The following is a 55,756-nucleotide window of genomic DNA, read 5'->3' on the forward strand; positions in this document are numbered from 1 at the left end:
CGCGCCTGAGGTGAGTCTAAGACGATGCCGGAGAGTTTTGGGGGCGCCCGGGAGTGGCATCGGGCCTACCGGAGCTGGGCGGGGCGCCCCCAAAACTCGGAGGCTCCCGGGTTGGGCTTAGGGGCGGGGCCGCCGGAAAAATCCCAGCGGCCCCGCACCTCAGTAACAGCTAGACCAACTTAGACGCGCGGCTTTTCGCGCATCTCGAAGGTCTCGATGATGTCGCCTTCGTTGATGTCGTTGTACGAACCAAGACCGATACCGCACTCGAAGTCCGTGCGGACCTCAGTGGCGTCGTCCTTGAAGCGCTTGAGCGTCTCAACGGTGAGGTTGTCACCGATGATCTTGCCGTCGCGGCTGACCCGGGCCTTCGTGTTGCGTCGGATGATGCCCGAGCGGACGATGGAGCCTGCAATGTTGCCGAACTTGGAGGAACGGAACACTTCGCGGACTTCGGCGGTGCCCAGCTGAACTTCTTCGTACTCCGGCTTGAGCATGCCCTTGAGGGCCAGCTCGATGTCATCGATTGCGCCGTAGATGACGGAGTAGAAGCGCATGTCGACGCCTTCGCGGTCTGCCAGTTCGGCAACACGCTCGGCAGGCTTGACGTTGAACCCGATGATGACGGCACTGTCGACCGTCGCCAGGTTGACGTCGTTCTGCGTGATGGCGCCAACTCCGCGGTGGATGACGCGCAGCTGCACGCCTTCCCCGACGTCGATCTTGAGCAGTGCGTCTTCGAGGGCTTCCACGGCACCGGACACGTCACCCTTGAGGATGAGGTTGAGGGTGTCGATCTTGCCATCGGCAACGGCCTTGTCGAAGTCTTCGAGGCTGATGCGCTTGCGGCGCTTGGCCAGTGCGGCGTTGCGGTCGGCAGCTTCACGCTTCTCAGCGATCTGGCGGGCGGTGCGCTCGTCAGCAGTCACAAAGAAGGTGTCACCGGCGCGCGGCACGTTGGACAGACCCAGTACCTGCACGGGGCGGGACGGGCCGGCCTCGGTCAGTGCGCTGCCGTCGTCGTCGAACATGGCGCGGACGCGGCCGTGGGCCGTGCCGGCCACGATCGTGTCACCGACACGCAGGGTACCGGACTGGACCAGGACGGTGGCAACTGCACCGCGGCCCTTGTCCAGGTTCGCTTCAATCGCGATGCCGCGGGCGTCCTTGTTCGGGTTGGCGCGCATGTCCAGGGCAGCGTCTGCGGTGAGCAGCACAGCCTCAAGGAGCTCGTCGATGTTGAGGTTCTGGCGGGCAGAAACCTCAACGAACATGGTGTCGCCACCGTATTCCTCGGGAACCAGGCCGTACTCGGTCAGCTGGCCGCGGACCTTGTCCGGGTTGGCGCCTTCCTTGTCGATCTTGTTCACTGCAACCACGATCGGCACGTTGGCCGCCTGGGCGTGGTTCAGGGCCTCAACGGTCTGCGGCATCACGCCGTCGTCCGCTGCGACCACCAGGATGGCGATGTCGGTGACCTTCGCACCACGGGCACGCATGGCGGTGAACGCCTCGTGGCCCGGAGTATCGATGAAGGTGATCTTGCGATCGGTGCCTTCGTGGTTGTGGGTGACCTGGTAGGCACCGATGTGCTGCGTGATGCCACCGTGCTCCCCGGCCACAACGTCCGACTTGCGGATGGCGTCGAGCAGGCGGGTCTTGCCGTGGTCCACGTGGCCCATGACAGTGACAACCGGAGGACGTGCCTCGAGGTCTTCGTCGCCTTCTGCTTCAAGTTCGGCGTCGAAGTCGATGTCGAAACCGGAGAGCAGCTCGCGCTCCTCGTCCTCCGGGGACACGACCTGGAGCTTGTAGCCAAGCTCCTCGCCGAGCAGCGCGAAGGTTTCCTCATCCAGTGACTGCGTGGCCGTGGCCATCTCACCAAGGTGGAACAGGACGGTGACCAGCGCGGCGGGGTTTGCCTCGATCTTGTCGGCAAAGTCCGTGATGGACGAGCCGCGGCGCAGACGCACTACGGTGTTGCCGTCGCCGCGGGGTACGCTCACGCCACCCAGCGACGGGGCACTCATCTGCTCAAGTTCCTGGCGCTTGGCGCGCTTCGACTTGCGCTGCTTGCCACGCCCTGCGCCGCCCTTGCCGAAGGCACCCTGGGTGCCACCGCGACCGCGGCCGCCCTTGCCGAAGCCACCGCCGGCGGGAGCGCCGCCACCGGAGCCGGGAGCGCCGCCTGTACCGGGAGCGCCACCCGGACGTCCGGGTCCGCGTGCTCCGCCACCGGGACGTCCTGCACCAGCGGGTGCGGGACGCTCAGTGCGGTTGGGCATCATGCCCGGAGTCGGTCGGTTTCCACCGGCACCCGCGGGACGGGGTGCACCCGGACGGGGTCCACCTGCGCCAGCGGCCGGGCGGGGTCCACCTGCACCGGCTGCGGGACGGGGGCCACCCGGACGGGGACCACCTGCACCGGCTGCCGGACGCGGACCACCGGGACGGTCGCTGTCGGGACGGCTGCCACCGCGGGGCATGCCCTGGGAGGGAGCGAACGGGTTGTTGCCCGGACGCGGGGCACGTTCTCCGTCGCCGCCGCGGCCGCGGGGCATGCCCTGGGACGTGGCGAACGGGTTGTTGCCGGGGCGGGGACCGCCGGGGCGCGGAGCCGAGCCGCCCTGTGATCCACCCTGGCGGGTGGGTGCTGCCGGGGCTTCAGCCTTCGGTGCCGGACGGGCACCGGGCTTGGCGCCCGTGGACGGGGCACTTGCGGCCGGGGCGGGTGCAGCGGGTGCTGCAGGCGCAGCCGGAGCTGCGGCAGCAGGGGCGGCCGGTGCTGAAGGAGCGGCGGCAGCGGGAGCCGAAGCAGCGGGCGCTGCCGGGGCTTTGGGAGCTGCGGGACCCGGAGCGGGTGCTGCGGGCCGTGATTCTGCCGACGGGGCAGCCGCCTTGGGCGCTGCTGCGGGAGCTGCAGCCTTGGCCGCGGCGTCGGGGTAGGCGTTGCGGAGCTTCCGCACCACCGGGGCCTCAATGGTTGAGGAGGCGGAGCGAACGAATTCGCCCAGTTCCTGCAGTTTTGTCACTGCATCTTTGGAAGTAATACCGAGCTCTTTAGCGAGCTCGTGTACGCGGACCTTGGCCACATTTCTCCTGTCTCGGTCCGCACCGAGCCAGGCACGAACCGTCTACTTCTTACTGCGGGCCCCAGCCGCGGTTGCAGCAGAAGGGCCCATTGCAGAGCGCAACAAAGTTGTCATCGTTGCGCACTCATCGCTGGGAACTCATCGGGTTTCCATCAGTTTTCTGACCCGCTTTCAGGTTGGACGGTTTTGCTGCAGTGGCCGAAGGCTCCTGCAGCGGGCTGGCGGCCTGCTTACGTGCCAGGATCCAGCGTTCGACGGCGGTAGCCCCGGTTGCGCCGTTGAGGGCCCTTCCGAATGCTCGCCGTTTGACCGCCAGGGCCAAGCACGTTTCGCTGGGGTGCAACCATGCTCCCCTGCCAGCCATCCGGCGTCGTTCGTCTACCAGCACCGCAGTGGAACCGCTGCTTTCGGCGACGAGCCGGAGTAACTCAGACCGCGGAGCCTTCTTCCGGCATCCGATGCAGGTACGCTGCGGTTGATCCTCGCTGTGCTGATTCGCGCTGTGAAGCACTTCTCCCACGGTGAGCATCTTCCTGACGTTCATATCTGCCGGCCCAGGGGTTCACTCCGCCGGTCAGCGGAGCGGAACTCACAGGGCACACGAATACCGGCCGTTAGGCGCGGTCATTGTCTATTCTAGCCCCTCGGGGCCGTTCTGCCCGAAACCGCGGCGTCGGCCGGGGCGATTCGACGGCCGGCCGACGTGCTGGAGTCGGTTTAGCTTTGCGTGGGGGCGGCCGCATCCGAAACGATATCGATCCGCCAGCCGGTGAGCTTGGCCGCCAGACGGGCGTTCTGGCCCTCCTTGCCGATGGCCAGGGAGAGCTGGTAGTCCGGAACCACCACGCGTGCGGAGCGGGTGGCTTCGTCGATGATGGTGACCGAATTCACCCGTGACGGGGACAGTGCGCTGGCGATGAACGTGGCGGGGTCCTCGCTGAAGTCGACGATGTCGATCTTTTCGTCGTTGAGTTCCGTCATGACGGCGCGGACACGGGAACCCATTTCACCGATGCAGGCACCCTTGGCGTTGATGCCCGCGGCGTTGGCTTTGACGGCGATCTTGGTCCGGTGACCGGCCTCGCGGGCCAGGGCGACGATCTCCACGGAACGGTCCGCGATCTCGGGGACCTCCAGTTCGAACAGCTTCCGTACCAGGCCCGGGTGTGACCGGGACAGGGTGACGGACGGACCCTTGGTGCCCCGGTGCACGTCAATGACCAGTGCGCGGAGGCGGTTGCCGTGGGTGTACTTCTCCCCCGGTACCTGTTCGGGCGGCGGCAGCAGGGCCTCCACCGTGCCCAGGTTGACCTGGATCATGTGCGGGTTGTTGCCCTGCTGGATCAGGCCGGCCACCAGTTCGCCCTCGCGCCCCTTGAATTCACCGAGGATGTTGTCGTCCTCGACGTCGCGCAGGCGTTGCAGAATGATCTGGCGGGCGGTGCTCGCGGCGATCCGGCCGAAGCCGGCAGGCGTGTCCTCGAACTCGCCAATGGGGGCGCCGTCGTCGTCAATCTCCACGGCCCAAATTGTCACGTGGCCGCTCTTGCGGTCCAGCTCGGCACGGGCCTTCTCAAAGGCACCAGGCGACTTGTGGTACGCCACCAGGAGCGCCTGCTCGATGGTGGGGATCAGCAGGTCCAGCGGGATTTCGCGCTCACGCTCCAGAAGCCTCAGTGCGCTCATGTCAATATCCATCAGGCCTCCTCAGAAGGTCCATTGTGCTCAGGTTCCAGACCAGCTTCTTCAAGGTGGCTGAATTCGATCTCGACTTTTCCGTTACGGATCCTGTCGAAAGGAAGTATTTGCGGCTCGCCCTGCTTGGGCTTCATGCCCTTCTTGACGGCGATTTCAGGGATGATGGTCACGCCGCTTTCGTCCACGGACCGCACCCTGCCGGTGACGTTTTCGCCCTGGATGACGTTGACCTTGACCATGCGGCCCTTGGCGCGGTGCCAGTGCCTCGGTTCCGTCAGAGGACGCCCGACGCCGGGTGAGGATACCTCGAGGTCGTAGGGCCGTCCGTCGTCCGCAGGATCGTTGTCCAGGACGTCCGAGAGGACTCGCGAAATATCGGCGATGACGTCAAGGTTCACGCCGCCGGTTTCCTCCTGCGGCAGGTCCACCACGACGTGGACCACACGGTGGGAGCCGGGGATGATGGACACGTCTTCCAGGTAGAGGCGGTTTGCCTGGACCGCGGGCTCCAGCAAGGAACGGAGCCGTGCAGCTTCCGGATTATTGGCGGACGCAGCTTCAGCCGTACCCGATCCGGTAGGGTCTGATGAAGTCGTGGCTTCTGCATTACTCACGATGCCGGCCGCCTTCCAATAGATGATGTTGTGACTACTAGACTAGCGATTTTCCGGCCGCAGTGGTGCACAGTGGTGCCCCCTGGCCGTGACAACATGGTCTGTTGTGAACGACGACACCACGGAATCCGGTCCCCGCAGAAGCTATTTCCGGTACGCCGTATTCGCCTTGGCCGGACTGTTGGTGCTGAGCCTCGGTTTTGTCCTGATCCCCCGTGAACCGGATGCTCCCGCGCCGCCGCCGTTTTCGGAGGAGGCCAGGGCTGCAGCGTTCTCGGACGCGGTCCGTCTCCGGGCACTTGCCGTGGCTGCCGGAGACGACGCCGAGGCAGCCCGGCAGGAACCCGCGGCCGCCGCGGCGCAACGCGCTGTGACTTTGCTGACTGTGCAGGCCCGGGCGTTGATGCTGCCCAATGATCCTTCGATTCCGGTAAGTTCGGCCGGGGCTTCGTCCTCGCAGATTCCATCCACTCCTGCGCAGGCTTCCCCGCCGTCCGCAGCCGCTGAGCTCGCCAACGCGCTTCACACGAGCGGAGCCCAGCGGCTCAGTGACGCTGAAAAGGCCGACGGCGGCATCGCCCGCCTTCTCGCCGGCACCGGCATTGCCCAGGTCCTGGCGGCCGAGGAGTTGGCGGCGGCGACCGGCACCGCGTTGGGCGCACTTCCCGGCCACACCGTGTCCGGGTCCGGCCTGCCCGCCCCCGGCCTGCCCTCCCCCGCAGCGTCTGCTCCACCCGTATCTTCCTCGGCAGTGCCTTCCCCGGCCGTCTCATCCGCTGCCTCACCGGCCGCCAACTGCTCCGCGCCGGCGGCCAATGGCACTGCAGACGTGGCTTCATCCTTGACCTCGGTGGCGCGCGCGGAGCTGGAACTCGTTTACGCCTACCAGGCGGCACTGACCCGGCTGCCTCCCGGGTCCGTCGCTCCGGCGTCGGACTTTCTCACCCAGCATGAAGACCTCCGCCGTGACGCCGGGGCGGCTGCGGGCGCCCACTGCGCCTCCCTGCCTCCGACGCCCGCAGGCTATGCCTTGGATGCAGCCTTCCTGGCAGATCCGGCAGCTGAGCTGGGGGTGCTGGAGGCCGGTACGCTCCCGGCGTACGGCGACTTGGTTGCCCTCAGCGCCGGAGCCGATCGGGCATGGGCCCTCGCCGCCCTTCAATCGGCGGCCCGGAGAACCGTTTACTGGGGTGCAGCTACGGGCCCGGTTGCCGGCGCGGTCCTGGATGAATCCGCACTGCCACCCCTCCCGGCCGTGGAGCAGAGTCCGTCAACAAGCGGCACCCCAACCCGCGGCACGCCTTAGCGTAGCCTCAGTACACTGGTCAGCAACGGCCACCAAGTGATTTGCTGAGGTCATGGACAACGCACCCGCAGCTGCTCTTCACGAGAACGAGCCGCACCACAATGACATAGCCCACCGCCTTAACTGGCTCCGTGCCGGTGTGTTGGGCGCCAATGACGGAATCGTATCTGTGGCAGCCATCGTGGTTGGTGTCGCCGGTGTAACCAACGAACCGGGTCCGATCCTGGTAGCTGGCGCTGCAGGCGTCGTTGGCGGTGCAATCTCCATGGCCCTGGGCGAATATGTCTCCGTCAGCAGCCAGAAGGACAGTCAGCAAGCCCTGATCGAGAAGGAACGCCGGGAACTCCTTGAGCAGCCGGAAGAGGAGCTCGCAGAACTTACTGCGATCTACCAGTCAAAGGGCCTCAGCGCGGAAACTGCCGGCGCGGTGGCCCGCGAGCTCACGGCTCACGACGCCCTGGGCGCCCACCTGTCCGCGGAACTGAACATTGACGAAACAGACATCGTGAGCCCCTGGCACGCCGCCTTGGCCTCAGCAGTTGCCTTCCTGATCGGCGCGATCCTGCCGATGCTGGCCATCCTCCTTCCGCCCGCGGACATCAGAATCCCGCTGACCTTCGTTGCCGTCCTGGTGGCGCTCGCGGCCACGGGGGCGTTGGGAGCCTGGATCGGAGGAGGATCGAAGATGCGTGCAGCGGTACGCGTGGTGGTAGGCGGCGCACTGGCCCTGGTGGCAACGTTCTCGATCGGCAACCTGCTCGGGGCAAGCGGCGTGATGTGAACCTCCGGACAGAGGTCCCTGTCCCGCCGGCACTCAGTGTGCGCTATGGACGCACCAGCGCCGGACGGGCCTGGCTCGCCTCACTCCCTGGCCTCGTACACGGACGGCTGGAGAACTGGGAGTTGGCCCTGGACCTGGAACCCGGAGAACTTCCCTGGCACGGGCAAGGCGGCATGGTGATCCCGGTCCGCAGGAATGACAGGACCCCGGCCGCCCTCAAAATCGCTTTTCCCCACGACGAAGCCCGCGTAGAGCGGCACGCGCTTGCACTGTGGGGCGGGTCGGGAGCCGTCCGCCTGTTGGAGGCCGACGCCGGAACCTGCGCCATGCTCCTCGAACGGCTGGATCCTCGCTGCTCACTTCAGACCGTACCCCTGGCGGAAGCGGCAGCTGTGTGGGGCGGGCTCATGCGGCAGTTGAGCCTGGTGCCCGGCGAGGAGCACGTATGGCGGGAATTCGACCACATTGCCGGCAGGGCAGAACAGTGGAGCGATGACCTGCCCGCCGACTGGGAACAACAGGGCCGCCCCTTTCCGCGCTGGCTGCTCGAATCCGCCCTCGAAGTCTGCCAGATCCGCGGTGCCGTGGGCCGGCGCTCGGGCCGGGACGTTCTAGTGCACACCGACTTCCATTTCCTGAACGTCCTGGCCAGGCCCGAGGCCGCAGCTGCCGCTGTCGGTGGTGTTCTGGCTCCGAGCGGTAGGACCTTCGTTGCCATCGACCCTCAGCCCATGATCGGTGAACCCGAATTCGCGGTGGCCCCGCTGTTGTGGAACCGCCTGGGCGACCTGCCGCGGGGCAATCCGGCCGCGGGGCTCAGGCAGCGCTGCCGGGATTTCAGCGCCGCGGCGGGCCTTGATGCCGGTGCGGCGCGCGAATGGGCAGTGGTCCGCGAAGTGGAAAACGCGCTCTGGTACGCCTCGAGGCCAGGCCGTCAGGGCGATCTGGCAAGGTCGCTGTGGGTAGCCAGCACCCTTGCCGGTCACACGCTTAGCGGCCTCCCCACCGCCCACGACCTGCCCGAACCTGGCACATCCGGACCGCGGGAGGCGGCCCGCTAAGCATCAACGGGCTCGGCCGGAAGTCCTGAGCCACAGCCTGTCAGCCCGCTGCCCGGACCGCCGCAAAAGCGGAGCTGACCGCCTCGACCGCAGTACCGACGTCGTCCGCGTTTGTACTCCAGTTACTGACCGAGACGCGCAGGACGTCCCTGCCATGCCAGTGTGAGCCGGACATCCAAACCTTGCCGTCCTCGATGACCCGGGCTGTCACCGCGCGGGTGGTGGCGTCGTCCCCGAAGGCCAGCGAAACCTGGGTGTAGTCGACGTCGTTGAGCACCTCAATGCCGTCCAGGTCCGCCAAACGGCTGCCGATGCTGGCGGCGGCAGCCGCGAGGCCGCGCACCTGCGCGGCAACTCCGTCCCGGCCCAGCGACCGGAGGGCGGCCCACACGGGCACGCCGCGGCCCCTGCGGGACAGCTCCGGTACCTTCTGGAACGGGTCGCCGGGGCCTTCGGCATCGTGGATCAGGTAACTGGTGTGCAGGCCCATGGCGTTACGCAGGGCTGTGCTGTCCTTGACCACGGCAATACCGCAGTCATACGGAACGTTGAGGGTCTTGTGGGCATCCGTCCCCCACGAATCGGCCAGCGCCATGCCGTGCGTGAGATGCGCGAGTTCGGGTACCGCAGCGGCCCACAGCCCAAACGCACCGTCCACGTGGACCCACGCACCATGCCGGCGGGCAACCCCGATGGCAGCGTCGAAGGGATCGAAAGCGCCCGAGTGAAGATTCCCTGCCTGGAGGCAGACGAGCGCCGGCCCGGATCCGTCGGACAACAGCCGGTCCAACTCTGCGGGGATCAACCTTCCCTGGGCATCTGCGGGTACCGCCATGGGCCGTCCCAGGCCCAGGTAGCGTAGGCCGAGGTCAATGGTCTCGTGGCGCTCCTGGCCCACGAAGCACCTGATCCGCGGGGCACCTGCCAGCCCGTCGCCGTCAAGATCGCAGCCCGCGTCCGTCAGCAACCGCCACCGGGCAGCGGCCAGGCCGGTGAAGTTGGCCATGGTGGCCCCGGTGGCGAAGCCGACGTCGGACTCCGCGGGGAGGCCAAGGAGGTTTACCAGCCAGTGGCCGGCACCCTCTTCGATGGCGGCTATGGCGGGGGTGGCGTAGCGCAGGCCGGCGTTCTGGTCCCAGGCGCTCACCAGCCAGTCGGCGGCCAGCGCCGCAGGCAACGTGCCGCCGATCACCCAGCCGAAGAAGCGCCCGGAGGGCATGGCCATCAGCCCGGGCTCGGCCTTGTCCGCGAGATACTCAACCACCTCTGCGGCCGGCATGCCCTGGGCCGGAAGGGGCCCGTTGAAGTCAGCCGCGAGGTCATGGGCGCTCCGGGCTGGCCCTACATGCCGGTCCGGCAAGCTCGCCAGCCACGCGGCGGCTCGCCGGGCCGCGACGGACAATGCCTCCGAATAGGGTTCCCCACCTGCGGACATACCTTGCATGGTACGCCGGGGCGGCGCCGGGCCGCGAGGATTCCCCGTAACCCGGCTCAGGCGAAGTTCTCCTGCCAAACGTCGAAGCCGAGCTTAATAATCAGGGCACCCACCACAAGAAGGAACACCACACGGATGAACCTGCTTCCCTGTTTTACGGCAGTCCTGGCCCCCAGATAGCCTCCGGCCATGTTGGACAGGCCCAGCACCAGGCCCACACCCCACAGGAGCGAGCCGTGGGGCAGGAAAAAGATCAGGGCGCCGGCGTTGGTGGCCATGTTCACGATCTTGGCCTTCGCGCTGGCTTCCAGGAAGGCGTACCCCATCGCCGATACTAGCGCGATGATGAGGAAGGAGCCGGTGCCGGGACCGATCAGGCCATCGTAAAAACCGATGACGGCACCGATCAGGCAGGCCACGATGTAATGCTTGTGGCCGTCATGGCGCAGCAGGGTGATGTCGCCGACGCTGGGCTTCAGCGCCGTGAAAAGCGCGACGGCGATCAGTGCGGCCACGATGATCGGTTTGAACACGCTGGCTGGCAGCGTAGCCGCCAGCACCGCACCGCCGAAGCTGCCGGCCAAGGCGATAACCGCCATGGGGACGGCTGTCCGAAGATCCGGTTTGACCCGGCGGTAGTACGTCACAGCACTGGTGGTGGTCCCGAAAATCGACCCCATCTTGTTGGTGGCCAAGGCCTGGACCGGAGTGATTCCCGGAACCAGCAGCAAGGCGGGCAGTTGCAGCAGCCCGCCGCCGCCCACCACGGCATCCACCCAGCCGGCGGCAAATCCAGCCACCACAATCAGGATGATCGTGGTGAGCTGGATCGACTCGAAACCAGATATCACCGCCGAAAATCAGCTCCGGACGGCGTTGAGTACGTAGTCAACGGCCTTGTCCACGGCCACGTTCTCTGCTTCGCCGGTTCGACGGTCCTTGATCTCGACGACGCCGTCCACCAGTCCCCGGCCAACGGCCAGGATGGTGGGGACACCCACTAGTTCGGCATCGCCGAACTTGACGCCCGGGGAGACCTTGGGGCGGTCGTCATAGATGACGTCCAGGCCGGCGGCTTCCAGGTCCAGCGCCAGCTGCTCAGCGGCTGCGAAGATCTCCTCACCACGGCCCACGGCCACCACATGGACATCGGCGGGGGCGACGGCGCGCGGCCAGGTAAGGCCCTTGTCGTCGTGGTTGGACTCGGCCAGGGCTGCCACTGCGCGCGTCACGCCAACGCCGTAGGAGCCCATGGTGACCACCACCTGTTTGCCGTTCTGGTCCAGCACCTTGAGGTCCAGGGCTTCGGCGTACTTGCGGCCGAGCTGGAAGATGTGGCCCATCTCGATGCCGCGGGCGAGTTCCAGCGGCCCGGATCCGTCGGGCGCGGGGTCGCCTTCGCGGACGTCGGTGCACTCGATGACACCATCCCAGCCGAAGTCGCGCCCGGCCACGAGGCCGAACACGTGCTTACCGGCTTCGTTGGCGCCGGTGATCCAGGCCGTGCCGCTGACAACGCGGGGATCCACGAGGTACAGCAGCTTGGTTGAGCTTTCGCTGCCGAGCAGGGGGTTCTCCAGCGTCAGGCCCGGTCCAAGGTAGCCCTTGACGATGAGCGGCTGCTTCTTGAGGTCGTCGTCATTGGCGGCTTCCAGTCCGATCTCGCCGGCGATGGGCAGGAAGGAACCGATGTTGGCTTCCACGCGCTTGAGGTCCACGCCGCGGTCGCCCGGCAGCCCGATGACCACCAGTTGGCGTTCACCGGTGGGCAGGGTGACGGCGAGGACGACGTTCTTGAGCGTATCGGCGCCAGTCCAGGCGCCGCCGTCGGCCTCTGTCCGCGGGGCGATCACATTGGCGGCCGCCACCAGGGTGTCGATGGTGGGGGTGTCCGGCGTGTCCAGGACCACGGCGGCCGGCGCTTCGCTGAAGTCGACGTCCGCGGGTACCACGGTGGTGACTGCCTCGACGTTGGCTGCATAGCCGCCGGCGGAGCGCACAAAGGTGTCCTCGCCGACCTCGGTGGGGTGGAGGAATTCCTCGCTCTTGGAACCGCCCATGGCTCCTGCGGTGGCCGCAACCGGAATGACCTCCAGGCCAAGCCGCTCGAAGATGCGGATGTAGGCGCCGCGGTGCGCGGCGTAACTGGCGTCCAGGCCGGCGTCGTCAATGTCGAAGGAGTAGGAGTCCTTCATGATGAATTCGCGGCCGCGCAGCAGGCCCGCGCGGGGACGCGCTTCGTCGCGGTACTTGTTCTGGATCTGATAGAGGCTCAGCGGCAGGTCCTTGTACGAGGAGTACAGGTCCTTGACCAGGAGGGTGAACATTTCCTCGTGGGTGGGCGCGAGCAGGTAGTCGGCCCCCTTACGGTCCTGGAGCCGGAACAGGCCTTCACCATATTCGGTCCAGCGGTTGGTGGCCTCATAGGGCTCCCGCGGCAACAGTGCCGGGAAATGCACTTCCTGGGCACCGATGGCCGCCATTTCCTCGCGGATGACCGCTTCAACCTTGCGCAGCACGGTCAGCCCGAGCGGAAGCCATGTGTAGATGCCGGGCGCCGCACGGCGGATGTAGCCGGCCCGGACCAGGAGCCGGTGGCTGGCCACCTCGGCGTCAACGGGATCTTCACGCAGTGTGCGCAGGAAAAGCTGGGACAGTCTTGTGACCACGGGCGGGTATCCGTTTCTGGGGAATGGCTGCTGGAAAGCAGAGCCGGGCAATTCTTCTGGGTACTAATCTACCGGCAAACCGTCATCCGCTTGGCGGTGGAGGGCAGAGGCCGCAGAGGACCGGACGCAATAGAGCCACGCCTGGTAACGCAAAGCCCCTGGCCGTAAACGGCTGGTCATTGCATCCGGGCGTGGCTCTACGGCCGTTGACGCTTAGATACTGGTGAGGACTGGTGAGACCGCCCACCCACTCCAGCGCAGCTAGATCGAACCTATGGGATAGCGGCCCCGTTGACAAGGGGTTTGTCCATTCGAAAGTGAAGACCACCTATTGCGTCGGCAGCCTGACCCTAGAACAGGACCGTGGCGAACGTGCCGACCTGCCGAAAGCCCACCCGTTCGTACGTGGACCGGGCCCGGAGATTGAAACCGTTAACGTACAGGCTGGTCACCGGCGCCAGAGTGCGCGCCTTTTCCGCCACGGCTGCCATGTAGCCGGCACTCAGACCTTGGCCGCGGTAGTTAGGGTTCATCCATACGCCCTGGATCTGGGTGACTTCGGCAGTGACTGCTCCGAGTTCGGCCTTGAAGACCACTTCGCCTGAGCCGTTAACGTGCGCCAAAGAATGGCCCTGCCGGATCAGGCCCTCGACGCGACGGCTGTAGAACTCCTTACCGCCAAGGAATGGTGAGTAACCCACTTCTTCCTCGAACATGGCCGCACAGGCCGGAAGGATGCGCTCGAAATCGGCCAGGCGGCCCAGCTCCAGATCGGCGTTCGGCACCACTGCCGGCGGCCCGGAAAGCGTCATCAGCGGTTGTTCGTCCCGTACCTCGTGGGCTGCATGCCCCAGTTCCGCAAGCTCGGTGTGGAGAGCCAGGACCGAATCCGCCGGGCCAAAGGCCGAAGCAAAGCGCCGGCCGGACGCGCTGGCCGCTTCGGCCACCAGCCCGGCAAACCCGGGGTCGAGCTCCACCGGTACCAGATTGGCTCCCGCCCAGCACGCCCCCAGCAGGACGCCGTTGTCGAACACGCCCAGCACTGTGGCGCCGCCGGTGGTTGGTGCCGCCGACCCGGCCGCCTTCAGGTGTGCCAGCATAAAGACGTTCGCCACCGGATCCTGCAGGGCCAGGCGCCGCAGGGCCGGGGTATCCGCGCCGGAAAGGGCCCGGACAATGAGCCCCTCCGGCGCGGCGCCCTCCTTATGAGACGCTAACCACGGGGCTACCCTTGACAGCATCTTCGCCATCGGCCTCCCCCATCTCCTCGGCAATGCGCATGGCTTCTTCGATCAGTGTCTCAACAATCTGGCTCTCAGGCACAGTCTTAATGACTTCGCCCTTCACAAAGATCTGTCCCTTGCCGTTGCCGGAGGCCACGCCCAGGTCCGCTTCACGGGCTTCCCCTGGCCCGTTCACCACACAGCCCATCACGGCGACGCGCAACGGAATCTCCATGCCTTCCAGGCCGGCGGTTACCTGCTCGGCCAGGGTGTAGACGTCCACTTGGGCGCGGCCGCAGGACGGGCACGAGACAATCTCCAGCTTCCGGGGACGCAGGTTGAGGGACTGGAGAATCTGGTTGCCCACCTTGATCTCCTCCACCGGCGGGGCGGAGAGCGAAACCCGGATGGTGTCCCCGATGCCCCGGGACAGGAGCGCACCGAAGGCGGTAGCCGACTTGATGGTTCCCTGGAAGGCCGGCCCGGCTTCGGTGACCCCGAGGTGCAGCGGCCAGTCGCCCTTCTCCGCCAGCATCTCGTAGGCGGCAACCATCACCACGGGGTCGTTGTGCTTGACGGAGATCTTGAAATCGTGGAAGCCGTGCTCTTCGAACAGGGACGCTTCCCAGACAGCTGACTCCACCAGCGCCTCAGGGGTGGCTTTGCCGTATTTCTTGAGAATGCCCGGCTCCAGCGAGCCTGCGTTAATCCCGATGCGGATGGACGTGCCGTGGTCCTTGGCAGCGCGGGCGATTTCCTTGACCTGGTCATCGAACTTCCGGATGTTGCCAGGGTTCACGCGCACTGCCGCGCATCCGGCCTCGATGGCAGCGAAGACGTATTTGGGCTGGAAATGGATGTCAGCGATGACGGGAATCTGCGACTTGCGCGCAATGATGGGCAACGCCTCCGCATCATCGGCTGACGGACAGGCGACGCGCACAATGTCGCAGCCCGAGGCGGTCAGTTCCGCGATCTGCTGCAGGGTGGCGTTGATGTCCGTGGTGGGGGTGGTGGTCATGGACTGCACGCTGATGGGCGAGTCCGAGCCGACTCCGACCGAGCCCACCTTGATCTGGCGCGTCTTACGGCGGGGGGCGAGGACGGGCGGCGGTGCTGACGGCATTCCCAGGCTGACCGAGGTCACATGGACTCCTTGGGTAGGTGTTTCGGAGGGGAAAGTGGTCCGGGAATCAGGACGCGTGCGGGGCGAGGACGCCGATGACGGGCGTCCATTCCGTAGTGCGGATACCGGCAATGGTCCCCGCGGCGGCGAAAGGGTCCCGCTTTAGCAGGTCGTTCAGCTGCGTTTCGTCCTGGACCTTGAAGATCAGCAGGGCGCCGGCCCCGTCACCGTAAGGTCCGCTGGTCAGCAACTGGCCGTCGTCCGCCAGGCCAGCCAGCCAGGCGCGGTGCGCGGGACGGTGTTCATCAAGGGCGGCGGTGGAATCGGCGGCGTACACATACTCAACGGCAAAAACAGTCATAAGGACAGCCTATCCCCCGGGGCGGACCGACATCGATCCGGGAACTTAGTTCAGGAAGTACACCTTGACGATGGCTGCCGTGCCGGCTGCCCACAGCATCGACGTGAGCGTTCCGATGATGAACCGCTCTGCGGCAACGGGTGTTTCCTTGAGCTCGGCAAACCTGCCCAGGCCTTTGATCGCCACGATGTAAGCGATGGCCACCGGCTGTCCCGTGAGGATGGCCACACTCACGCCCAGTCTTTCGAGGACTCCGATGATCGCCCCGCCGCGCAGGATCCGCTGGCCGGGTGCGGGCTGCCCAGTGGGCGCCTGTCCCGCGATTTCCGATGCCGGGTTGGAGGCGTCCGACGGCGGTCTGCCGCCCCCCTTTGTCAGCTCACCGTCCACGCTTTGCCCGCGCTCCTGGTGGCCCGGGCCCGGTGGCGGTCCCCCTGGCGGGGCAGGGGCGACATTCGGCAGGGTGTCCACCGTGACATCCGCTGACGGGTCCTGACCGGAGGCATCGTTGGCTGCACGGCCACTCCGGGCCGCGTCCGCCTTGTCATCGATGGTCCTGGCCAGGCGGAACACCAGCGAGGTCACCGGCCAGCCAACAAATCCGGCCACCACGAGGGCAACTGCGATCCAGAGTGCGTTCACCGTTCTCCTTTGGCGGGGTGGGAGGCCGCCAGTACCTGGGTGTGGGCGTATTCGAGGAGCATGGCTGCCGCCGGCCTCGCGGCCCATTCTTCCTGCCAGCCGGACCTGAGCACGGCACGGCTCACCGATTGCTCGGATATTCCCAGTTCCTGGGCCACCCGCTTCTGACTGCCATGGCGGATGTCGCCGCCCCCGTGGGCGCGCAGCCTGTCCGCCACGCGCCACTGCGCTGGTGTTCGCTGCTGCACGACGCGTCCGATCAGGCGAAGCACCGCCTCGGCGTTTGCACTGCTCGTTGCTCCTTCCCCGGCACTGGGAGGCAGGCCCCGGCCACGTCCAATACTGCCGGGCACCACTGACAACGGAACCTGGGCTGCCGCCCCCTTGGCGATTTCCACCGCCTTGCGCGCGGCCACAAAGCCACTCCCGCTTCCCTCCCTGGGACTTCCGCCGGGAAGGAGCTGTACGGCGCCGATCCCGATTCCGACGTACCAATGTCCGTCGCGGAGAGCATGGAGCGCGATGTCCACGACGTCCGCAGCCCGTTCGACAACGCCCTGGAGCTCGTCGCCGACGGAGCGCTCAAACGGGTCCGGCGTGAGGCTGCGCAGTGCGTCGATCAGGCCCGGGACCCGGTCCACGTCAGTGGTACTGCCGCGCTGGTCGATGGTCAGTACGTACATGTCTTAACCGTACGGAGTTGATGACTAATAATCAATCGAAAATAGCTGATTATTAAATATCAGCCGAAAGCTGATGTCCGCGAATCACCTGACGGGTCTCATGTCGTGTCAGCTTCAGAAGTCCCCTGCACAATTTGTCCGGAATGGTCTGCACTGGTTGCGGGTCAACAATGGTCTGCACTGGTTGCGGGTCAACATGTGGAGAATCTGCGTCCGCCTGGTCCGGCAGAGGGCGCAGGCGTCCGGAGAGCCGCCTAACTTTAGGGCCGGGCGTAGGCCCAGCCGTCCCATTGACGCTGGGCCAGATGGGCGATTGCCGCCGGCACGGTTCCCACGCCCGCAGCAACGTCCGCCTCTTCCAGGCCTGCCGAGCGCAGGCTGTTGCCGCAGGCGAGCACACGCACGCCCAGTTGCCGGGCGTCTTCAAGGGCGCTAATGGCGGGTGAGCCTGCAGCGAGGAGTCTGACGCCTGGCCCCTGGATCACCATTTCGATGCCTGCTTCAGGGCCAAGCGCGGCGCGGGCGTTGGTGGCGCTGCGCAGGATGTCGGACAGCGCATCCTCCTCAAGGGGGCCGACAGCGTGGATAAGCAACCCCCGGCCGGCGCCGCCCCCCACGGGCGCCCCGTCCACCGCTGCCACTTACTTGTCCGTTTCGCCCAGGCTGACAAGGGCCTTCCGAAGGCGAGCACCGGCGTCGTCCGCCACTTCCTTGACGGAAGGAGCTTCGCTGAGCTGCACCATGGTCTGCGGGTCGATGGCCTCAACGGTGGTCTCGTTGGCATCGGCCTTCCGGCGCACCACCACATTGCAGGGCAGCAGCGCACCCATTTGGGGTTCGGCGGCAAGGGCACGGCTGGCAAGGGCGGGGTTGCACGCACCCAGGATGACGTAATCCCCGACGGCGTCCGCGGCTTCGGCGCCGAGTTTGGCTTCGAAAGTGGAACGGACGTTGATTTCGGTCAGGATTCCGAAGCCCTGCGCCGCGAGGGCCTCGCGGGTACGCTCCAGCGCCTCCGCCCAGGGAAGGGAAACAGTTGTGGCCAGGGTGTACGTCATGGTGCTCCTCAAAGTTGCGGGGCGGTGCGTTGTTTTAGGGCGCTTCTGGGGCCCGCTGGTCAGGCGGCCTGGTCAGGCGGCCTGGTTAGGCGGGCTGGTCAGGCGAGGGAGAGGAAAAGCTTCTCCAGGTCCTTCCGGTCCATGGTTTCGTCCTTCTGAACGATGCACTGCTCCAGCCCGGTGGCGATGATGGCGAAGCCGGCCCGGTCAAGGGCCTTGGACACGGCCGCCAGCTGGGTGACGACGTCCTTGCAGTCCCGGCCTTCCTCGAGCATCCGGGTGACGGCGGCGAGCTGGCCCTGGGCGCGCTTGAGGCGGTTGATCACGGGCGTGAGTTCGGCTGGGTTCAGTTCCATAGGGGTCTCCATCGATAAGGTGCTGCCCTCGACTATATACCCCCATGGGTGTTTTGACTACCCCTGGGGGTATCTGCAATACTCGGTGGGGTATCCACCCGACCCCTTCCGAGAGGCCACTTATGACTTCCCCCTCCAAAGCAACCGCCGTCACCGCACTCGCCCCCGGCACCCTGCAGTCCTGGATCAAAGAGCATCAGGACCTCGTGGTGATCGACGTTCGGTCCGCCGCTGAATTCGAATCCATGCACATCCGCGGCTCCTACAACGTGCCGTTGCCGCTGCTCTCCGAGCACACCGACGAACTTGCCGCCCGGCTGGGCTCGCGTGTGGTCCTGGTCTGCCAGTCCGGCGTTCGCGCCGAGCAGGCCCGCCAGCGCATGGCCACCGTCGGCCTGGACACGGCCTACGTGCTCACCGGCGGGGTTCCCGGCTTCGTCGCCGCCGGCGGCGACGTGGTCAAGGGCAAGGACCGCTGGGACCTGGAGCGCCAGGTCCGCATGGCCGCAGGCTCACTGGTAATGCTGGGCCTGATGGGGGGCAAGTTCGTCTCGCCCAAGGTCCGCATGCTGGCCGGCGCCATCGGCACAGGCCTGACGTTCTCCGCCGCAACCAACACCTGCGCCATGGGCAAGGCCCTCTCGGCCATGCCGTGGAACAAGGCCGCCCAGGAACCCACCCGCGAAAGCGCTATCCTGCAGCTTCCCGTGCACCAGGCTGAAGAGGGCGCTGCGGCATGATCCCGGCCCTGGGACTGGGGCTCGTCGTCGGCGTCGTACTGGGCGTTGTAGGCGGCGGCGGGTCAATCATCGCCGTTCCGGCCCTGGTGTACGGCGTGGGCATGAGCCCCGCCCAGGCCATTCCCACCTCACTGCTGGTGGTGGGCATCTCCTCGCTCGCGGCCCTGCTTCCCCGCATCCGCGAAGGCCTGAACTGGCCCGTGATCGCCCTGGTCGGGGCCGCCGGGATCCCGGCGGCCTGGGCCGGAGCGGCCGTAGGCAAGCTGCTGGACCCAAACATCCTGATGCTGGCATTCGCCGTGATCATGGTGGCCGCGGGCATCCGGATGCTCAGCAAGCCCCGCGAAAGCGAAGGCTCCTGCAGCACCGGGCCGCACCGGGCATTCCGGTCATGCGCCCCCAAAGCCGTGGGGGTGGGCCTGCTCGTCGGGTTCCTCACAGGGCTCCTCGGCGTGGGGGGCGGCTTCCTCATCACCCCCGCGCTGACCATCTTCCTGGGCCTGCGAATGAAGCAGGCCATTGGAACATCCCTGGCGATCATCGTGGTCAATTCCGCCGCCGGCTTCAGCGCCCACGCGGCCGGCTACACCATCGACTGGGCCACCACCCTGGCGTTCGCCATCCCGGCCATCGTGGGATCGGTGGTTGCCGCCCGGTTTGCCCGCCACCTGGACGACAAACACATCCGGATCTCGTTCGCGGTACTCATTTTCGCCGTCGCGGCGTGGGTCACCGCCGGCACGGTCACCGCCTGACCCATCCATAGAGGAGAACACCATGGGACTGATTGATTCCCTCAAGAAGGCCTTCAGCAAGCCCTACAAGACAATCTCTGTAGCCGAGGCCAAGGAACTGCTGGGTTCCGGGGCCACGCTCATCGACGTCCGGTCAGCCCAGGAATGGCGGACCGGCCGGGCGCCGCAGGCCAAGCACGTCCCCTGGACCGGCTGCAGACCAGCACTGCAGGCATCCCGAAGACCTGGCCGGTGATCGCCGTCTGCGCCTCCGGCGTCCGCTCCGCTTCCGCAGCCCGGCTCCTTGCCGCCAAGGGATACGACGCCTACTCGGTGCGCGGCGGCATGGCCGCCTGGTGCCAAGCCGGCGAACCCGTCCGCTAGGCAAACACCATCCTTAACCAGCAGCCAAAGACCATTTCGAAGGAGAACCACCATGGCTGAAATCACCATCACCGAAGCTGAACAGCGCCGCTCCACCGCCCGGATCCTCGATGTCCGCGAGGACTTCGAGGTGGCCCAGGGCATGATCCCCGGCGCCGTGCACATCCCCATGGGCCAGCTGCAGGCCCGCCTGGGCGAGCTGGACCCGGCCGTGCCCGTGATCGCCGTATGCCGCAGCGGCAACCGCAGCGCCGCCGTCGCCGATGCCCTCAACGGCGCCGGCTACAAGGCCGACACCATGGCCGGCGGCATGACCGCCTGGACCCGCGCCGGACTCCCCACCACCTAGGCCCCCGCCGCAGGGCACCCACCCTTACCCGCCCGAAAGGACACAACAAATCATGGCAACCGTCGACATCACCGACCAATCCTTCGCCCAGACCCTGAAGGACAACGACATCGTCTTCGTCGACTTCTGGGCAGCCTGGTGCGGCCCCTGCCGCATGTTCGCCCCCACCTACGGCGCCGCCGCAGAACGGCACCCGGACATCACCTTCGCCAAGGTGGACACCGAAGCCGAACAGGCCCTCGCCGCCGCAGCGAACATCACCTCCATCCCCACCCTTATGGCCTTCAAGGACAAGACCCTCGTCTTCTCCCAGCCCGGAGCGCTCAACGCCACCGGCCTGGAGGAAGTCATCCAGGCCGTGAAGGACCTGGACATGGACAAACTCCGCGCCGAAGCAGGACACCAGCACGCCTGACACTTCATGGCGGCCCAGACAGTCGCATACGCCCCGTTGCGAGATACCCCCCGGGGTATATATACTTATTGCAGAACAACCTCCAATCCCCTTCCCGAAGGAGAGCACCAGATGCTTATCGAGCGCATTTACGACGAAGACCTCGCCCAGGCCAGCTACCTGATCGGCTGCCAGGCCAGGGGTGAAGCGATCGTGGTGGACGGGCGCCGCGACATCGCCGTGTACCAGGACCTTGCCGCGAAGAACGGCATGAAGATCGTTGCCGTCACCGAAACCCACATCCACGCCGACTACCTCTCCGGCACCCGCGAGCTGGCCGCCGCCACCGGCGCCAAGATTTACGTTTCCGGCGAGGGCGGACCGGACTGGCAGTACGAATTCGACGGCGAGCGGCTGTACGACGGCGACACCATCACTCTGGGCAACATCAGCATCAAGGCAGTCCACACCCCCGGACACACACCGGAGCACCTGTCCTTCCTGGTCACCGACGGCGCGTTCAGCGACAAGCCCGGCTACCTGCTCTCCGGAGACTTCGTCTTCTCCGGCGACCTGGGCCGGCCGGACCTGCTGGACGAAGCAGCCGGCGGCGTGGACACCCGCTTCGAAGGCGCCAAGCAGCTCTTCGCCAGCCTGCGCGAGAAGTTCCTCACCCTGCCGGACTACGTCCAGGTCCACCCCGCCCACGGCGCCGGCAGCGCCTGCGGCAAGGCCCTGGGCGCCATCCCGTCCTCCACAGTGGGCTACGAACGCCTCTACGCCTGGTGGGGCCCGTACCTGGCCGCCAACGATGAGCAGGGCTTCATCGACGAACTGCTCGACGGCCAGCCTGACGCGCACGCCTACTTCGGCCGCATGAAGCGCGAAAACCGCGTAGGCCCGGACGTCATGGGCGAACGCACCCCGCTGCCTGAGCTCTCCACCGAAACCGTCGCAACAGGCCTGGCAAAAGACACCCTGACCTTCATCGACACCCGCTCCCACGGCGAAGTCCACGAAGGCACCGTGGCCCGGTCCCTGAACGTCCCGGACGGCAAGTCCGTGGCCAGCTACGGCGCCTGGGTCGTGAACCCCGAGACGGACAAGAACCCGCTGGTGCTGCTTGCCAAGGACCAGGAGCAGGCCATGGACATGTGGGACCACCTGGTCCGGGTCGGCATCGACAATGTGGCCGGCTACCTGACGGGCATCGACGGACTGCCCACTTATACTCCCAAGCTGATCCAGCCGGAGGAACTCGACGGTTTCGACGCCGCCATGGTCCTGGACGTCCGCAACAAGACCGAACACAAGGCCGGGCATGTCCCGGGCTCGTACCAGCTCAGCGGCGGCCGCGTCATGTGGCACCTGGATGAACTGCCCGCCGGCGGCACCATCGTGTCCTACTGCCAGTCCGGCGTACGGAACTCCGTAGCCGCCAGCGCCCTGCGCCGCGCCGGGTACGACGTCGTCGAACTCGACGGCAGCTACGCCGCCTGGAACGCCCGGCAGAACAGCGTCCCCGCCGCCTAACCAGGCGTGGCACTGCGAACACTAATGGAATAAAACCAGGGCGCGGTTGCACGGGTGCGTTCGCCCGTGCAGCCGCACCCTGTTCAGCGAATTTGCTACCAAGGAGGATCACATGTGCCGGGCAGTAACATGCGAAAAGTGCCACAAGACGACATGGGCCGGATGCGGCCAGCACGTAGACCAAGTCCTGCGCGGAGTTCCCAGCTCGCAGCGCTGCCTCGGTCACGTGCAGGAGAGCCGGGCCGGCAGGGGCTTTTTCGCTAAACTCTTCGGGCGGTAGGGCTATTTAGCTGCCCCGGAGCTATGTTGAAACAGCCGCCAGGACAGGGCTGGATACGTTCATCACAAAGGATCGCCATGCAAAGAGAAGGCGCGCAGACCGGCGCGGCACAGGGAGGCGCAGCCGTCCCGGGCATCCCCGGAGGCCGGGAGGACCGGATCCCGCGGCTGCAGCGCCGCATCATCCCGATTCTTGTCAGTGGCCAGATCCTCGGTGGGATCGGCATGGGGGCAACGTTGTCCCTGGGCTCGCTTCTGGCGGCCCAGCTCTCGGGATCCAGTTCCTGGTCCGGCATGGCCGCAACAATGAGCACCCTCGGCGCAGCCTTGGCCGCGGTCCCCTTGGCCCGCCTGGCGCAGGCGCGCGGCCGCCGTGTCTCGCTGTCCACCGGCGCGGTGATTGCCGGGACCGGTGCCGTCACCGCCATCACCTCGGCTGCCATTGGCATCTTTCCACTGCTGCTGCTGGGCCTGATGCTGCTGGGAGCCGGCTCAGCCGTGAATCTGCAGGCCCGCTTTGCTGCAACCGATCTTTCCCGCCCCGCATCCCGCGGCCGCGACCTCTCGATCGTGGTGTGGTCCACAACGATCGGCGCTGTCCTGGGCCCGAACCTCTTCGACCCCGGCGAAGCGGTCGGCGCCGCCCTTGGCCTGCCGCCGCTGACAGGTGCTTTCGCTTTTTCGGTGGCTGCCCAACTCGCTGCTGCCGCCGTCTATGCGGGAGGTCTGCGACCGGACCCGCTCCTGACGGCAATGGCCTCCCGGGAGCACGACGCTGCAGCTCCCCGTCCCCAGGGTGGCCTGAAGGTGCTACGAAGTAACCCCCGCGCCCGGTACGCGGTGGCGGCCGTGGCCCTCAGCCATGCCACGATGGTGGCACTGATGTCCATGACCCCCGTGCACCTGCGCGCCCACGGAGCCAGCCTGACCGTCGTTGGACTGACTATCAGCCTCCACATTGCCGGCATGTATGCTCTGTCCCCCGTCTTCGGCTGGATGTCGGACAAGGCGGGGCGGCTGCCCACCATCCTGGCCGGGCAGGCAATGCTGGTGGTTTCGCTGGTTCTGGCCGGGGTAGCTGCAGATTCCCGCGGCGCAGTGACGGCCAGCCTGATCTTTTTGGGCCTGGGCTGGTCGGCTTCCGTGGTTGCCGGGTCCGCCTTGGTCGCTGAGTCAGCGCAACCGCAGGACCGGCCCGCGCTTCAAGGTGTGTCGGATTTGGGCATGAATGCTTCCGGTGCCGTCGGCGGCGCGCTGGCCGGGCCGGTACTGGCCGCGACGGGGTATTCGGGGCTGGGTCTCGCCTCCCTCGCCTTGGTCGCCGTCGTGATCGTTTGGACCGCCTTGCAGCGACGCCGCACCGCCCCGGAAAAGGATCAGCCATGACAATCAGCAAACGGACCGGCGAGACATTTCAGCCGAAGAGGTTCACCGGTTTGACGATGTCGGCGTAGATCAGCAGCACGCTCATGCCCATCAGCAGGGCAGCCACGACGTAGGTTACGGGGAGCATCTTGGCGATGTCGAAGGCTCCCGGGTCCGGCTTGCCGAAGAGTTTTGCCACGCGGCGCCGGGCCCCCTCGTAGAGCGCTCCGGCCACGTGCCCGCCGTCGAGCGGAAGCAGCGGAATCAGGTTGAAGACCGCGAGAGCGAAATTGAGCCCCGCCAGCAGTCCCACCAGCGTGGCGATCCGGGACTGGAGGGGCACCGCTTCCATAGCCGCCACTTCGCCGGCCACGCGTCCAACGCCCACCACACTGATGGGCCCGTTCGGATCGCGCGGCTCTTCGCTAAATGCGGCCTTGGCCACGCCCACCACCCTGGCGGGCAGGTTGAGGACCACGCCGGCAACCTGCTTGATGTTCTCCCCCGCCATGGGCAGGACGGACGACGCCGGCTGCGGCACCAGGGCGGTCTGGGCACCGATGCCGAGGAAGCCGACGTCCTGGTACAGCAGATTGCCGGCGTCGTCCTTGGCCTGGCGTCCGTCGACTCCCACGATGGGACGGGCGGACAGTACCGGGGTAACAGTGGTGGTCACCGGGGCGCCGTCGCGCTCTACGGTGATGCTGACTTCCCGGCCGGCGGACGCCCGGATCCATTCGGTCAGCTGGTTCCAGTCGGTGACCGCTTTCCCGTCGAAGGAGGTGACCACGTCGTTCGGCAGGAGCCCCGCGGCAGCGGCGGGCGTCAGCTGGCAGTCCGGGGAATTGGGATCCACGGTCTGGCCGGCGGAAACCTGGCACTTGGAGACATCGGAAATGGTGGTGGTGGCGGTGGCCATGCCGAATCCCATGAGCAGCACGGCGGTCAGCACCACGCCAATCAGCAGGTTCATGGCCGGACCGCCGAGCATCACGATGACTTTTTTCCAGACGGGCAGGCGGTAGAACACGCGGTTCCCGTCCCCCGGACCTACTTCTTCGTGGGCCATGGAGCGGGCTTCGGTGGCAAGGGTCTGGAACATGCCGGTACTCGAGGGCCGGACGGTTCCATCGGCCTTGTTGGGCGGGTACATGCCGATCATGGACACGTAGCCGCCCAGCGGGATCGCCTTCACACCGTATTCGGTCTCGCCTTTCCGCTTGGACCACAGCGTGGGGCCGAACCCGATCATGTACTTGGTGACGCGCACCTTGAACAGCTTGGCGGGCACCAGGTGCCCCACTTCGTGCAGCGCAATGGACACGGCGATGCCGATCGCCACAAAGACGACGCCGAGGATAAAGAGGAGGATGGGGCTCATGCGTGGATCTGCTGCTTCCTAGAGACTGCTTACTGCCAAACGTTCGTGGGCTCGTGTTCGTGCCCATCCTTCAGCATCCAACACTGACTCAAGGGTCAGCTCCGAGGATCCTGAGTGTTCGCTGAGGACGGCGTCGATGGTGTCCACGACGTCGGTGAAGCGGATTCGTCCCGCGTGGAAAGCCAGGACTGCTTCTTCGTTGGCCGCGTTGAAGACGGCGGGGTACGTGCTCCCCTGCTTCGCGGCGTCCTTTGCCAGGCCAACAGCCGGGAACGCCACAGTGTCCAGGGGCTCGAAGGTCCAGCTGGTGGCCCGGGTCCAGTCACACGGGGACGCTGCCTTGGGCACGCGGTCCGGCCAGCCGAGCCCCAGGGCGATGGGCAGGCGCATGTCCGGTGGCGACGCCTGGGCGATGATGGACCCGTCATAGAACTGGACCATGGAATGGACCACTGACTGCGGGTGGACCACAACGTCTATCCGGTCTAGCGGCACGTCGAACAGCAGATGGGCTTCAATGAGCTCAAGTCCCTTGTTGACGAGGGTGGCTGAGTTGGTGGTGACCATCAGGCCCATGTCCCAGGTGGGGTGTGCCAGGGCCTCCTGCGGGGCAACATCGTGGAGCTGCTCCCGTGTGCGGCCGCGGAACGGGCCGCCGGATGCCGTCAGGATGAGTTTCTCCACTTCGGCTGCTGAGCCGGAGCGCAGGCACTGGGCGATGGCCGAGTGCTCTGAGTCCACCGGGACGATCTGGCCCTCCCGCGCCGCCGCCTTGACCAGCGCACCGCCCACGATCAGCGATTCCTTGTTGGCCAGAGCCAGCGTCGCCCCGGATTTCAGCGCGGCCAGCGTGGGGGCGAGGCCGATGGAACCGGTGATGCCGTTGAGCACCACATCTGCGTCCACCGCTGCGATGCGTGCCGAGGCATCGGGGCCGGCGATGATCTCCGGGCGGTAGTCCTGGCGTCCTGCGGCCCGGGCAGCCCCGGCGATCAGGTCCTGCAGCTGCCTGGGATCGCCGGATGCGATGCCGACGGCGGCAGCACCGGTGTGGACGGCCTGGCGGGCGAGGAGTTCCAGGTTCCCGCCTCCGGCACTGAGCGCCACGACTTCGAAAAGGTGCGGGGCGCCGTCGACGACGTCAATAGCCTGGGTGCCGATGGAACCAGTGGAGCCGAGGAGGACGATTCTGCGAGGCTGCATGGCTTAAGTATCCCGCACCCTGGTCCTTTCCTGATCTGCCGGACCTAGGAGCAGGGACAGGCCAGGCGTAACGTTGATGGCGTGGACTGGGTTTCCTGGTTCGACGCTCCGGACTACGAATTCGCTCGGCTGGTGCTGCAGCGAGGCATTGCAGCGCTGTACTTTGTGGCGTTCCTCTCCACCCTGAACCAGTTCCCGGCTCTGCTCGGTGAACACGGGCTGCTTCCCGTTCCCCGGTATCTGGAGGGGTTCAGCATCCGGCGGCGTCCCACCCTCTTCCGCTGGCGCTACTCGGACAGGCTGTTGCGCTGGGTCTGCACAGCCGGACTGGCCATCTCGGTGCTGCTGGTGGCCGGCCTCCCCCAGCTGGGCCCGCCGTGGGTGCCGCTGATCGCGTTCCTGGCCCTGTGGCTGCTCTACATGTCGATTTCGAACGTTGGCCAGACGTTCTACGGCTTCGGCTGGGAAATGCTGCTGCTGGAGGCCGGGTTCACGGTCGCGTTCCTCGGCTCGGACCAGACGGAACCGCCCCGGACCATCCTGATCCTGGTGGCCTGGCTGGTATTCCGCCTGGAGTTCGGTGCCGGCATGATCAAGATCCGCGGCGGCCGGGAATGGCGTGACCTGACAGCGCTGTACTACCACCATGAAACTCAGCCGATGCCCGGTCCGCTGAGCCGGCAGGCCCACCTGCTACCGAAGCCCTTCCACCGGTTGGAGGTGCTCGGAAATCATTTCGCCCAGCTGGTGGTCCCGTTTTTCCTCTTCGCCCCGCAGCCCCTGGGTTCCGCCGCGGCGGGCATCGTGATCTTCACCCAGCTGTGGCTGGTGGCCAGCGGCAACTTTGCCTGGCTGAATTGGATAGCCATTGTGCTGGCTTTCGCCGCCGTCAGCGACCCGGTGGCCCATGCCGTGCTGCCGGCCCTCCCCCTGGACTGGGCTGCCGGGGCGGGATCGCGCGGGAATCCCCCGTACTGGCTCGCACTTTTCCTCGCCGCGACCTTGCTGCTGGTGGTCCTGAGCTACTGGCCGCTACGTAACCTCGTCTCCAGGGGGCAGCTGATGAATGCCAGCTTCAACCGCTGGCAGCTCGTCAACACCTACGGCGCGTTCGGGACAGTGACCAAGCGCCGCATTGAGATCGTGGTCGAGGGCACCCTCGACGCGGAACCGGACGAGGCTGCGGAGTGGCGCGAGTACGGATTCAAAGGCAAGCCCGGCGACGTCCGGCGACTGCCGCGGCAATGGGCGCCCTACCACCTGCGGCTGGACTGGCTGATGTGGTTCCTGCCACTGCGAACGGTCCATGAGGAATGGTTTTATGCCTTCCTTGGCAAACTTCTCGAAGCTGACCGCCGGACGCTGCGGCTGCTTCGTGAGGATCCGTTCGACGGCGAACCGCCGCGTTGGGTGCGCGTCAACAGTTACCTGTACCGTTTCGCCACCCGGGCAGAGTTCCGGGCGACCGGGGAACGCTGGGTAAGGACGCTGTTGTATGAGGCCATTCCGCCGTTGTCGCTGCGCGGTTCCCACGGCCGGCGGCGCTAATTCACGACGGCGGCGCTAATTCCGCCCGGCAGTGTTCAGGCCGGCAGTGTTCAGGCCCGCAGGGTTCAGGTGCCAGCCACCCGGGCGTGCGCTCCGGCCCTGCGGAGTGTGGCTTCGGCGTGCTTGAGGATGGGGCCGTCGATCATTTTGCCGTTGTGCTTAAAGACCCCGGTCCCGGCCGCAGCGGCTGCCCCCAGCAGTTCCTGGGCAGCTTCGACGTCGGCGTCGGAAGGGGCGTAGGCGCCACGGACCACGTTGGCCTGCGTGGGGTGGATGCACGCCTTGGAGCTGAACCCTGAGGCCACGGCATCGGCGGCCTCCACGGCGAGCCCGTCGAAGTCGGGGATGTTGACGTAGACAGCGTCCACGGCTTCCTTCCCGAACGCCCGGGCGGCGATGAGTACCGCGGACCGGGCATGCAGGGCCACGGCGCGGTAGCCGCCGTCGTCCGTTCTGCTCGAGGTCCCGCCCAAGGACGCGAGGAGGTCCTCGGCACCCCACATCAGGGCCACTACGTTGGGGGCCGCCGCAATGGCAGGTGCGTTCAGGATTCCGGCGGCCGTTTCGCACAGCGCAATGACGTGGAAGTCCTTCAGTGCCTCCAGCTGTTCGGCGCTCTCCGCTTTGGCAAGCATGACCGTTCGGTAGGGCGTGTGCGCCAGGCAGTGCAGGTCCTTGCCGAACTCCTCCGTGCCCGCCGGGTTGATTCGCACGATGGTCCGGCTGGGGTCCAGCTCCGGTCCTTCGCCGGCCGCACCGAGCTGGGCGAGGATGGCGCCGCGGGCCCGCTGCTTGTCAGCGGGGGCCACCGCATCTTCGAGGTCCAGGATGACGGCGTCAGCACGTTCGGCCGCCTTTTGGTAACGCTCCGGACGGTCGGCAGGGCAAAACAGCAGGGCGGGTCCCATCACGAATGTCATAGGGACATTGTCCCCTTTTCGGCGCCGTGTACGCTCCCCTGTCCCCTCCCCTGTTGAACTTCCGTGGCGAGCCCGGCGTGTGCCGCTCGGGTCCACATCAGGCAGCTCCGGGTGGCCAGGGCCACCACAGTGCCGTCCTGGTTCCTGCCGGTGTGCTGCATGGTCACAACTCCTTGGCCGGGCCGTGACTTCGAAAGCCGCTTCTCCGTGATGACGGTCTCCGTATAAAGCGTGTCCCCGTGGTACAGCGGATGCGGAAAGGACACATCCGTCAGCCCAAGCTGGGCGATGATGGTGCCCTGGGTCAGCTGCGACACCGACTGTCCCACCACCGTGGACAGCGTGAACATGGAGTTGACCAGGCGCTGGCCAAAGGGCTGGGCGGCGCTCCAGGCGGCGTCCAGGTGCAGGGCCTGCGTGTTCATGGTGAGCGTGGTGAACAGGACGTTGTCCGCCTCTGTCACGGTGCGTCCGGGCCGGTGCGCGTAAACAACGTCCAGCTCCAGCTCGTCGAAGTACAGGCCCCGCTGTTCAATAACGCGGGGGCTTGTCATACGGTGAGCTCCTGGTCCTCTTCGAAGAGCTCGGCGCCGGTGGCCGCCGCGACCTCCTCGACGGACACGTTGGGTGCCAGTTCACGCAGCACCAGCCGGGACCGTCCGCCGTCGGTGACAACGTCGATCACCGCGAGGTCGGTGATGATCCGGTCCACGCAGGCTTTGCCCGTCAGCGGCAGGGTGCACTGTTCCACGATCTTGGGGCGGCCGTTGCGGTCAACGTGTTCCATCATCACGATCACCTTCTTGGCGCCGAACACGAGGTCCATGGCCCCGCCCATGCCCTTGACCATCTTGCCGGGGATCATCCAGTTGGCCAGGTCGCCGTTTTGCGCCACTTCCATGGCGCCCAGCACGGCCACGTCCACGTGACCGCCGCGGATCATGCCGAATGATGCAGCGGAGTCGAAGAATGCGGCGCCCTTATTGACGGTGACGGTTTCCTTGCCGGCGTTGATCAGGTCCGGGTCCACGGCGTCCTCGGCCGGGTACGGTCCGACGCCCAAGATACCGTTCTCCGAGTGCAGCACCACTTCAATCCCGGCCGGGATGTAGTTGGGAATCAGCGTGGGCATGCCGATGCCCAGGTTGACGTACTGCCCGTTGTGCAGCTCACGGGCAACCCTGGCGGCGAGCTCGTTGCGGGTCCAGCCCTTGGCGTCCTGGTTGGTGTCGCCGGAATGCCCGACGGCGGCACGCCGGTATTCGGGCCGGACGGCTTCCGGGCGGGGAGGCGCTCCCTGCGGGCTGTTGGACTCCATGGCTACGCTCCTGCCTGCTGGGTTGCTGGTGACGGGCCGGGTTCAGCGCCGCCCGCCGGGTCCGGGCTCGCTGCCAGGGACACGGTCCGCTTTTCGATGCGTTTTTCCCCGTCTGATGCAACCACCACCCGCTGGACAAAGATGCCAGGCACATGGACGTGCTCAGGATCCAGCTCGCCCGGTTCCACCAGCTCCTCCACCTCGGCAATGGTGATCCTGCCGGCCATGGCACAAAGCGGGTTGAAATTCATGGCAGTGGCGTGGAAAACCAGGTTGCCGTGGCGGTCACCCTTCCAGGCGTGCACCAGGCCGAAATCGGGCGTCAGGGACTCTTCCAGCACGTAGTCAACCCCGTTGAAGGTGCGGACTTCCTTAGGGGCAGATGCGATCGCAACTCCGCCGTCGGCGTCGTACTTTTGCGGAAGGCCGCCCTCAGACACCTGGGTGCCCACGCCCGCTTTTGTGTAGAAGGCCGGGATGCCGGCGCCGCCGGCGCGGAGCTTCTCGGCCAGGGTGCCCTGCGGGGTCAGCACCACTTCCAACTCGCCGGAAAGATATTGGCGTGCGAACTCCTTGTTTTCGCCAACATAGGAACTGACAGTCCGGCGGATCCTGCCGTCATGCAGCAGAACACCGAGTCCCCAGTCGTCCACGCCGCAGTTGTTGCTCACGGTCTCCAGGTCTTTGGTTCCACTCCGGTGCAGGGCATCAATCAGGGCCACGGGGATCCCGCACAGGCCAAAGCCGCCAACCGCGAGCGAGGCGCCATCAGGGATGTCAGCTACGGCTTCCTCGGCGCTGGCAACAACCTTGTTGATCATCGTTGGTCCTTTCAAGGGTCTGGACAGGCTCGACCACCGGGTGGCGTTCCCGAACCAGCTGGCTTGTTACAGTCCGAGTTCGCGGGCTATCAGCATCAGCTGGACCTCCGTGGTGCCCTCCCCCACCTCCAGGATTTTGGAGTCGCGGTAGTGGCGTGCCACGGTGAATTCGTTGATGAAGCCATAGCCGCCGAACACCTGGGTGGCGTCCCGCGCGTTGTCCATGGCTGCCTCACCTGCGACCATCTTAGCGATGGCCGCCTGCGTCTTGAACGGCTTGCCGGCCAGCATTCTGGCCGCGGCGTCGTAGTACGCCAGCCGGGCGGTGTGGGCCCGGGCATGCATGCGGGCGATCTTGAACGCGACGGCCTGGTGCTTGCCGATGTTTTGCCCGAACGCGCTTCGTTCCTTCGCGTATTTCACGGACAGGTCCACGCAGCCCTGGGCCGCTCCCGTCCCCAACGCGGCGATGGCGATCCGGCCCTCGTCCAGGATGGACAGGAAGTTCGCGTAACCGCGGCCTTCCTCACCGAGCAGGTTCTCCTCCGGCACGCGGACATCCTTGAGCGTGAGCGGATGCGTGTCCGAGGCGTTCCAGCCCACTTTGTTATACGCCTTTTCGGCTTTGAAACCCGCGGTGTCGGTGGGCACCAGGATGGTCGAGATCTCTTTTTTAACGCTGCCGTCCTTACGCTCCGTCTGGCCGGTGACTGCGGTGACGGTGACCAGGCGGGTGATGTCCGTGCCCGAGTTCGTAATGAATTCCTTGTTGCCATTAATCACCCAGCTGGTCTTGTCCCCGACGCTCTCACGCCGGGCGTGGGTCTTGGTGCCGCCCGCGTCCGAACCGGCTTCCGGCTCGGTGAGGCCGAAGCCCGCGAGCGCCTGGCCCGAGGCCAGCATGGGCAGCCACTCCTCTTTCTGCGCTTCGGTTCCGAAGCGGTAGACGGGCATGGCGCCCAGCGAGACTCCGGCTTCCAGCGTGATGGCCACGGACTGGTCCACGCGGCCCAACTGTTCAAGAGCGAGGGCGAGGGCAAAGTAGTCACCGCCCATGCCGCCGTATTCTTCCGGGAACGGCAGCCCGAACAGGCCCATGTCCGCCATCTGCTTCACGATTTCATAGGGGAAGCTGTGTTCCTCATCGTGCTTGGCCGAGACCGGCGCCACCACGTTGTCCGCGAAGTCGCGGACGGTGTCGCTGAGGTCCTGGTATTCCTCGCTGAGTTCAAAATCCGGCATGGCTAGGCTCCCTCGCCTGTGTTGTCTGGGTCATTGAGTGGGTTGGTCACGGAGTCCGCGAGTGAACCCGCGTCCGCCGCGTGGATGGTGGCCAGCACCTGGTCCGCCTTCACCAGGTCGCCGGCCTTGACGGTGGTGTGCACGGTGCCGGCCACCTCGGCCACCAGTTGATGCTCCATTTTCATGGCTTCCACGGAGAGGAGCACCTGGCCGGCCTCCACGGTCTGACCGTTGCTGACGGCGACGGATACCACCGTTCCCGGCATGGGCGAACGGACCTCCGGGTCGGCAACACCTTCCTCGCGCTCGATGGCGGCAACTACGCGGGCAAGCCGTGATTCCCGGGTCAGTACTTCCAGCCGGCAGGACCACCCGCCGTTGCCCACGTAGACGGTCTGCGAATTGCCCTTGGGCGCGTGGTCCTCCCAGGAACTGCCCAGCGCGTACCGGACTTCCGCACCGTCGATTTCCAGGTAGACGTTGTCACTGGACAAGCCGATCACAATGACGTTGCGGACGGGACCGTCATTGACGCTGGCAAGCGCGTGGCCCAGATCAAGGTTGCTCAGCCAGGTGAGGGCCACGGTGGCAATCCCGCCGCCGGGAACGCCGAAGCTCATCCGCCAGGGCGCCGGCGTGCCGAGACGCCATCCCCGAGTGGCGTCCCAGGGGGAACCCACAGTGGACGGCCCTTCAGCCAAAACCCAGAACTGCAGGGCCGCGGCGATGAGCTCGGCATCGCCGAGGCGCCGGAAGGTGAAGTCCCGCATTTTGCGCTCGATCAGGCCGGTGTCCAGCCGGCCGGCGCGGACGTCGGCGTCGTTGATCAGCAAACGCAGGTATTCGACGTTGGTATCGATGCCCAGCGCCGTGTAGCGCGAAAGTGCCGTGTCCAGCTTGTCCAGCGCCGCACCACGGTCCCGGCCCCAGGCAACCACCTTGGACACCATGGGGTCGTAGTCACTGGAAATTTCGAGACCCTCAACTAGCGAGGAATCAATGCGGATGTCCGGATCGGCGGACGCCGGGGTGAAGGGATCAAGGCCGTCCATGGCAGTGAAGATTGCGCCCCGCTCGTCCAGCAGCACAACTTCGCCGGCCGACGGCAGGAAGTTGCGTTCCGGGATTTCCGCATAGACGCGGGCCTCGACGGCGTGCCCGTTAAGTTCGACGTCGGACTGGCGGACGGTGAGTTCCTCGCCGGCGGCGATCCGCACCTGCCATTCGACCAGGTCAATGCCCGTAACCATTTCGGTGACGGGGTGCTCAACCTGCAGGCGGGTGTTCATCTCCATAAAGAAGAACTCGTCCGGGGCCTCGTCCGAGACCAGGAATTCCACGGTGCCAGCCCCGCTGTAGTGGACGCTGCGCGCCGCCTGGCAGGCAGCTTCGCCGATCCGCGCCCGGGTGGCACCGTCGTCGTTCAGCCCATCGAGCAGCGGCGACGGGGCTTCCTCGATCACCTTCTGGTGGCGGCGCTGCAGTGAGCACTCGCGCTCTCCCAGGTGGATGACGTTTCCGTGGTTGTCGGCGAGGACCTGGACCTCGATGTGCCGCGGCGTATGCACCAGCCGTTCCAGGAAAAGGGTGTCGTCACCGAAGGCACTGGCGGCAACCCGGCGGGCAGTGGCCAGCGTGGCCTCGAGGTCCTCGCGGCGTTCCACGATGTGCATGCCCTTCCCCCCGCCGCCGGCGGAGGGTTTGATCAGCAGCGGGAAGCCGACGCCATCCGCGGCCGCCATTAGCTGCGCGTCCGTCATGCCCGGCTCGGCAATGCCCGGCACCACGGGAACGCCGTAGCCCGCCACGTGGTTCTTGGACCGGATCTTGTCACCCATCACATTCAGGGACTCCACGCCGGGGCCGATGAAGGTGATGCCGGCCTTTTCCAGGGCGCGGGCAAAATCCACGTTCTCACTCAGGAAGCCGTAGCCGGGGTGGACGGCGTCCGCGCCGGTATCGCGGCAAGCCTGGATGATGGCCTCGATTTTCAGGTAACTCTCCGCGGCGGCGGCCGGGCCGATGCGCACGGCAGCGTCGGCTTCACGCACGTGCCGGGCGCCGGCGTCGGCATCGCTGTAGACAGCCACCGAACGGATGCCGAGGGCGCGAAGGGTGCGGATCACGCGGCAGGCGATCTCCCCGCGGTTGGCCACGAGGACGGTGCTGAACAGCGGTGGCATCTGTGTTGCCTTGTCCCGCGGGGGTGCTTCGGTCATTGGTCGCTCACATCCGGAAGAGGCCGAAGGAAGTCTCCGGCAGCGGGGTGCGGGAGACGACGTCGAGCGCCAGTCCCAGGACGGTGCGGGTGTCCGCGGGATCGATCACGCCGTCGTCCCAGAGACGGGCGGTGGAGTAGTACGGGCTGCCCTGGTCCTCATACTGCTGCCTGATCGGTGCTTTGAAAGTTTCCTCGTCAGCGGCTGACCACTCCTCACCCCGGGCCTCGTACTGGTCCCGTTTAACAGTGGCCAGGACGCTGGAGGCCTGGTTTCCGCCCATCACCGAGATCCTGGACGCCGGCCACATCCAGAGGAAACGCGGCGAGTAGGCCCGGCCGCACATGGAGTAATTGCCTGCCCCGAAGGACCCGCCAATCACCACGGTCAGCTTGGGCACGCGGGCCGTGGCCACCGCGGTGACCATTTTGGCCCCGTTCTTCGCGATGCCGCCCTGTTCGGAATCCTTGCCCACCATGAACCCGGAGATGTTCTGCAGGAAGATCAACGGGATGCCGCGCTGGTCGCACAGTTCGATGAAGTGCGCCCCCTTGAGCGAGGATTCGCTGAACAGGACGCCGTTGTTGGCCACGATCCCCACCGGGTGGCCGTGGAGCCTGGCGAAGCCGGTGACCAGCGTGGTGCCGTACTCCCGCTTGAACTCGTGGAACTTGCTGCCGTCCACCAGCCTGGCAATCACCTCACGCACGTCATACTGCGCGTTGACATCCGTAGGCACCGCACCATAGAGCTCGCCTGGATCCGCTACAGGCTCGACGACGTCGTCCACCTGCCACACGGGGGCAGCCGGCCTGGGGAGCGTCGCCACGATGTCGCGGATGATCTGCAGGGCGTGTTCATCGTTCTCCGCGAGGTGGTCCGTGACCCCGGAAATCCGCGAGTGCACGTCGCCGCCGCCGAGTTCCTCCGCGGTAACAATCTCGCCGATGGCGGCCTTCACCAGCGGCGGGCCACCCAGGAAGATAGTGCCCTGGTTCCGGACTATGACCGTCTCGTCGCTCATGGCCGGTACGTAGGCGCCGCCGGCAGTGCAGGAACCCATGACGGAGGCAATCTGCGGGATCTTCGCCGCGGAGAGCCTGGCCTGGTTATAGAAGATCCGGCCGAAATGGTCCTTGTCCGGGAACACCTCGTCCTGCTTGGGCAGGAAGGCTCCCCCGGAGTCCACGAGGTAGATACATGGCAGCCTGTTCTCCAGTGCGACTTCCTGCGCGCGGAGGTGCTTCTTGACGGTCATCGGGTAATACGTGCCGCCCTTGACGGTGGCGTCGTTGGAAATCACCAGCACGTGCCGGCCATGCACCAACCCGATGCCGGCGATGACCCCCGCGCCCGGCGATTCATCGTTATACATGCCATTGGCAGCGAGCGGAGCAATTTCCAGGAAGGGGCTGCCATCGTCAAGCAGCCGGTCGATGCGTTCGCGGGGCAGGAGCTTTCCGCGGGCCACGTGCCGCTCCCGGGACTGCGCCGGGCCACCCAGGGCGACTTCGGCCAGCCTGGCGCGCAGTTCACCGGCAAGGGTGAGCTGCGCTGTCCTGTTGGCCGCAAACGCATCACTTGCGGCGTCAAGCCGGCTGGTGAGGGTCTCCATCGACGCAGTCCGATCCGTTCTGTGAGAGCTGCTGCTGGAAGTCCCCCTGCGGAGCCGCGAGCACGAACTCGGTTAGTATTCTGTAACTGAGATTTAGGTTAGTCTTTATTAACTGTGATGTCCAACACATGGATGCGCTGCTAAAATCTGCAGGTCCGAGGAGGAAACGTGCCCGTCAGCCGACCTGCGCAGCCATCGAAACCGGCGCCCCAAGACCGGCCCGATGCAGCGGATTCCGCACCTGTCCCCGGGACCCAGCGCAGCCACGCCAAGGAGATTCGGCGCCAGGCCTTGCTGAATGCTGCCGCAATGCTCTTTGCGGCAGACGGCTTCAACCGCGTGTCCCTTGAGGACCTGGGAGCGGCCGCCGGCGTCAGCGGCCCGGCGGTGTATCGCCATTTCCCTGGCAAGCAGGCGGTTTTGGCTGACCTGCTGCTGACGGTAAGCCGGGAACTTCTGGAAGGTGGCCGCCGCGTGGCTGCAGACACGAGTGATCCCCTGGAGGCACTTCGTCGGCTAGTCAGGTTCCAGGTGGATTTTGCCCTGGGCAAGCCGGATGTGATCCGCGTCCAGGACAGGGACTTCAGCAATCTCTCGCCCGAGGACCAGTCGGAGGTCAGGGCCCTGCAGCGGAGCTACGTGGAAGTCTGGGTGGAAGTCCTCGCCCAGCTCCACCCCCGCGTTGACGCTGCCGAACTGCGAATGCGGGCGCATGCCACCTTCGGACTGATCAACTCGACTCCGCACTCGGTGCGCAGCCATGGCCGCAAGGTGGCTGCCCGGACTGCCCGTCCGCTGCTGGAGAGCATGGCGCTGGCGGCGCTGACGGCGGACCTCACCCGCGCTTCCCCCTGACGGGCTTCCCATGGCACGCCGTCCCCACACGCCGTCCCAAAGAGCAAGGCGGGGTCACTTGATGCCCATCCGGGGCTGTTTATTGGGCGCGAAGTGACCCCGCGTTGCTTTGTCTAGACCATCGTCAGCACCATGCCCGGGTCCGCCAGGATGGCGCCGACGTCGGCAAGGAACCGCGAGCCCTGCTCTCCGTCCACCAAGCGGTGGTCGAAGGACAGGCTCAACGTCATGACTTGGCGCAGAGCCACTTCGTCCTGGAATTCCCACGGCATCTTCCGGACCGCGCCCACGGCCAGGATGGCCGCCTCGCCCGGGTTCAGGATGGGGGTGCCGGCGTCGATCCCAAAGACGCCGATGTTGGTGATGGAGATGGTCCCGTCAGCCAGCTCGGCCGGAGCGGTCTTGCCGGCCCGGGCTGTTTCCGTCAGATCCGTGAGGGCTTCGGAAAGTTCCAGCAGCGACAGGGTGTCCGCGTCCTTGATGTTCGGAACGGTGAGCCCCCGGGGCGTCGCTGCGGCAATGCCGAGGTTCACGTAATTGAACTGCACAATTTCCTGGTTGGCCTCGTCCCAGCGCGAGTTCAGCGACGGGTTCCGCCGGAGCGCGACCAGCACTGCCTTGGCCACCAGGGTCAGCGGAGTCAGCTTGTGGTCCGCAAAAGCCCGGCTTGTTTTCAGCTTGGCGAGCAAGTCCATGGTGGGAGTGACATCCACCGTGAGGAACTCCGTGGCATGCGGGGCGGTGAACGCGCTTGCCACCATCGCGGCTGCCGTGAACTTCCGGACACCCTTGATGGGAGTGCGGACTTCCCGCCCGCCCTGCCCAGCGGCCCGGTCAGACGGGGCAGCGGCGTCGGCCACGGCCGACAGATGACGCGCCGCCACCGGAACATCACCACCGCCAACGAAGTTCCGGACGTCGTCCCGCGTGATCAGGCCATGGACTCCGGTGCCCGGGACAGCGGCCAGCTCGACACCCAGGTCCTTGGCCAGCTTCCGTACAGGCGGCGTGGAGCGCGGCCGTTCAAAGGACTGGGTTTCGGCCGGCTCAACCACCGGGGCACCAACAGGTTTAGTTTGGCCAGGCTCAACCGGCGGGGCAGCGAAGTTGCGCTGCCGGCGCGCCGGACGGCCCGAACTTTCGACGACGGCGCCGTACCCCACGAGGTTGGGTTGCCGCTTGGGGGTCTCCGCCTCGGCCGGGGTGGCCACGGCAGGTGACGCGCCGGCGTCGTCCGGTACTTCAAACGAGACGATCGGCTTACCGACTTCCACCACAGTGCCCGGCTGCTCGTGTAGCGCCGTGATGACGCCGGCAAAAGGAGACGGCAACTCCACCACGGCCTTGGCCGTTTCAACCTCGGCAATCACCTGGTTCAGGCTCACGGTGTCCCCCACGCCGACTTTCCAGCTGACGATTTCGGACTCCGTGAGGCCTTCGCCCAGGTCCGGGAGCCTGAATTCCTTGATCATGGTGGCGCTCATCCTTCCAGCCCGCTGAGTGAGTTCGGCCGCCCCAGGGCACGGTCCACGCCGTCCAGGATCCTGTCCAGTCCGGGCAGGTGATGCATTTCCACCTTGGAGTACGGGTAGGGAACATCGAACCCGGTGACGCGGACAGGTGCTGCTTCAAGATGATAGAAGCACCGTTCGGTGATGCTGGCGGCTACCTCTGCTCCAACGCCTCCGGACTGGCCGGCCTCATGGGTGATCACCAGCCGGCCCGTCTTTCGCACGGACGCTTCCACGGTGGCGTAATCCGCCGGCGCCAGCGAGCGCAGGTCGATGACCTCGATGGAGATCCCTTCGTCGGCGGCCGCGGTGGCGGCATCCCGGGCAGTCTTCACCAGCGGTCCGTACGCCACAAGCGTCACATCGGTGCCTTCGGTCAGCACCCGAGCAGAATCCATCGGCAGCGCATTCGGCAGGTCCAGGCCCTCATCCACTTCGCCTTTGTCGTGGTAGCGGCGCTTGGGTTCGAAGAACAGGACTGGGTCGTCAGACCGGATGGCCTGCTGAATCACGGTGTAGGCGTCCTGCGGATTCGAGACCGTTACCACCCTGAGCCCGGACGTGTGGGTGAAGTACGCCTCGGGCGACTCGGAGTGATGTTCGGGCGATCCGATGCCGCCGCCAAAGGGGACGCGGATGGTGATGGGCATCTTCACCGCACCCATGGTGCGGTAGTGCATCTTGGCTACCTGGCTGACGATCTGGTCGAAGGCGGGATAGATGAAACCGTCGAACTGGATTTCCACGACTGGCCGGTAGCCGCGGTAGGCGAGGCCGACGGCGGTACCTACGATGGCGGATTCAGCCAGCGGCGTGTCCACTACGCGATGAGTGCCGAAGTCCTTCTGCAGACCGTCCGTCACGCGGAAGACACCGCCGAGGGTGCCAATGTCCTCGCCCATGAGGACCACCTTGGGATCGTTTTCGAGTGATTTGCGCAGGCCGGAATTGATGGCACGGGCAAAGGTCATCTGGGTCATCAGCGTGCACCTTCCTGTGAAGTGGCTTCTGCGGGGTCGCCGAAAGAAGCAAGGTAACGGGCATAGTGGTCCTGCTGCCGGTCAAGCCATGAGTTGGGTGAGCTGTACACGTGCTTGAAGACGTCGAGCGGCTCCGGTTCGGGCATGCCGATGCAGCCTGCACGCAGTTCGCGGGCCACTTCATCCGCTTTGTCCCTGACATGCTGCTGGAACTGGTCCGTGAGCAGGCCCTTCCGGTCCAGGAGGACTTTGACCCGCTCGATGGGGTCCTTGGCGGCCCAGTCTTCGAGTTCGTTGGCGTCGCGGTAGCGGGTGGGATCATCTGCGGTGGTGTGCGGCCCCATGCGGTAGGTAACGGCTTCGATAAACGTGGGTCCGCCGCCATGGCGGGCACGGTCCACGGCCACCCGTGTGGCCGCCATTACGGCCAGGACGTCGTTGCCGTCCACCCGGAGGCTCGGTATTCCAAATCCGGCAGCCCTGTCGGCGAGCTGCAGGTGGGACTGCAGCCGCACCGGTTCCGAGATGGCCCAGTGGTTGTTGGAACAGAAGAAGACCACCGGCACCTGGAAGCTGGCGGCAAAGACCATGGCCTCATTGACGTCGCCTTCACTCGTGGCACCGTCGCCGAAGTAGGTTACCGCCACCGAGTCGGCGCCGTCGTTCTGGATCCCCATGGCGTACCCGGTGGCATGCAGGGTCTGTGCACCGATGATGATCTGGGGTGTGGCCATGTTGACGGTGTAGGGATCCCAGCCGCAGGCGGCGTTTCCGCGCCAAACCCGCAAAATGTCCGTCAGGCCCACACCGCGGCAGTAGGCCACACCGTTTTCCCGGTAGCTGGAGAAGATGAAATCGTCCTGCCGCAGGGCCCTGGCCGACCCCACCTGCGCAGCTTCCTGGCCCAGCAACGGCGGCCAAAGACCGAGCTCCCCCTGGCGCTGGAGCGCCGTTGCCTCGACGTCAATACGCCGGATGACCGTCAGGTCTTCAAAGAGGGAGCACAGCTGTTCATCCCCGATGTCTTTGACCCAGGGATCGAATTCCGGGTGGCTGACGCGCTCCCCCTGCGGAGTGATCAGTTGAATCAGGTTCCTGCCGGATTCCCCATGGTTTGCTGTCTTGCCGGCGGGAGCACCCGCCGCCATTGTCCCGCCCTGGCCCGTTTCGTCTGTAGACACGATGGCACGCAACCTTCTCACGTTGTTTGACCGGAGCTTGGAGACTTGTGATCCCGCCTGCCGCCGGCCGCCCGGGCGCCGTTGCCCCGGATAATTGTGACCCTACTCACAATGCTCAATGGGTACAACTACCGTTGAAAATACTGAGCATAATGCCCTGTGGAGGCGAGCCTCACCGTGCTAATGTTGCGCACTATGCACCCTTTGGATGGCACCGATACCCGGCTGCTCTCGGCCTTGGCCGGTGATCCGCGGCGCACGGTGGTGGCGCTGGCCCAGAAACTGGGGCTGTCCCGGAACACCGTCCAGGCGCGTATGGCCCAACTGGAGAAAAAACACGCCTTCCTGTCCTTCGAACGCCGGATCAACCCGGTCTCGCTGGGCTACCCCCTGATGGCCTTCATCTCGGTCCACGTCCAGCAGCAGAAGCTGGGGCAGCTGGCACACGACCTGGCCGGCATCCCGGAAATACTCGAAGGATATGGGCTGACCGGCTCAGCCGACCTTCTCCTCCGTGTGGTGGCCCTTGACGCCGAAGACCTCTTCCGGATCAACGGAAAGATCCTGGCATGCGACGGCGTAGACCGCACCGACACTGCCCTGGCCATGGGCGAACTCATTCCCTTCCGCATCCAGCCACTGCTGGACCGGGGATCCGGCAGCGACCAGGACAGCTAGCGCGCCCGAAACCCGATCCAAAATTGTGTTTCCGCGATACTTGGCCGACGCCCGCGCCGCGGACGGGGCTATAGGCTGTTCACAGGTAGATCCGTGGGTACCGCCCAGCGGCCCCCAGTAAAAGGCAGTGCCACCGCGTTGCCGGAAAGGCTCGATGTGAGCAACCCTCAGGAACCGCACCAGCAGGCGCCTTGGCCCCAACAGCCTCCGCAACAGCCGGTGGCCGGTCAGCCTGGCACCTCGGAACAGCCTGGCGCCCCTGGTCAATATCCGGCGCCGGGACAGTACGCAGCAGCCGGGCAGTACGCGGCAGCAGGACAGTACGGCGCCCCCGGACCCTACGGCACTCCCGGGCAAGCATCCGCCGACGGACCGTTCGGGCTTCCCGGTCAGCGGCCCCCGGCGCGTGGCCGCCGGCGGTTGTGGACCATCCTGGGAGTGGTGGGCGGCGTCCTGCTGCTGGTCATCCTCGGTGTGGTGATCCTGGCCAATGTTGTTGCCGGACCCACCAACCATGCGAGGAGCCTCGCGGACGACTTCACCAAACTCGTGATCGCCGGCGACACATCCACAGCCTACGACAAGTATCTGGACCCTGCCCTCCAGAAGCAGGTCTCCAAGGAAACGTTCATTGCGGGCATCAAGACGCTGGAGATGGACGACTCCTGCAAGCCCACCTACAACGACGTCAAGGCCCGCACGGAGAACGGCACGAAGTCAGCCGATGTGGTGGGGCTAATCGCGTGCAATGACGGGAAGAACATCGACATGGTCTACCGCTTCGAGGGCACCGACGAACTCAAGATCATCAACATCAAGATCAAGCCCAAGGCATAAGGCTCCAGGCACAGGAAAGCCCGCAGCCCCGGAAGGGGCTGCGGGCTTTTTCAAACGGACGACGGCGGCTTCCGGGCCGCCGTCGTTCGCTTGCCTTGGTGTTAGTGGTCCACGGCCTTCTCCGCACCGACTCCGGTGAGGGACCGCACTTCCATTTCGGCCTGCTTGGTGGAGTCTTCGCGCTTCTTGTCCAGCACGGTGCCGAGCCAGCCGAGCAGGAATGCCAGCGGGATGGACACGATGCCGGGGTTGCTGAGCGGGAAGAGGGCGAAGTGGGCGTCCTTGATCATCGACGTCGGTCCGCCGGACACGACGGGCGAGAAGATGATCAGGAGGATGGCCGAGCCCAAACCGCCGTACATGCTCCACACCGCACCCTGGGTGGTGAACCGCCGCCAGAACAGGGAGTACACGATGGTGGGCAGGTTGGCCGATGCCGCCACGGCGAAGGCAAGCGCCACCAGGAAAGCCACATTCTGGCCGTTGGCGAGGATGCCGCCCAGGATGGCGAGGATGCCGATGACAACCACGGTGCGCCGCGCCACCTTAACCTCGGTGTCGGCGTCGGCCTTGCCCTTGGAGATCACGTTGGCGTAGATGTCGTGTGCGAACGACGCGGCAGCGGTGATCGTGAGGCCGGCAACAACGGCGAGGATGGTCGCGAAGGCCACAGCCGAGATGAAGCCCAGCAGCAGCGGACCGCCCAGGTGGAAGGCGAGCAGCGGAGCTGCCGAGTTGACCCCGCCCGGGGCGCCCTTGATCGTGTCGGCACCCACCAGCGCCGCGGCTCCGTAGCCCAGGACCAGGGTGAACAGGTAGAAGATGCCGATCAGCCAGATGGACCAGACCACGGACTTGCGGGCTTCCTTGGCTGTAGGAACCGTGTAGAAGCGCATCAGCACGTGCGGCAGGGCCGCGGTGCCGAGAACCAGCGCGAGGCCGAGGGACATGAAGTCCAGCTTGGAGGTGTCCGACTTGCCGTACTGCAGGCCGGGGTTGAGCACGGCCGGGTTTCCGGAGGTTTCAACGGCTGCGCCGAGGAGGCTGGAGAGGTTGAAGCCGTAGATGGCCAGCACCCAGAGCGTCATCACCGCTGCGCCCGCGATAAGCAGGATCGCCTTGATGATCTGGACCCAGGTGGTGCCCTTCATGCCGCCGATCAGGACGTACGTGATCATCAGGGCGCCCACCACGATGATTACCAGGGCCTGGCCGCCCCAGTCGCTGATGCCCAGCAGCAGCGAAATCAGGCTGCCGGCTCCGGCCATCTGCGCGAGCAGGTAGAAGAAGCAGACGGCGAGGGTGGAAATGGCGGCCGCGATGCGGACCGGCCGCTGCTTGAGCCGGAACGAGAGGACATCGGCCATGGTGAATTTGCCGGTGTTACGCAGCAGTTCTGCCACGAGCAGCAGAGCCACGAGCCAGGCCACCAGGAAGCCGATGGAGTACATAAAGCCGTCATAGCCGTTGACGGCAATGGCGCCGGTGATGCCCAGGAATGAGGCTGCGGACAGGTAGTCGCCGGCAATCGCGGTCCCGTTCTGGGAGCCCGTGAAGGAACGGCCCGCCGCGTAGTAGTCCGCGGCTGTCTTGTTGTTCCGGCTGGCCCGCAGCACGATCACCATGGTGACGGCAACAAACAGGGCGAAAATTCCCATATTGAGGAGCGTGGTTTCCTTGAGCTGGCTGACGTCAACTGACGTGGCAATCCCGATCATTTGTTCACTCCGGTCACGCGGTTGCCGTCTTTATCAAATTCATGGCCTTCGATTTCGTGGCGGATCTCCGCAGCGATGGGGTCGAGTTTCCGGTTGGAGTAGCTGACATACCAGCCGGTGATGGCGAACGTGGACACAAACTGCAGGAGGCCAAGGAGCAGGCCGATGTTGATATTGCCCCACACCTTCGTGGACATAAAGCCGACTGCGTAGTCTGCCAGCAGGACGTACGCGAAGTACCACAGCAGGAAGACTACGGCCATGGGGAATACAAAGCTGCGGTGACGTTTGCGCAGTTCCTGGAACCGCGCCGTCGACTGGACTTCTTCGAAGTCCACGGACGCCGCTGCGTCCGGAGTCGGGGCATCATTACCCATCGTTCCTCCTCATTGAGAGTTGCAAGGTCCACCGGCCAGCCAGTCCTGCATGCAGGGTGCCGCCAATGTGACTGCAATCACTGTGCACGTGCGCAGGGGCTGCATTCCATAGCGGCGGCCGGAACGGTCGCCCAACGGTCACGATGCTGCGCCTAACGGCAGCCGAGGCTACGCTGGCACCATGCCGGACTCCCCCCTCCTGACCGCCGCCGCCGTCGCGGTGATCGCCATGGCAATCGCCGTCGTCGTTGGTCTGGGAATTAAGCTGTTGCGGTCCTTCCGCGAACTGGGCACCGACGCCGAGCGAGCCACTTACAAGACCCTCCACGCGGCGTCCCGGGCGGGGCAGCACCTGCGCACAGGGCTCAATCCGGCAGGTGCCGCGAAGGCGGGCAAGCAGCTGCGCGCCCTGCTGGGCTGCGATGCGCTGGCCATCACGGACACGGCGGGCGTACTGGCCTGGGACGGTGCGGCCGAGGAACTGAAGCCGCTGCTGATGGGCCTGGCTGCCGACGTTCTCACGGGTGGACGCACCACGGTGCTCCAGCCCCGGGAGATGGGCGTGGAGCCCGCCTCCGGCGCCCTGGCCGCCGTCATCGCACCGGTGCGTGCCGGCTCGAGGGTAGTGGGCGCGGTGGCGGCGTTTGCCCCCTCGGCGGGCGCCGGGCTGGTACGTGCCACCAGCGAGGTGGCTGACTGGGTGGCCGTCCAGGTGGAGCTCGCCGAGCTGGATGCATCCCGGACATTGCTGATGGAAGCTGAAGTGCGGGCTTTGCGGGCCCAGATCAGCCCGCATTTCATCTACAACTCCCTCAACGCCATTGCCTCATTCATCAATACGGACCCTGAGCGGGCCCGCGAACTCGTGGTGGAGTTTGCCGACTTCACGAGGTATTCCTTCCGGCGGCACGGTGACTTCACCACCCTCGCCGAGGAACTGCGCTGCATCGACCGGTACCTCCTGCTGGAGCGGGCCCGGTTCGGGGAGCGCGTACAGGTCAGCCTGCGCATCGCGCCCGAGGTGCTGGGCACGGTCATCCCGTTCCTGAGCCTGCAGCCGCTGGTCGAAAACGCCGTGCGGCATGGCCTGGAGGCCAAGGAAGGCGCCGGCCACATCACCATTACCGCCAACGACGCGGGTGCCTTCGCGGAGGTGACCATCGAGGACGACGGCGTGGGGATGGATCCCGCCGAACTCCAGTCCATGCTCGCAGGACACCGGGACGGGGACCACGTGGGCTTGCGCAACGTGGACGCCCGGCTCCGCCAGGTCTACGGGGACCAGCACGGCCTGGTGATAGAGACCGCACCGGGTGAAGGAACCCTGATCACCCTGCGCGTACCGAAGTCCCAGCCCGACCACGACGCCTGACTCCGCGCCCTCATCCCGGCCGCTTCCGGCGCTAGTGTAGGACCATGATTAATGTCCTCGTCGCCGACGACGAGCTACCCGCCGTGGAGGAACTGGCCTACCTGCTGGGCAGGGACGACCGCATCGGCACCATTCACCGTGCCTCCTCCGGCTCCGAGGCGCTCCGGGCCCTCGCCAGCGAATCCGTGGACGCTGTTTTCCTGGACATCCACATGCCCGCGGTGTCCGGCCTTGACGTTGCGCGCGCCATCGCCCGCAGCACCAGGAAGCCGGCCGTGGTGTTTGTCACCGCGGACGAGGAATGCGCCCTGGAGGCCTTCGAACTGGCCGCCGTGGACTACCTGCTCAAGCCGATCCGCGCAGAGCGGCTGGCCCGCTCCGTAGGCAGGATCAGCGAGCTGCTGCGCGACGGCGGCGCCGTGCCGGAGATGATCACCGTTGACCAGGGCGGGACCACCAGGATGATCCGGCGCGACGACGTCACCTACGTCCAGGCGCAAGGAGACTATGCGCGGCTGCACACCGCGGACGCGAGCTACCTGATCCGGGTGCCGCTGGCCGACCTGGAGCAGCAATGGGCGGACGCCGGCTTCATCAGGACACACCGGTCCTATCTCGTGGCCCTGAAGCACGTCTCGTCCATGAAGCTGGCTGCCGACAAGCCCAGCGTCTCTGTGGCAGGGGCCAGCCTTCCCATCAGCCGCCGCCACCTTCCCACGGTCAGGGAAAAGCTGGAAGCCACCCGCATCCGGCCGCAGGCATGACACGCGTCCGCGTTACCGCACCGCGCTCGGTACCGCGCCCGGCCGGCGAAACACGGGAAGCAGCCGAGGAATCCGAGGTGGGACAGGTTTTCGTCCGGTCCCTGATCCGATCCCAGCTTCGGCTTGCCCTGGTGGTGGCCGTCGGCTTCATGCTGATTCTGGGGGCGTTCCCGGTACTGTTGGCGGCGGTGCCCGGCCTTGCCGAGACCCGAATTTGGGGCATCCCCTTCGACTGGCTGCTGCTGGGTGCTGGAATCTACCCGGTCATTGGCCTCAGTGCCTGGCTCTTCATCCGCACGGCCGCCCGGAATGAGACCCGGTACCGCGACCTCGCCGGGGACAAGTGAGGGGCCGATGAATCCCGCTGTCGGTGTCGTGGCCCTTGTTGTCGTGTCAGTAGCCACGGCCGTGATCGGCTTCTACGGGCTGCGGATTTCCCGGACCACGGGCGATTTCTATGTTGCCTCCCGAACGGTCCGGCCCTGGTGGAACGCTTCGGCCATCGGGGGCGAGTACCTGTCCGCGGCCAGCTTCCTGGGGGTGGCCGGACTCATCCTCCTCTCGGGAACAGATGCGCTGTGGTTCCCTGTCGGCTACACCGCCGGATACCTGATGTTGCTGCTTTTTGTGGCCGCCCCGCTGCGGCGGTCCGGGGCGTACACCATTCCTGACTTCACAGAGGCCAGGCTGGATTCCCGGGCAGTGCGCCGGGTGACCAGCCTGGTGGTGGTTGTGGTGGGCTGGCTGTATATCGTGCCACAGCTCCAGGGTGCCGCCCTCACCATCCGGATTACCACCGGCCTGCCGCCCTGGGTGGGGTCAGCGGCGGTGGTCATCGTGGTGTGCCTGACAGTCGTGGCAGGCGGCATGCGTTCCATCACCTTTGTCCAGGCGTTCCAGTATTGGCTGAAGCTCACTGCCCTAGCCGTTCCGGCCCTGTTCATTGTCTTCACGCTGGCTGGCAACGGGACCGCTGCAGTAGCCCCTGCCGCCATGAACCCCACCGCGATGGCTCCCGCCGGCGCCTACCAGAACGTCTCGCTGCTGGTGGCCCTGCTGTTCGGCACCCTGGGGCTCCCCCACGTCCTGGTGCGGTTCTATACGAACCCGGACGGCAGCTCGGCGCGGCGAACCACCCTGATCGTGCTCGGCCTGCTTTCCGTGTTCTACCTCTTTCCGACCGCCTATGGGCTGGCTGGCAGGATGTTCGCACCGGAGCTCGCCCAGTCGGGTCGGGCAGATGCGCTGGTACTGCTCCTGCCAGGGCAGTTGATCGGCGGTACTGCCGGTGACCTGCTCTCGGCGTTGGTGGTTGCCGGCGCGTTTGCCGCCTTCCTTTCGACCACCTCGGGGCTGGTGGTTTCACTGGCCGGCGTCATCAGCCAGGACGTGCTCGGCGGCGGTGTCCGCGGGTTTCGGCTCGCGGCCGTCATTTCCGCCATCGTCCCGCTGGGCTTCGCCGTGACTACCGATTCCCTGGCCCTCGCCGGCAGCGTGGGCCTGGTGTTCGCTTTCACCGCTTCGACGGTCTGCCCGGTGCTCCTGCTGGGTATCTGGTGGCGGGGCCTCACGGACACCGGCGCGATCGCGGGGATGGTGACCGGTGCCGTTCTCTGTGGCGGCGCCATGGTGTGCGGGGCCGTCCTGGGCGCGGGGACCCCGTTTTGGCTTGCCCAGCCGGCGGCGTGGACCGTGCCGGCTGCGTTCGCCGTGATGGTGTTCGTCTCCCGCGGCACCAAGGACCGGATTCCGAAGACCATGACACGGGTCATGACGCGGCTGCACACACCGGAACGGCCGCTGGTCACCGAACGGTAGAAGCCTGGAACGGGGGAAGCCCGGAACGGTTGGAAACGGCGGGGCAGCCCTGAGTAGTCCGCCGGCCGGCACTCGCGCAGGGTGCCTCGAGGGTGGACAATGGCGGCATGTCCCCGCAGGACGGATCGAGTCCAGGCATCGGCGCCCCGGACAGCGTTTCACCCTCGGTCCGGGCGCAACTGCTCGCCACCGAACACTGGAGCCTGCTTGCGTCCCGCAGCACCACGCAGGGTGAAGTCCTCACCCGCATCAGCATGTTCCTGACCCTAACCTCCGCGAGCCTGGTGAGCCTTGCGTTGGTGGGCCAGGCCACCAGGTTCTCGGATATATTCATCCTGCTGGCCGGAGTGGTGCTCCTCACCGACTTAATGGTGGGCCTCCTCACCCAGGTCCGGGTGCTCAACGTCGCCGCCGAAGACGTCATGTACGTGCTCGCCATGAACAGGCTCCGGGCGGCCTACCTGGAACTGGACCCCGGCATAGCGAAGTTCATCATGGCTTCCCCCCACGACGACAGGCCCGGTTCGGTGCGGACGTACTATTTTCTGGGCCCGCGCAGTTCGTGGAGCCACGTTGCGGGCAGCAGCATGGTCTTTATCCACACGGTGAACTCCGCGCTGATCGCCATCCTGGCCGGGCTGCTGGCGTCTGTTCTCGGTGCCGGTACTGGCGTGGCCGCAGTACTGGCGGCTTTCGCTGGACTGGCCTTCCTGGCCGGGTCCTCGATCCACGGCTACAGGTCCTATGCCTCGTTCTGGCGCAGCTACACACCGGTATCCCCCACTCCAGCGGACCCGGCAACACCCCGGGAGGCCCGCTAGTACCGGATGCAGCCGCGTACGGGAAACGACCCGTACCGGATGCAGCCGCGTACGCAGTGCCGCGAAGGCAGTGCCGCAGCCCGTTCAGTCGATGGCTGCCATGAGTTCCACGACGCGGTCCAGGAAGGCATCAACCTGGGTTTCCTCGTAGCCGTCCTGGCCTGCCGCGGGGCGGAAGACGGCCCGGCGGATGCTGTCGACACTGAGGGGTTTGTCTTCCTCGAGGTAGCCGATCAGGTCATGGCAAAGATTGTCCACATCAAGGATGTTGTAGCTTCGGGCTTTTTTCTTGGCGGGGCGCCGGAAGCGTTCCCCGTCAGGCCGGTGCAGGCGGCCCCGAAGGATGCCGGACAGGTTGCCGATCTCGCGAAGCCAGGCATCTTCGCCCTTCGCGGCAATCAATTCGTCCCGTTCGCGGCGCGCGAAGGCGTCTTCCAGGCGGTCCAACGCTGCGTCCACGACGGCGGCGGAGTAGCCGCCCTTGACCGGGTCAAAGGAGACACCGCGGACATCGGCGCTGCTGACAGCATGGATGGCGGCTTTGGGAGTCTCCAGCGCCACCTTGGCCCGCTGCAGGAACTGGTCCACCTGCTTGGCGTTGTAACCAAACTCGTTGCCCCGCACGCGCTCAAACGACGCGGGAATTTTCCGTTGAAAATCCAATGCCACTGTTGTTCCTTTGTTGCTTTTCAGCTGGGTCAGGTTGGGCACCATTGTATTGGTGCCGCCGAGGTCCGGCGAGGTAGTCGGTGCGTGATCAGGTGGCTGGGCTGGGTCAGACACCCGAGACCGTGGAGAAGAGGACAAACGCTACGGGCGAGGCAAAGACGATGGAGTCCAACCGGTCCATGACGCCGCCGTGTCCGGGCAGGATGCTGCTCATGTCCTTGATGCCCAGTTCCCGCTTGACCATGGACTCGGCGAGGTCTCCCGCCGTGGACGCGCCAACGAGGCCTACGGCCAGGATCACGCCCACCCACCAGGGCTTGTCCAGGATGAAGATACAGGCAAGGATCCCGATCAGCATTGCCCCGCCAATCGATCCGGCAAACCCTTCCCAGGATTTTTTGGGGCTGATCTTCGGCGCCATGGGATGCTTGCCGAGGGACGCGCCCACGAGGTAGCCGAACGTGTCGTTCGAGACCACCAGCAGGAGCATGACGGCCACCTGCCAGGCTCCCGGAGGAATAATCCCATCGGGCCAGAGTCCCACCGGCGTGGCGACGCCGACGGCGTGCAGTGGCAGTGCAGCAAAGCTGATGAAGAACGGCACCCAGCCGAGCGTGAAAACTCCAGCGAAGATGCTGTTCGCCGATCCGGCGGGGCTTTCCACCGACCGCCACAGCAGGACCGCCACGCAGCTCAGGAGCATGGCAAAGAGCTGGCTTTCCAGGCCCCCAAAGTATGCGGCGAACGGCATGGCGATGGTGCCCACCATGACCGGGACGATGGGCATCCTGGTTCCGTTGGCCTCAAGGGCACGGAAAATCTCCCAGACGCCAAAGACAGCGAACCCCGTAGTGACGGCAACGAAACCAAGCGGAAGGAAAAGCAGTCCCCCGAGCACGCCGATCAGCATGGCCAGCCCCACCACAATGGCCGCCGGAAGATTGCGGCCAGCCTTCGGCGTCGGGTTGCTCCGCGGCTGCTTCCCTCTGGTGCGCGCCCTTTGTGCGGGGGCCTGCTCTGCCTGGCTCATCAGACTTCGAGCAGCTCTGCTTCCTTGCGTTTGAGCAGCTCATCGATGCCGTCGACGTGCGACTTGGTCAAGGCATCCAGTTCCTTCTCGGCCCGGCTGCCTTCGTCTTCGCCGGCTTCGCCGTCCTTGACGAGTTTATCCAGCGTTTCCTTCGCCTTACGGCGGATGTTGCGGATGGAGATCTTCGCGTCCTCGCCCTTGGTCTTGACGATCTTCACGTACTCCTTGCGGCGCTCCTGGGTCAGGTCAGGGATGGTGATCCTGATGACGTTGCCGTCGTTGGAGGGGTTGGCTCCCACTTCGGAGTCGCTCAGGGCGCGTTCGATATCGCGCAGGGCTGTCTTGTCGAACGGCGTGATGAGGATGGTGCGTGCGTCCGGGATGGCGAAGGACGCGAGCTGCTGCAGCGGGGTGGGTGAGCCGTAGTAGTCCACCAGCACCTTGTTGTAGAGCCCGGGATTTGCCCGACCGGTGCGGATCGAGGCGAAGTCTTCCTTGGCTACCTCGACAGCCTTGTCCATCTTCTCTTCGGCTTCGAGCAAGGTTTCTTCGATCACGGTCTCTCCTCAGAAATCAGTGCAGTACGCATACCGGCTGCACAATCTTGGTTCAGTGTCCCTGGTTCCATCGCTGGTCCTGCCAGCGGTGTGGAACCGTGCTGAAATCATCCTAGCCGTAGCTAGGGGGTCACCAGGGTACCCAGCTTTTCGCCCCGGATGGCGCGGGTGACGTTACCCTCACCTTCCATCCCGAAGACCACCATGGACAGGTTGTTGTCCTTGCACATGGTCATCGCGGTTTGATCCATGACGCGGATGTCGCGGCGCAGGGCATCGTCGTAGCTTAAGGTGTCCAGACGCTCCGCCTCTGGATCCTTTTTCGGATCGGCCGTGTAAACAGCGTCCACGCCGCTCTTAGCCATCAGGACGACGTCGGCATGGACTTCCAGGGCCCGCTGGGCAGCGACTGTGTCGGTGGAGAAATACGGCAGCCCGGCCCCGGCGCCGAAGATGACAACGCGGCCCTTTTCCATGTGGCGGATGGCGCGGCGCGGAATGTACGCCTCGGCGACCTGGCCCATGGTGATGGCGCTCTGGACCCTGGTTTCGACGCCGGCCTGCTCCAGGAAGTCCTGAAGGGCCAGGCAGTTCATCACCGTGCCTAGCATGCCCATGTAGTCAGCGCGCGAGCGGTCCATGCCGCTTTGGGACAGTTCGGCCCCGCGGAAGAAGTTGCCGCCACCCACCACGATGGCAACTTCGACGTCGGGAACTGCTGCGGCGATCTGCTTGGCCACACCGCGGACAGTGTCAGGATCAACGCCCAGCTTTCCGCCGCCGAAGACCTCACCTGAGAGCTTCAGGAGGACGCGGCGCCGGTTCTTTTCCGGCTGGCTTGAAGTATTGACGGCTTCCATGGGTGCCTTCCCGTTGTTGAACTCTGCAAAAGGTTATCGTGCCGGGCGGCCAAAGGTCTCATCCGGTCATGGCCCCGGCGCATGCAAAAGGGGCGGCCACCGAAGTGGCCACCCCTTTGCGGATTCGACTAGGAGCCGACGCGGAAGCGTGCGAAGGACGTGCCCTTGACGCCGGCCTCTTCGAGGACCTGCGCCACAGACTTCTTGGCGTCCTTGGCAAATGCCTGGTCAACCAGGACCTCACCCTTGTAGAAGCCCGTGACGCGGCCTTCCACAATCTTGGTCATAGCTGCCTCGGGCTTGCCTTCAGCCTTGGCAGTCTCTTCGGCGATGCGACGCTCAGACTCAACCAGCCCGGACGGAACGTCTTCGCGGGTCAGGTAGTTCGGGGACATCGCTGCGATGTGGACTGCAACGTCGTGTGCGGCGGTGGCAGCGGCTTCGCCTTCACCGTCGACGGCGAACAGGACGCCGACCTGAGCCGGGAGATCCTTGGAGGTCTTGTGCAGGTAGGCGTCAACAGTGCCACCCTCGATGCGGGAGATCCGGCGGACAACAACCTTTTCACCCAGGATGGCGCCCTCTTCGACGACAACCTCGGACAGCGGCTTGCCGTCAACTTCGGTGGCCAGGAGGGTGTCGAGGTCGGCAGCGCCGGACTCCACAGCCACGGCCAGGACCTTGTCTGCCAGCTGGATGAACTTGTCAGCCTTGGCAACGAAGTCGGTCTCGCAGTTGACCTCGATCATGACGCCGACGCCGTTGCTGACCTTGGCGGCCACCAGGCCTTCAGCGGTGGAGCGGCCTTCGCGCTTCGTAGCGCCCTTGAGGCCCTTGATGCGGATGATCTCGATGGCCTTCTCGGCGTCACCGTTGGCTTCGTCGAGAGCCTTCTTGACATCCATCATGCCGGCGCCGGTGCGCTCGCGCAGTGCCTTGATATCAGCAGCAGTGTAGTTCGCCATGTGAACCCCTCTGTCTAGAAAATTTATGTGGTGTACGGACCGACAGGACAGCGGCTCACCGGGTGAGCCGCCATCCTGTCAGTGATCCGGCGCTGCGGACAGCACCGGAAAATCCGGATTTACTTGTGTTACTTGTCCGCGTCGGCGGCCGGAGCCTCGGCAGCGGCCGGGGCTTCCTCAGCGGCCGGAGCAGCGGCTGCTTCTTCTGCCGGAGCAGCAGCAGCGGGAGCTTCTTCAGTCTTGCTGCCTTCGAGGAGCTCGCGCTCCCATTCAGCCAGCGGCTCTTCCGGAGCTTCGGTGGTGCCGGTTGCACGCTGGTTGCGGGCGATGAGGCCCTCAGCAACGGCGTCCGCGACAACGCGGGTCAGCAGGTTCACGGAGCGGATGGCGTCGTCGTTGCCCGGGATCGGGAAGTCGACTTCGTCAGGATCGCAGTTAGTGTCCAGAATGGCCACCACCGGGATGTTCAGCTTCTTGGCTTCGTCAACAGCCAGGTGTTCCTTCTTGGTGTCCACGATCCAGAGCACGGACGGTGCCTTGGTCAGGTTGCGGATACCGCCGAGGTTGGTCTCCAGCTTGGTGAGTTCACGGCGAAGGAGCAGCAGTTCCTTTTTGGTGTATGCGGAACCGGCGACGTCGTCGAAGTCGATCTCTTCCAGTTCCTTCATGCGCTGGATGCGCTTGGAAACGGTCTGGAAGTTGGTCAGCATACCGCCGAGCCAGCGCTGGTTGACGTAGGGCTGGCCAACGCGGGTTGCCTGCTCAGCAATTGCTTCCTGGGCCTGCTTCTTGGTACCGACGAAGAGAACGGTGCCGCCGTGTGCAACGGTGGCCTTGACGAACTCGTAGGCGCGGTCGATGTAGGACAGCGACTGCTGAAGGTCGATGATGTAGATGCCGTTGCGCTCCGTGAAGATGAATCGCTTCATCTTCGGGTTCCAACGGCGGGTCTGGTGTCCAAAGTGGACGCCGCTGTCAAGCAGCTGGCGCATAGTTACGACGGGCATGCCGACGCTCCTTCCGGCAGGTCATTCATGAGAAAGCCTCGCGGCCCTCTTACCCTGCCAATAGTTGACGGTTGATTAGCGTGGCCCAAGGCGGGCCGTGCTCCTGGCATCCATTGCGACTCTCATCAGGACCAGGTCCTGACCGCAAGAGGCACAATCCTCCTCAACCAAAGCCGGGGCTTCAAAATTGGAGGTCTGGATGCGCGTAGTCAGCTGCTGTTCCCCCGCATTCCTGAATGAGGCGTGCCGACGCAAATACGTTGAGGGCACAGCAAACTGCTCCACCAAGTGTACTACAGGCGCCGATATCTGCCGGACAGCATCTGCACCGTCGGCGGGCGTTTTCCACATGGCAGCACTGGGCACTGCCGGCGCCCAATGCGGCGCGGAAGACTGGCCGGATGAAAGTCTTTCTTACGCTCGCAGCGGTCCTCTTGCTGCCAGCGGCATCCGCGCCCCATGCCAGCGCTCCGCGCCCGTCGTGGGATTGGCCGCTCTCCCCCAAACCGGCCGTGCTGCGAACTTTTGACCCGCCGGACAAGCCGTGGATGAGCGGGCATCGCGGCGTGGACCTTGGGGCAGCGTACGACGGCGTCCCCGTCACCTCGCCGGCGTCCGGCACCGTGAGCTTCGTGGGCGTTGTGGTCGACCGCCCCGTGATCACCATCGATCACGGGGACGGACTGCGCAGCAGCTTTGAACCCGTGGAGAGCACCCTGGCCACCGGAGCCGTGGTGGCCAAGGGCCAGATCATCGGCACGCTCCAGGCAGGTCATTGTGACGCCCTCGACTGCGTCCACTGGGGGGTCAGGCGAGGAGATGATTACATCAATCCACTGGAATTCGTGACGGACCTCCGCCCGTCCATCCTGCTGCCGGTGGCACGGGAGGACCCGGCGGCACTAGACGATGGCTGAGATCCCGGTGATGGCCCGGCCGGTCACCAGGGTGTTGATCTCATGCGTTCCCTCGTAAGAGTAGATGGCTTCCGCATCAGCGAAGATCTTGGCCATTTCGAAGTCGGTCACGATCCCGTTGCCGCCCAACAGGCCGCGGCCGATCGCTACGCTTTCGCGCATTCGGGCCGTGGTGAACGCTTTGGCCAGTGCGGACTGCTCGTCCTTGGCCTGGCCGGCGTCCTCCAGCTGGGAAAGCCTTACCATCATGCCCATTGAACTGACCGCGTTGCCCAGGATCTGGACCAACTGGCTTTGGACCAACTGGAAGGACGCCAGCGGGCGGCCGAACTGATGGCGCTCCACGGCGTAGCGGCGCGCCACATCGAAGGTAGCGAGCTGCTGGCCCACCGCCTGCCAGGCGACAGCCAGCCGGGTGACTTTGAGGACCTTGTTGGTATCGCGGAAGCTGTTGGCCCCGGCGAGTTTGAAGAAGTCCGGAACCACCACATTGTCCAGGACAATGTCTGCGTTCTGGACGGTCCGGAGTGAGATCTTGTTTTCAATCTTTGTGGCGCGGAAGCCGGAAAGCGTGGTGTCCACCAGGAATCCCTTGACCTGGTTGTCTGCAGTGTCGCGGGCGTAGATGACCACCCAGTCGGAGAAGGTCGCGTTGCCGATCCACCGCTTGGCGCCGTTGAGGACCCAGG

General features: G+C 65.7%; 55 protein-coding genes and 1 pseudogene (1 of these 56 running past the window's edge). 20 read left to right on the forward strand and 36 right to left on the reverse strand.

Going from position 1 to position 55,756, the window contains the following annotated elements:
- Positions 1 to 179 precede the first annotated feature (179 nt).
- From infB to rimP, 4 genes are all read right to left on the reverse strand, one after another.
- Entirely contained in the window at positions 180 to 3,092 is a 2,913-nt protein-coding gene (gene infB / locus AB4Y73_RS12035; protein WP_441871830.1) for a translation initiation factor IF-2, read from the reverse strand.
- A gap of 124 nt (positions 3,093 to 3,216) precedes the next feature.
- Entirely contained in the window at positions 3,217 to 3,636 is a 420-nt protein-coding gene (locus AB4Y73_RS12040; RefSeq protein ID WP_441871832.1) for a YlxR family protein, read from the reverse strand.
- Positions 3,637 to 3,809: 173 nt separating this feature from the next.
- Positions 3,810 to 4,790, reverse strand: a complete 981-nt coding sequence (gene nusA, locus AB4Y73_RS12045; protein ID WP_441871834.1) for a transcription termination factor NusA — start codon at positions 4,788 to 4,790, stop codon at positions 3,810 to 3,812.
- The gene (gene rimP / locus AB4Y73_RS12050) at positions 4,790 to 5,404 is read right to left on the reverse strand and encodes a ribosome maturation factor RimP (RefSeq protein WP_441871836.1); all 615 of its coding nucleotides are present in this window, start codon (positions 5,402 to 5,404) and stop codon (positions 4,790 to 4,792) included. The genes nusA and rimP overlap by 1 nt, the downstream gene beginning before the upstream one ends.
- Positions 5,405 to 5,510: 106 nt before the next feature.
- On the opposite strand from rimP, the gene AB4Y73_RS12055 reads away from it, so the two are divergent.
- From AB4Y73_RS12055 to AB4Y73_RS12065, 3 genes are read left to right on the forward strand one after another with little or no spacing between them, the layout of a single operon-like run.
- The gene (locus AB4Y73_RS12055; protein WP_441871837.1) at positions 5,511 to 6,710 is read left to right on the forward strand and encodes a DUF4439 domain-containing protein; all 1,200 of its coding nucleotides are present in this window, start codon (positions 5,511 to 5,513) and stop codon (positions 6,708 to 6,710) included.
- Between the two features lie 52 nt (positions 6,711 to 6,762).
- Entirely contained in the window at positions 6,763 to 7,491 is a 729-nt protein-coding gene (locus AB4Y73_RS12060) for a VIT1/CCC1 transporter family protein (RefSeq protein WP_441871839.1), read from the forward strand.
- Positions 7,488 to 8,552: an aminoglycoside phosphotransferase family protein gene (locus AB4Y73_RS12065; protein ID WP_441871841.1), complete on the forward strand. Its 1,065-nt coding sequence runs from the start codon at positions 7,488 to 7,490 to the stop codon at positions 8,550 to 8,552. The genes AB4Y73_RS12060 and AB4Y73_RS12065 overlap by 4 nt, the downstream gene beginning before the upstream one ends.
- Before the next feature lie 40 nt (positions 8,553 to 8,592).
- On the opposite strand, the gene AB4Y73_RS12070 is transcribed toward AB4Y73_RS12065, so the two are convergent.
- From AB4Y73_RS12070 to AB4Y73_RS12120, 11 genes are all read right to left on the reverse strand, one after another.
- Positions 8,593 to 9,987 carry a pyridoxal phosphate-dependent decarboxylase family protein gene (locus AB4Y73_RS12070; protein WP_441871843.1) on the reverse strand — a complete coding sequence of 465 codons (1,395 nt, stop codon included), beginning with the start codon at positions 9,985 to 9,987 and terminating at the stop codon, positions 8,593 to 8,595.
- A 56-nt stretch (positions 9,988 to 10,043) separates the two neighbouring features.
- Positions 10,044 to 10,838 carry a sulfite exporter TauE/SafE family protein gene (locus tag AB4Y73_RS12075; protein WP_441871845.1) on the reverse strand — a complete coding sequence of 265 codons (795 nt, stop codon included), beginning with the start codon at positions 10,836 to 10,838 and terminating at the stop codon, positions 10,044 to 10,046.
- Between the two features lie 9 nt (positions 10,839 to 10,847).
- Complete coding sequence (locus AB4Y73_RS12080; protein WP_441871847.1) at positions 10,848 to 12,656, reverse strand: proline--tRNA ligase; 1,809 nt, start codon at positions 12,654 to 12,656, stop codon at positions 10,848 to 10,850.
- A 350-nt stretch (positions 12,657 to 13,006) separates the two neighbouring features.
- Positions 13,007 to 13,897 carry a GNAT family N-acetyltransferase gene (locus tag AB4Y73_RS12085; protein WP_441872022.1) on the reverse strand — a complete coding sequence of 297 codons (891 nt, stop codon included), beginning with the start codon at positions 13,895 to 13,897 and terminating at the stop codon, positions 13,007 to 13,009.
- Positions 13,860 to 15,026, reverse strand: a complete 1,167-nt coding sequence (gene ispG / locus AB4Y73_RS12090) for a flavodoxin-dependent (E)-4-hydroxy-3-methylbut-2-enyl-diphosphate synthase (protein WP_255769607.1) — start codon at positions 15,024 to 15,026, stop codon at positions 13,860 to 13,862. The genes AB4Y73_RS12085 and ispG overlap by 38 nt, the downstream gene beginning before the upstream one ends.
- A 46-nt stretch (positions 15,027 to 15,072) precedes the next feature.
- Positions 15,073 to 15,366, reverse strand: coding sequence for a YciI family protein (locus tag AB4Y73_RS12095; protein ID WP_441871849.1), 294 nt, complete (start codon positions 15,364 to 15,366; stop codon positions 15,073 to 15,075).
- 45 nt (positions 15,367 to 15,411) lie between these two features.
- Positions 15,412 to 16,008 (reverse strand): hypothetical protein, encoded by a 597-nt coding sequence (locus AB4Y73_RS12100; protein WP_441871851.1) that lies wholly within the window; start codon positions 16,006 to 16,008, stop codon positions 15,412 to 15,414.
- A complete protein-coding gene (locus tag AB4Y73_RS12105; protein WP_441871853.1) occupies positions 16,005 to 16,691 on the reverse strand; it encodes a MarR family transcriptional regulator in 687 nt (228 codons plus the stop codon). The genes AB4Y73_RS12100 and AB4Y73_RS12105 overlap by 4 nt, the downstream gene beginning before the upstream one ends.
- A 260-nt stretch (positions 16,692 to 16,951) precedes the next feature.
- A complete protein-coding gene (locus AB4Y73_RS12110; protein WP_441871855.1) occupies positions 16,952 to 17,332 on the reverse strand; it encodes a DsrE family protein in 381 nt (126 codons plus the stop codon).
- Positions 17,333 to 17,749 (reverse strand): DUF302 domain-containing protein, encoded by a 417-nt coding sequence (locus AB4Y73_RS12115; protein ID WP_441871856.1) that lies wholly within the window; start codon positions 17,747 to 17,749, stop codon positions 17,333 to 17,335.
- Positions 17,750 to 17,847: 98 nt separating this feature from the next.
- The gene (locus tag AB4Y73_RS12120; RefSeq protein ID WP_441871858.1) at positions 17,848 to 18,105 is read right to left on the reverse strand and encodes a metal-sensitive transcriptional regulator; all 258 of its coding nucleotides are present in this window, start codon (positions 18,103 to 18,105) and stop codon (positions 17,848 to 17,850) included.
- Positions 18,106 to 18,227: 122 nt separating this feature from the next.
- On the opposite strand from AB4Y73_RS12120, the gene AB4Y73_RS12125 reads away from it, so the two are divergent.
- The 7 genes and pseudogenes from AB4Y73_RS12125 (at position 18,228) to AB4Y73_RS12155 (ending at position 23,904) form a co-directional block, all read left to right on the forward strand.
- A complete protein-coding gene (locus tag AB4Y73_RS12125) occupies positions 18,228 to 18,845 on the forward strand; it encodes a rhodanese-like domain-containing protein (protein ID WP_441871860.1) in 618 nt (205 codons plus the stop codon).
- Positions 18,842 to 19,600 (forward strand): sulfite exporter TauE/SafE family protein, encoded by a 759-nt coding sequence (locus AB4Y73_RS12130; RefSeq protein ID WP_441871862.1) that lies wholly within the window; start codon positions 18,842 to 18,844, stop codon positions 19,598 to 19,600. The genes AB4Y73_RS12125 and AB4Y73_RS12130 overlap by 4 nt, the downstream gene beginning before the upstream one ends.
- 22 nt (positions 19,601 to 19,622) lie before the next feature.
- Positions 19,623 to 19,963: pseudogene (locus AB4Y73_RS12135) on the forward strand (rhodanese-like domain-containing protein).
- A gap of 52 nt (positions 19,964 to 20,015) precedes the next feature.
- Positions 20,016 to 20,312 (forward strand): rhodanese-like domain-containing protein, encoded by a 297-nt coding sequence (locus AB4Y73_RS12140; RefSeq protein ID WP_441871864.1) that lies wholly within the window; start codon positions 20,016 to 20,018, stop codon positions 20,310 to 20,312.
- Between the two features lie 52 nt (positions 20,313 to 20,364).
- Positions 20,365 to 20,727, forward strand: coding sequence for a thioredoxin (gene trxA, locus AB4Y73_RS12145; RefSeq protein WP_441871866.1), 363 nt, complete (start codon positions 20,365 to 20,367; stop codon positions 20,725 to 20,727).
- 111 nt (positions 20,728 to 20,838) lie between these two features.
- The gene (locus AB4Y73_RS12150) at positions 20,839 to 22,239 is read left to right on the forward strand and encodes an MBL fold metallo-hydrolase (RefSeq protein ID WP_441871868.1); all 1,401 of its coding nucleotides are present in this window, start codon (positions 20,839 to 20,841) and stop codon (positions 22,237 to 22,239) included.
- Positions 22,240 to 22,596: 357 nt separating this feature from the next.
- On the forward strand, positions 22,597 to 23,904 hold the full coding sequence (locus AB4Y73_RS12155; RefSeq protein WP_441871870.1) for an MFS transporter: 1,308 nt from the start codon (positions 22,597 to 22,599) through the stop codon (positions 23,902 to 23,904).
- Between the two features lie 28 nt (positions 23,905 to 23,932).
- Here AB4Y73_RS12155 and AB4Y73_RS12160 read toward each other — a convergent pair whose 3' ends face one another.
- Entirely contained in the window at positions 23,933 to 25,264 is a 1,332-nt protein-coding gene (locus tag AB4Y73_RS12160; RefSeq protein WP_441871872.1) for a M50 family metallopeptidase, read from the reverse strand.
- An 18-nt stretch (positions 25,265 to 25,282) separates the two neighbouring features.
- Positions 25,283 to 26,467, reverse strand: coding sequence for a 1-deoxy-D-xylulose-5-phosphate reductoisomerase (gene dxr, locus AB4Y73_RS12165; protein ID WP_441871874.1), 1,185 nt, complete (start codon positions 26,465 to 26,467; stop codon positions 25,283 to 25,285).
- Between the two features lie 81 nt (positions 26,468 to 26,548).
- On the opposite strand from dxr, the gene AB4Y73_RS12170 reads away from it, so the two are divergent.
- Positions 26,549 to 28,015 (forward strand): lipase maturation factor family protein, encoded by a 1,467-nt coding sequence (locus AB4Y73_RS12170; protein WP_441871876.1) that lies wholly within the window; start codon positions 26,549 to 26,551, stop codon positions 28,013 to 28,015.
- A gap of 65 nt (positions 28,016 to 28,080) precedes the next feature.
- On the opposite strand, the gene AB4Y73_RS12175 is transcribed toward AB4Y73_RS12170, so the two are convergent.
- The 7 genes from AB4Y73_RS12175 to AB4Y73_RS12205 all read right to left on the reverse strand — a co-directional run bounded on the left by AB4Y73_RS12175 (position 28,081) and on the right by AB4Y73_RS12205 (position 36,150).
- Positions 28,081 to 28,935, reverse strand: coding sequence for an HpcH/HpaI aldolase/citrate lyase family protein (locus AB4Y73_RS12175; protein WP_441871878.1), 855 nt, complete (start codon positions 28,933 to 28,935; stop codon positions 28,081 to 28,083).
- Positions 28,932 to 29,489, reverse strand: coding sequence for a MaoC family dehydratase (locus AB4Y73_RS12180; protein ID WP_441871880.1), 558 nt, complete (start codon positions 29,487 to 29,489; stop codon positions 28,932 to 28,934). Before AB4Y73_RS12180 ends, AB4Y73_RS12175 begins: the two co-directional genes overlap by 4 nt.
- Positions 29,486 to 30,253 (reverse strand): CoA transferase subunit B, encoded by a 768-nt coding sequence (locus AB4Y73_RS12185; RefSeq protein WP_441871882.1) that lies wholly within the window; start codon positions 30,251 to 30,253, stop codon positions 29,486 to 29,488. Before AB4Y73_RS12185 ends, AB4Y73_RS12180 begins: the two co-directional genes overlap by 4 nt.
- Positions 30,254 to 30,255: 2 nt before the next feature.
- Complete coding sequence (locus AB4Y73_RS12190) at positions 30,256 to 31,074, reverse strand: CoA transferase subunit A (RefSeq protein WP_441871884.1); 819 nt, start codon at positions 31,072 to 31,074, stop codon at positions 30,256 to 30,258.
- A 66-nt stretch (positions 31,075 to 31,140) separates the two neighbouring features.
- On the reverse strand, positions 31,141 to 32,316 hold the full coding sequence (locus AB4Y73_RS12195; protein WP_441871885.1) for an acyl-CoA dehydrogenase family protein: 1,176 nt from the start codon (positions 32,314 to 32,316) through the stop codon (positions 31,141 to 31,143).
- A 2-nt stretch (positions 32,317 to 32,318) separates the two neighbouring features.
- A complete protein-coding gene (locus AB4Y73_RS12200) occupies positions 32,319 to 34,535 on the reverse strand; it encodes an acetyl/propionyl/methylcrotonyl-CoA carboxylase subunit alpha (RefSeq protein WP_441871887.1) in 2,217 nt (738 codons plus the stop codon).
- Positions 34,536 to 34,542: 7 nt separating this feature from the next.
- Positions 34,543 to 36,150 (reverse strand): carboxyl transferase domain-containing protein, encoded by a 1,608-nt coding sequence (locus tag AB4Y73_RS12205; RefSeq protein WP_441871889.1) that lies wholly within the window; start codon positions 36,148 to 36,150, stop codon positions 34,543 to 34,545.
- A 168-nt stretch (positions 36,151 to 36,318) separates the two neighbouring features.
- Here AB4Y73_RS12205 and AB4Y73_RS12210 point away from each other — a divergent pair, with 168 nt between their 5' ends.
- Positions 36,319 to 37,005 (forward strand): SACE_7040 family transcriptional regulator, encoded by a 687-nt coding sequence (locus AB4Y73_RS12210; protein ID WP_441871891.1) that lies wholly within the window; start codon positions 36,319 to 36,321, stop codon positions 37,003 to 37,005.
- Between the two features lie 113 nt (positions 37,006 to 37,118).
- On the opposite strand, the gene AB4Y73_RS12215 is transcribed toward AB4Y73_RS12210, so the two are convergent.
- The 3 genes from AB4Y73_RS12215 to pdhA are packed head-to-tail and all read right to left on the reverse strand — an operon-like array spanning position 37,119 to position 40,677.
- On the reverse strand, positions 37,119 to 38,489 hold the full coding sequence (locus tag AB4Y73_RS12215; RefSeq protein WP_441871893.1) for a dihydrolipoamide acetyltransferase family protein: 1,371 nt from the start codon (positions 38,487 to 38,489) through the stop codon (positions 37,119 to 37,121).
- A complete protein-coding gene (locus tag AB4Y73_RS12220; RefSeq protein WP_441871895.1) occupies positions 38,486 to 39,496 on the reverse strand; it encodes an alpha-ketoacid dehydrogenase subunit beta in 1,011 nt (336 codons plus the stop codon). Before AB4Y73_RS12220 ends, AB4Y73_RS12215 begins: the two co-directional genes overlap by 4 nt.
- Positions 39,496 to 40,677 (reverse strand): pyruvate dehydrogenase (acetyl-transferring) E1 component subunit alpha, encoded by a 1,182-nt coding sequence (gene pdhA, locus AB4Y73_RS12225; RefSeq protein ID WP_441871897.1) that lies wholly within the window; start codon positions 40,675 to 40,677, stop codon positions 39,496 to 39,498. The genes AB4Y73_RS12220 and pdhA overlap by 1 nt, the downstream gene beginning before the upstream one ends.
- A gap of 195 nt (positions 40,678 to 40,872) precedes the next feature.
- Between pdhA and AB4Y73_RS12230 the strand changes: the two genes are divergently transcribed.
- Together AB4Y73_RS12230 and AB4Y73_RS12235 are read left to right on the forward strand one after the other, a co-directional pair.
- Entirely contained in the window at positions 40,873 to 41,355 is a 483-nt protein-coding gene (locus AB4Y73_RS12230; protein WP_441871899.1) for an Lrp/AsnC family transcriptional regulator, read from the forward strand.
- Positions 41,356 to 41,511: 156 nt separating this feature from the next.
- Positions 41,512 to 42,192, forward strand: coding sequence for a hypothetical protein (locus tag AB4Y73_RS12235; protein WP_441871901.1), 681 nt, complete (start codon positions 41,512 to 41,514; stop codon positions 42,190 to 42,192).
- Between the two features lie 101 nt (positions 42,193 to 42,293).
- Here AB4Y73_RS12235 and AB4Y73_RS12240 read toward each other — a convergent pair whose 3' ends face one another.
- The gene (locus AB4Y73_RS12240; protein WP_441871903.1) at positions 42,294 to 43,910 is read right to left on the reverse strand and encodes a solute symporter family protein; all 1,617 of its coding nucleotides are present in this window, start codon (positions 43,908 to 43,910) and stop codon (positions 42,294 to 42,296) included.
- Positions 43,907 to 44,287, reverse strand: a complete 381-nt coding sequence (locus tag AB4Y73_RS12245; protein WP_441871905.1) for a DUF485 domain-containing protein — start codon at positions 44,285 to 44,287, stop codon at positions 43,907 to 43,909. The genes AB4Y73_RS12240 and AB4Y73_RS12245 overlap by 4 nt, the downstream gene beginning before the upstream one ends.
- Before the next feature lie 181 nt (positions 44,288 to 44,468).
- Between AB4Y73_RS12245 and AB4Y73_RS12250 the strand changes: the two genes are divergently transcribed.
- From AB4Y73_RS12250 to AB4Y73_RS12270, 5 genes are all read left to right on the forward strand, one after another.
- Positions 44,469 to 45,659 carry a sensor histidine kinase gene (locus AB4Y73_RS12250; protein WP_441871907.1) on the forward strand — a complete coding sequence of 397 codons (1,191 nt, stop codon included), beginning with the start codon at positions 44,469 to 44,471 and terminating at the stop codon, positions 45,657 to 45,659.
- A gap of 44 nt (positions 45,660 to 45,703) precedes the next feature.
- Positions 45,704 to 46,423, forward strand: coding sequence for a LytR/AlgR family response regulator transcription factor (locus tag AB4Y73_RS12255; RefSeq protein ID WP_441871909.1), 720 nt, complete (start codon positions 45,704 to 45,706; stop codon positions 46,421 to 46,423).
- Positions 46,420 to 46,770: a hypothetical protein gene (locus AB4Y73_RS12260; RefSeq protein WP_441871911.1), complete on the forward strand. Its 351-nt coding sequence runs from the start codon at positions 46,420 to 46,422 to the stop codon at positions 46,768 to 46,770. Before AB4Y73_RS12255 ends, AB4Y73_RS12260 begins: the two co-directional genes overlap by 4 nt.
- Positions 46,771 to 46,777: 7 nt before the next feature.
- Positions 46,778 to 48,241, forward strand: a complete 1,464-nt coding sequence (locus tag AB4Y73_RS12265; RefSeq protein WP_441871913.1) for a sodium/solute symporter — start codon at positions 46,778 to 46,780, stop codon at positions 48,239 to 48,241.
- Positions 48,242 to 48,348: 107 nt separating this feature from the next.
- The gene (locus AB4Y73_RS12270; protein ID WP_441871915.1) at positions 48,349 to 49,062 is read left to right on the forward strand and encodes a hypothetical protein; all 714 of its coding nucleotides are present in this window, start codon (positions 48,349 to 48,351) and stop codon (positions 49,060 to 49,062) included.
- An 84-nt stretch (positions 49,063 to 49,146) separates the two neighbouring features.
- Here the strand turns inward: AB4Y73_RS12270 and AB4Y73_RS12275 are convergent, their stop codons facing one another.
- The 6 genes from AB4Y73_RS12275 to rpsB form a co-directional block, all read right to left on the reverse strand.
- The gene (locus AB4Y73_RS12275) at positions 49,147 to 49,731 is read right to left on the reverse strand and encodes a DivIVA domain-containing protein (protein ID WP_441871917.1); all 585 of its coding nucleotides are present in this window, start codon (positions 49,729 to 49,731) and stop codon (positions 49,147 to 49,149) included.
- A 106-nt stretch (positions 49,732 to 49,837) separates the two neighbouring features.
- The gene (locus AB4Y73_RS12280; protein ID WP_441871918.1) at positions 49,838 to 50,761 is read right to left on the reverse strand and encodes a phosphatidate cytidylyltransferase; all 924 of its coding nucleotides are present in this window, start codon (positions 50,759 to 50,761) and stop codon (positions 49,838 to 49,840) included.
- Positions 50,761 to 51,318 (reverse strand): ribosome recycling factor, encoded by a 558-nt coding sequence (gene frr, locus AB4Y73_RS12285; RefSeq protein ID WP_190988619.1) that lies wholly within the window; start codon positions 51,316 to 51,318, stop codon positions 50,761 to 50,763. The genes AB4Y73_RS12280 and frr overlap by 1 nt, the downstream gene beginning before the upstream one ends.
- A 122-nt stretch (positions 51,319 to 51,440) precedes the next feature.
- Entirely contained in the window at positions 51,441 to 52,178 is a 738-nt protein-coding gene (gene pyrH / locus AB4Y73_RS12290) for a UMP kinase (protein ID WP_441871920.1), read from the reverse strand.
- Between the two features lie 128 nt (positions 52,179 to 52,306).
- Entirely contained in the window at positions 52,307 to 53,143 is an 837-nt protein-coding gene (tsf, locus tag AB4Y73_RS12295) for a translation elongation factor Ts (protein ID WP_441871922.1), read from the reverse strand.
- Positions 53,144 to 53,271: 128 nt separating this feature from the next.
- Entirely contained in the window at positions 53,272 to 54,150 is an 879-nt protein-coding gene (gene rpsB, locus AB4Y73_RS12300; protein WP_441871924.1) for a 30S ribosomal protein S2, read from the reverse strand.
- Between the two features lie 401 nt (positions 54,151 to 54,551).
- On the opposite strand from rpsB, the gene AB4Y73_RS12305 reads away from it, so the two are divergent.
- Positions 54,552 to 55,067, forward strand: a complete 516-nt coding sequence (locus tag AB4Y73_RS12305; RefSeq protein WP_441871926.1) for a M23 family metallopeptidase — start codon at positions 54,552 to 54,554, stop codon at positions 55,065 to 55,067.
- Here AB4Y73_RS12305 and AB4Y73_RS12310 read toward each other — a convergent pair.
- On the reverse strand, positions 55,053 to 55,756 hold the 3' portion of the coding sequence (locus AB4Y73_RS12310) for an acyl-CoA dehydrogenase family protein (RefSeq protein WP_441871928.1). Its footprint extends 487 nt past the window's final position; 704 of the gene's 1,191 nt are visible here — the last part of the coding sequence; its start codon lies off the right edge, out of view; its stop codon occupies positions 55,053 to 55,055. The two genes, AB4Y73_RS12305 and AB4Y73_RS12310, sit on opposite strands and share 15 nt — an antisense overlap.

The sequence above is a fragment of the Pseudarthrobacter sp. TAF60_1 genome, assembly GCF_052113505.1.
Lineage (GTDB): Bacteria > Actinomycetota > Actinomycetes > Actinomycetales > Micrococcaceae > Arthrobacter.

Excerpts from the sequence above, each read along its gene's own strand:
- AB4Y73_RS12040 (WP_441871832.1), bottom strand. The coding sequence starts at position 3,636 with ATGAACGTCAGGAAGATGCTCACCGTGGGAGAAGTGCTTCACAGCGCG.
- nusA (WP_441871834.1), bottom strand. The coding sequence starts at position 4,790 with ATGGATATTGACATGAGCGCACTGAGGCTTCTGGAGCGTGAGCGCGAA.
- AB4Y73_RS12060 (WP_441871839.1), top strand. The coding sequence starts at position 6,763 with ATGGACAACGCACCCGCAGCTGCTCTTCACGAGAACGAGCCGCACCAC.
- AB4Y73_RS12070 (WP_441871843.1), bottom strand. The coding sequence starts at position 9,987 with ATGTCCGCAGGTGGGGAACCCTATTCGGAGGCATTGTCCGTCGCGGCC.
- AB4Y73_RS12085 (WP_441872022.1), bottom strand. The coding sequence starts at position 13,897 with ATGCTGTCAAGGGTAGCCCCGTGGTTAGCGTCTCATAAGGAGGGCGCC.
- AB4Y73_RS12095 (WP_441871849.1), bottom strand. The coding sequence starts at position 15,366 with ATGACTGTTTTTGCCGTTGAGTATGTGTACGCCGCCGATTCCACCGCC.
- AB4Y73_RS12105 (WP_441871853.1), bottom strand. The coding sequence starts at position 16,691 with ATGTACGTACTGACCATCGACCAGCGCGGCAGTACCACTGACGTGGAC.
- AB4Y73_RS12115 (WP_441871856.1), bottom strand. The coding sequence starts at position 17,749 with ATGACGTACACCCTGGCCACAACTGTTTCCCTTCCCTGGGCGGAGGCG.
- AB4Y73_RS12120 (WP_441871858.1), bottom strand. The coding sequence starts at position 18,105 with ATGGAACTGAACCCAGCCGAACTCACGCCCGTGATCAACCGCCTCAAG.
- AB4Y73_RS12125 (WP_441871860.1), top strand. The coding sequence starts at position 18,228 with ATGACTTCCCCCTCCAAAGCAACCGCCGTCACCGCACTCGCCCCCGGC.
- AB4Y73_RS12130 (WP_441871862.1), top strand. The coding sequence starts at position 18,842 with ATGATCCCGGCCCTGGGACTGGGGCTCGTCGTCGGCGTCGTACTGGGC.
- AB4Y73_RS12140 (WP_441871864.1), top strand. The coding sequence starts at position 20,016 with ATGGCTGAAATCACCATCACCGAAGCTGAACAGCGCCGCTCCACCGCC.
- trxA (WP_441871866.1), top strand. The coding sequence starts at position 20,365 with ATGGCAACCGTCGACATCACCGACCAATCCTTCGCCCAGACCCTGAAG.
- AB4Y73_RS12150 (WP_441871868.1), top strand. The coding sequence starts at position 20,839 with ATGCTTATCGAGCGCATTTACGACGAAGACCTCGCCCAGGCCAGCTAC.
- AB4Y73_RS12155 (WP_441871870.1), top strand. The coding sequence starts at position 22,597 with ATGCAAAGAGAAGGCGCGCAGACCGGCGCGGCACAGGGAGGCGCAGCC.
- AB4Y73_RS12160 (WP_441871872.1), bottom strand. The coding sequence starts at position 25,264 with ATGAGCCCCATCCTCCTCTTTATCCTCGGCGTCGTCTTTGTGGCGATC.
- dxr (WP_441871874.1), bottom strand. The coding sequence starts at position 26,467 with ATGCAGCCTCGCAGAATCGTCCTCCTCGGCTCCACTGGTTCCATCGGC.
- AB4Y73_RS12175 (WP_441871878.1), bottom strand. The coding sequence starts at position 28,935 with ATGACATTCGTGATGGGACCCGCCCTGCTGTTTTGCCCTGCCGACCGT.
- AB4Y73_RS12180 (WP_441871880.1), bottom strand. The coding sequence starts at position 29,489 with ATGACAAGCCCCCGCGTTATTGAACAGCGGGGCCTGTACTTCGACGAG.
- AB4Y73_RS12185 (WP_441871882.1), bottom strand. The coding sequence starts at position 30,253 with ATGGAGTCCAACAGCCCGCAGGGAGCGCCTCCCCGCCCGGAAGCCGTC.
- AB4Y73_RS12190 (WP_441871884.1), bottom strand. The coding sequence starts at position 31,074 with ATGATCAACAAGGTTGTTGCCAGCGCCGAGGAAGCCGTAGCTGACATC.
- AB4Y73_RS12195 (WP_441871885.1), bottom strand. The coding sequence starts at position 32,316 with ATGCCGGATTTTGAACTCAGCGAGGAATACCAGGACCTCAGCGACACC.
- AB4Y73_RS12200 (WP_441871887.1), bottom strand. The coding sequence starts at position 34,535 with ATGACCGAAGCACCCCCGCGGGACAAGGCAACACAGATGCCACCGCTG.
- AB4Y73_RS12205 (WP_441871889.1), bottom strand. The coding sequence starts at position 36,150 with ATGGAGACCCTCACCAGCCGGCTTGACGCCGCAAGTGATGCGTTTGCG.
- AB4Y73_RS12215 (WP_441871893.1), bottom strand. The coding sequence starts at position 38,489 with ATGAGCGCCACCATGATCAAGGAATTCAGGCTCCCGGACCTGGGCGAA.
- AB4Y73_RS12220 (WP_441871895.1), bottom strand. The coding sequence starts at position 39,496 with ATGACCCAGATGACCTTTGCCCGTGCCATCAATTCCGGCCTGCGCAAA.
- AB4Y73_RS12230 (WP_441871899.1), top strand. The coding sequence starts at position 40,873 with ATGCACCCTTTGGATGGCACCGATACCCGGCTGCTCTCGGCCTTGGCC.
- AB4Y73_RS12240 (WP_441871903.1), bottom strand. The coding sequence starts at position 43,910 with ATGATCGGGATTGCCACGTCAGTTGACGTCAGCCAGCTCAAGGAAACC.
- AB4Y73_RS12245 (WP_441871905.1), bottom strand. The coding sequence starts at position 44,287 with ATGGGTAATGATGCCCCGACTCCGGACGCAGCGGCGTCCGTGGACTTC.
- AB4Y73_RS12250 (WP_441871907.1), top strand. The coding sequence starts at position 44,469 with ATGCCGGACTCCCCCCTCCTGACCGCCGCCGCCGTCGCGGTGATCGCC.
- AB4Y73_RS12255 (WP_441871909.1), top strand. The coding sequence starts at position 45,704 with ATGATTAATGTCCTCGTCGCCGACGACGAGCTACCCGCCGTGGAGGAA.
- AB4Y73_RS12260 (WP_441871911.1), top strand. The coding sequence starts at position 46,420 with ATGACACGCGTCCGCGTTACCGCACCGCGCTCGGTACCGCGCCCGGCC.
- AB4Y73_RS12265 (WP_441871913.1), top strand. The coding sequence starts at position 46,778 with ATGAATCCCGCTGTCGGTGTCGTGGCCCTTGTTGTCGTGTCAGTAGCC.
- AB4Y73_RS12270 (WP_441871915.1), top strand. The coding sequence starts at position 48,349 with ATGTCCCCGCAGGACGGATCGAGTCCAGGCATCGGCGCCCCGGACAGC.
- AB4Y73_RS12280 (WP_441871918.1), bottom strand. The coding sequence starts at position 50,761 with ATGAGCCAGGCAGAGCAGGCCCCCGCACAAAGGGCGCGCACCAGAGGG.
- pyrH (WP_441871920.1), bottom strand. The coding sequence starts at position 52,178 with ATGGAAGCCGTCAATACTTCAAGCCAGCCGGAAAAGAACCGGCGCCGC.
- tsf (WP_441871922.1), bottom strand. The coding sequence starts at position 53,143 with ATGGCGAACTACACTGCTGCTGATATCAAGGCACTGCGCGAGCGCACC.
- rpsB (WP_441871924.1), bottom strand. The coding sequence starts at position 54,150 with ATGCCCGTCGTAACTATGCGCCAGCTGCTTGACAGCGGCGTCCACTTT.
- AB4Y73_RS12305 (WP_441871926.1), top strand. The coding sequence starts at position 54,552 with ATGAAAGTCTTTCTTACGCTCGCAGCGGTCCTCTTGCTGCCAGCGGCA.